We start from the raw sequence: 56,945 nt of genomic DNA, 5'->3' as shown, positions 1-56,945 counted from the left end.
ATGCCTTGTTCGATCTATATGCATCGCGGTCTTTGTGTTTGGTGTGCGCGCCTGCTGGGTTTGGCAAAAGTTCAGCGGTGTCGATGTGGGCGGAGCAACAATCTCGCTCACTGGCATGGCTGTCTCTCGATGTATCAGAGCGAGAAGCGTCGTCTTTGCTTCGGTATATGATTGGCAGTTTGCAGACACAATCACGAGAACTAGGAGCAGAAGCGCTTGCTATTCTCGACGGTCTTAGAGGAGCGATTGTCGACGATGTGGCAATCAGCTTGGCGAACGAATTGGCTTATTTATCGACGCCATTAACGCTCGTATTAGACGATTACCATTTGGCAGAAAGTGAAGAAAATAATCGTCTTCTAAATCTGATCGTCGAAAGTGCGTACCCCAATTTTCAGTTAACCCTCATTACAAGAGAAGAGCCAAATCTGCCTTTGTCGAAATGGCGATTACGCGGTGTGTTAGGTGAAATTCGAACGCAAGATCTGCGCTTTAATCAGAACGAAATTATTGCGTTCATGGAAGAGCGTCAAAGCGATCCTCTCCCCGAGTATCTGGCTGAAAAGATCGAATTGGTCACAGAAGGTTGGGTTGCAGGCCTTCAGCTTAGCAGTTTGAGCGGGTTCGATTATGCAACATTACCGTCTTCAAAGACGGCCTTGCATATGTTTGATGAAACCCATCGTTTTGTGGTTGATTATCTTGCTGACGAGGTGCTCGCTAATCTGAGTGAACGTACACGACGTTTCCTATTTAGCACGGCCTTTTTAGAACGCTTTAATGCGTCGCTTAGTTATGCGGTGACTGGCATCGATGCTTCGGAACAAATTTTACAAGAACTTGAGCAAAGCAATCTTTTTACCATGGCTTTGGATAATAAGCGTGAGTGGTATCGATATCATCATTTGTTTGCTCAAGCGTTAATGGCATTGTCGCCGCTTACCTCTCTGGACTCAGCCCATTTACATCGCAAGGCAGCGCATTGGTATCTAACGCACGATCTCTTGATCGAAGCGATTGAAGAAGCGTTTAAATCTCAGGACATAGCGTTTACCGCCAACCTGATCGCTCGTCATTGGGGTGTGTTGCGTAATCATACGCCAGAGTCTGTATTCTCGGTTTGGATGAAGCGACTGCCTGAACAAGCAATAATAGAACGCCCGTATTTGTGCGCGCACTACGCTCTGATTTTATTGTGTAGCCATGTCGAACAGTCCGCTTATTGGCTGCAAAAAGCGCAGCATGATCCAAATCCTGAGACGCGCGCGACAACCCGAGGATTGATCTCGATATGCGCGTCTTATCATGCGGCCACGCAAGGCGATGTGAACGTAAGTGTCGCCAAAGCGGAAGAGGCGATGGCGTATTTACCGATGGAAGAAACCATGTGGCATGGCGCCGCTGTTGCCTTAGTCGGAATTTCCTATTTTCAGCAAGGGCTCTTGACGAAAGCAATTGAAATGACTCGGCAATCTTTAAGCCGCATTGCCATGGCTGACGACCTGAGCGCCACGCTTTCTGTCTATTTTCTTCAGTCGAACTTTCTAAGTGCCAATGGGCAGTTGCGGCAAGCCGAAAAGGACTGTTGTTATGCTTTGTCCCTTATTGAACATGTGGCTTTTGCGCCTCAAGGCGCGGCTGACTGCCAAATCACACTTGCTGATTTATATTACGAGCGGAATCAGCTCAATAAGGCGCAACAAGCCTTGGATCAAGCGTTAGAGCTTGGGCCGCAAGCGGGGTTGGAGGAAGCGCGCTTTAGGGCTTCTCTTTTGTTGGCGCGTATTTGCTTTGCGAAGAACGATCTTTCCCAAGGGCAGATGTATTTAGACGAGGCTCAGTCATTAGTCAGACCGATGCCAACGCCCAGTTTAGTCAGTATCCATGACGTACGCTGGCATAAGCTGATTAAGCAACAGAAATACGATCAGTGCTTGGTCGATCTTGAAGAGCAGCAGCCTTGGTTTCATATGGACATTAACCTTGAGAACCGTACACGGCTGCAATTTCAGTTAAGAATTCGATTGCTCAAAAACGATGTGGATTTAGGCTTGCTTGATCAAGTCATACAAGCTCATCAAAAGTATTGTGCTGCTAGTCAGTTTGTTACTGATCAGATTGTGGGTGCGTTGTTGAGTGTGAGCTTATTGATTAAACAGATGAATGTCGCGCAGGCAATCAATCAATTGGAGAGTCTTGTCAATGAAGCCCTGCGACAGCAAGTCGTGCGATTGCTGATGGACGACAGCTTGATGCTGATTGTAGAGCCTTTTTTACAGTCGTGTAATCAGAAAGAGTACAAAGCAAGAGCCAAGACGCTGCTCGCGACGTTTACTGATATAAAACGAGGTGCATTGCCTGTTAAGCAAGGTAGAGAGGCAGAGCGTGAAACACCGCGATTGCCTGATTGTACTCGCCTGTTAGAACCGCTTAGTGAACGAGAGCAAGAAGTGTTGCAATGGCTGAATACGGAGCTGAGTGGCCCTCAAATAGCGGCTAAGTTATATGTCTCGCTTAATACGCTTCGAACACATACGAAGAATATATACATGAAATTGAATGTGAATAGCCGTCGTTCGGCCGTTGTGAAAGCAAATGAGCTTGGCTTGTTTTAATGCAGACTGGCTTTCATATATAGAGTCGCTTTAATACAGATCTACTTACTAAATCACATCATGTGGTGATGCCTCTCACCCTCATCCCTTTTTAAAATTTCCCCATTAATCGTTATTGAACTTGGGGAACAGAATGAAAGCAGCCGTTTTAAAACAGTATGGTGGACCAGAAAACATCGTAATCGAAGAGGTCGTCGTCGACGACTTACAGCCCACTCAAGTATGCGTGCAGGTGCAGTGTTCAACCATTGCATCAGGAGATCGACGTATTCGTTCGTTGGATGTGCCCTTTGGTTATCGGTTTCTCGTTCGGGCTATGTTTGGCCTGATCAAACCCAGGAAAGGGGTATTAGGTACGGAGCTCAGCGGTAAAGTCATTGCCAAAGGGGACGACGTCCACTGCTTTAATATTGGGGATAAAGTGATCGTCAATACAGGCGTTGCGCTTGGGGCGCACGCCCAGTTTGTAACAGTGGATAAATCTGCCCTGATCGTTCATCAACCTGACGTATTATCCGATGAAAAAGCCGCCGCGCTGTGCTTCGGCGGAATCACCGCGTTGGATTACCTGGAGCGAAGAGCCTGCCTTCAGCCCAATGAATCCTTGTTGGTGATTGGCGGCAACGGCGTAGTCGGATCTGCGGCGATTCAAATAGCGCGTGTTCTGGGGGCTCGTGTCGTCACGTCTGTCAGACGGCCTGAGCAGTTTGCTCGCGACCTTAAACGGCTAGGTGCTGACGAAGTCTTGTTGTCTTCTACTGCATTGCAGCGCCAGTATGATGTGATTTTAGATTGTACAGGAGCGTATCGAACGCGAGAGCTGACACGTTGCTTAAAACCGAATGGTCGTTTGGCCTTGATCGTATCGAATAACCTTTTTGCTGGATTGTGTTTACCCCTTATTCCGCTTGGTCAAGGCAAGCGCATCATAACGGGTGTTGCCTCTGAACGTGTTGACTATATGGAGCGTTTGGTTGGTCTAGCGCTACAGGGACGTTTTTCTCCGGCGATTTCGGCCACCTTTCCCTTTGAACATATTTCTGGCGCGCACGTGTTTGCCGATAAAGGAGGCGAGCTAGGCAGTGTGGTTGTGTCTATGTCGGTGCCGTCAATACGTGAAAATCAGAGAGAGATATTGAGGGGTTCAAAATGATGCTATCTGAACAACAACGAAAACAATATGCGCATGGGATCGGTGCATTGTATGTCGTATTGTTGGTGTGCGGCTCGTTCAGTTTGATGTATGTTCCTAGCACGTTGTTTGATCCGACGAGCGCGGCTCAAACTATCCAAAATATTCAGTCCGATCAATGGTTGCTACGGATGGGCATTGTCAGTGTTGGTTTCATCTTCATAACAGAGTTGTTTGTGTCTGCGCTCATTTACTTTTTATTTCGTTCGGTGAGTCCGCTGTTGGCGTTGACTGCGGCTTTTGCCCGTTTGGGAAATGCTGTGATGCAAGGCGCTAACTTATTGGCACTTGGGGGAATTTGTATATTAACGAGCGAAAATACGTCGTCTGAGTGGTTTGAAGCTCATCTTCAAGCGGACAATGTGATGTTGTTAATTCAACTGAATCAATTTGGCGAATTGATCTGGGAAATGTTCTTTGCTTGTCACTGTGTGATCGTTGGTGTGCTGATTTATAAATCGGGGTTTATGCCAAAAGTGCTTGGGGCTCTTCTATCTATTGCAGGTATTGGTTATGCGGTTCATGGCTTTGGTACGATGCTGTATCCAGCCTTCGAAGTTCTCTTCGATCAGGCTGCAGTCAGCGCAGCTATTATAGGTGAGCTACCTTTTATGTTTTGGTTGTTATTTAAGGGGGTGCGGCTTAAAGCACCTCTAAACTCTCTCTAACCCCCTCATCTCAAAAAAATCACTCATAATTATGTAAAGAATAAGAATCGGGAAAATAATCAGAACTTTTAAAATCGAGTTTTGTCTGATCACATTATTGTCATTTTTTAACATTCAAAAAAATTGAATGTAAGAGTCAAATCTATCCGATTTTTATTTTTTTTGGATCGATTATAGTAGTCGTTATTGAGAGACAACATACTTCAGACTTAAACAGGAACACGATTATGAACGTATCACTTATTCGCACAGTATTTAACTCTAACGCAGGTATCGCAAGTCTAATTCTTCGCTTGCCAGTGGGTATCATCTTTATGGCTCACGGCGCGCAAAAGCTATTTGGCATGTTTGGTGGTTACGGCCTTGAAGGGACAGGTCAATGGATGGCATCCATTGGCATGGAACCAGGTTATCTAATGGCGCTATTAGCTGGTGGAACTGAGTTCTTTGGTGGCTTGGCATTGGTGCTAGGTTTACTGGTTCGTCCGGCGTCACTTGGGTTGGCTTTTACAATGATCATCGCCATTGTGACCGTGCATTTATCTAATGGTTTGTTCATGGCGAACAACGGTTACGAATACGCATTGAGCCTTTTGGCAGTGACAGTGTCTTTGATCTTCAGTGGCGCTGGTTCTTACTCAGTAGACAGGGTGATTGCTGACAAACTGTAAGGTTTACGTTTTACCCTCTTTTCATTTTCCTTTGTGATATATCTTTGCCCGATTAAGTTTGCTTAATCGGGCTTTTTTTTGGGATTTAATTTTGCTTTAAATGCGTGAACAACCATTGCTGAAAAGCGTCAATTCTCGGATCAGTCGTCAGTGAATTAAGACCTAGCATGACGTAGTGATACCCCGTCTCGTTAAGTCCAAACGGCGCAATTAACCGATTTGAGGTGAGATCGTCGGCAATGATTGGCTGAGAGCCAATGGTCATCCCCAAATGACTTTGCGTGGCTTGTAGCGCATAGAAAAAATGGTCGAAGTATTGTGACGCTTGTTTTGGCGAAGCTTGTTTTTTTGACTGTTTTTTGGGCGGTTTCTCGGGCTGTTTTGGCAATTTTTCTGGTGGCTGTTGTTCGGGATGTTGTTCGGTATGTTGTTTGATTTTTTGTACTGGCACAGTCACCGACTTTGTAGCATTGCGCCACTCTTCCCAAGCATTGGGACGTGTTCGGCTACGAAGTAATGTGGCCTTATCAAGGTTACTATCGATACTGCTCCAGTAGAGGGAAGTGCAAACTGGGCCAGACGTTTCTTCGAATAAGTCGGTCACTTGGTAATCGTCGGGAATACCGAAATCATTGCGGCGTATGGCGAGGTCACATCCGCTGGCAATTAAATCGATTGGACCGCCAGCCATTCTCAGCTCTACATTTAATTCAGGGTGCAAGGCGTGGAACTCTCCAAGCCTTGGCATGAGCCAACGCATGGCTAAACTCGGCTCGCAGGAAACCACCAAAAAGGGTGAGTGACTTTGGTGTCGCTGCATGTCTTCTGTCGTTTGATTCAGCTCATCTAAAATGCGCTCGGTGGTTTTAAACAGCCGCTGCCCTTCCGTAGTTAAAAATACCCGACGATTTCGTCTAGTAAAGAGCTTGATTCCTAGGCGTTCTTCGATGAGCAATACGGCACGACTAACCGCGCCATGGGTAACGTGCAATTCTTCCGCTGCTTTTGTAAAGCTCTGATGGCGAGCCGCCGCTTCGAATGCTGGCAGGGCACTTAATGGCGGCAATGAGCGCTTTCTGTGAAAATTACTCACACTATTTCCTATAAAAACTCGATTTTATTCATTAAATAAAGTGTTCATCCTTACATTATTCACAGAATATTGAGGTTTTCTATGTTCAATTTATCTATCGAGTTGTTTTCTGTCGTTGTGATTACGCTTTTAGCGGTGATCAGTCCGGGGCCGGATTTTGTGTTGATAACCAAGCTGGCTATCTCCAACGGAAGGCGGGCAGGAATTATTTGTTCCTTGGGTATCGGCGCGGGGATTTCTGTGCATTTGCTTTACACGCTGGTGGGGGTTGGAATGCTGCTTTCTGAACAAGTGTGGTTGTTAAATACGATGAAAATATTGGGAGCAGGCTACCTGTTATGGCTTGGCGGTAGTGCGTTGTGGCCAGATTTGAGAAAGATAATGAAATGGTGTCGATCGCATTTAGGCGAGCGAAACTCAGACGAACGAAGCTCGATAAACCCCGTCATTTCGAATGCCAGCCAGCCACTTGAACTGAAGACTCAAAAAGGCTTAAAAGCGTCGTTCATGTCGGGATTTATATGCAATGCACTTAATCCGAAGACGATGCTGTTTATTGTTGCTCTTTTTAGTCAAGTGATTAGTCTAGAGACAAGCATTGGCGTGCAACTAGTCTACGGTGTTTATATTGCGATCGCGCACATTATTTGGTTTTCACTCGTGGCGTGTTTGTTCACCACGAGTGCGATCCAGTCTCGAATTCAAAACGCTAAGCGTTGGCTAGAGCGATTGTCAGGCGGCGTTATGTTTTTGTTCGGGGTGAAATTGATGAGTCAGTAAAAACAGTGAGCCGACGAAAAGGCTAATAGACCACGCAGAACGAAAGTAATTTGCGTGGTTCCATTGATCACGAATGTGTTGCCAATCGTCTGGAAGATTTGCCGGGGCCCAAGATTCGGTATAGTAATTCAGCGGTAGGTTGACGTGTTTGGTGAACAGAATAATCCCGAGAACATAGCAAACCCCAAGTACACCCCAAAGAATAGCGGCTTTTTTACTGTTAGAAATAGACAACAAGGCACAGACAAACGGAGCGATACCAGCACCAAAAAAGCAGGTAAAGAAGCCAGCATGTCGAACATTAATGTTAAACAGCGATTGCACGGTCGCATACGTACTGCCATCCACTTGGAGCATGGCATAGTTAACGTTAAACGAATACGTCGCAAAGAAGCCAGCCATTAGCCCGAACAGTAACACGGTAATAATGCCTGACAGTGAACGAACAGTCGGTTTCATGATTAGAGCCTCATCCAACAAAGTGAAGGCATGAGTATTTCTCGTTTTTAGCGGTAGGGCATTATCATATGTTAAGAAAGTGACTTTTTTAGGCGAGAAAGTGACACGGGCGTAATGCCAATATAACTGGCGAGATGATGGGCCGGGACAGCGTTAATTAATGCTGGCTCATCGCGGCAAAGCGCTAAATAGCGTTCGGTTGCGGAGAGTTGCAGCAGTTCTTGCTCGCGCTTTAGTTTGTGAGTCAATAACCGTTCTGCCCAAAGGTGGTTGAAATTAAGCCACTCGGTCGAGTCTTCGAAAGCGCCTTTGAGTGATTGAAACGACCAACGTTGTCCGCTGATGGGCGTGACGGCTTCAATGGCGAACCCTGTTTTTTCTTCCCGTAAGCTCGATGTTACGGGCCAGAAAAAACTGTCTGGCGTGAAGAAGCGTTTATTGTGTTCCTGTCCGTCGCGATCAATGTAGTACATACGAACAATGCCGCTGTCGAGCCAAAACGCGGTTTTCCAAGCATCACTTGGATGATGAATGAGCGCGCCTTTACTTTTATTAAATGGCTCTGCGTATTCTAGCAAGGCGTTGCGTGTCTTTTGTGAAAGCGCGATAAACGCAGACGGGGATGTGGGTCGAATCGTGTTTGTCATCGTGTCTTCTTGCGTCCGCTCAAAGTTAAAGGGATCTTTAGGTTCGAACTGAGTCCTGTAATAGAGATTTTAGTGCATTTAACCCTTCCACGAATCTATTTTCGTCCGCGATTGCCATTAAGGAAAGCCGAACACTTGATTCGCCTTGCGTGTGGCTAAAAAACTGACCGCTGCTGATGATCAAGCCTTTGTCTTTGGCTACAGTCACGAAATCCCTTGCTTGTAAGCCGTCAGGTAGTGTTAGCCAAATATGATAACTGCTCGCTTGTGATGTGAGCGTGAATTCGTTGAGTACATCGGCGGCTATTTTTTGACGGCTCTCGGCGATGCGTTTCTGTAGCGATGCGTATTCAAACGCTTTTTTGGATTGTATCAAGCGGCTTGCAAACTCAAACATTAACGGCGCGGTTAACCAAATACTGGTTCTGATAAAGGACGCTAGGCGCTCGGTTTGAGAGGTTGGTGTTTTAATGTAGCCGCAGCGAATACCAGGGCTGATGGCCTTAGACAAACTGCTGACATAAAAACCTCTATCCTTAGATAGATTACAAATGGGTTCGATTTTTTCGTCGTTCAAAAACGCGTATAGGTCGTCTTCGATCAGCCAAAGTTGTTCTTTATTTATCACCTTCGCTAAGGCTTCTCTACGGGCTTTTGGCATGGTGATAGTGGTTGGGTTTTGGTGCGACGGAATAACAATCACCACCGCGGGAGCCTGTTCTCGACACGCTTTTTTCAATGCTTTAGGGCACATGCCTTTATCGTCCATTTCGACTTCTATAGAGTGCCTGCCTAGTGATTGGATGATGGACAATATGCCCGGATAGGTCAGCGCCTCTACGGCAATGTTGTCCCCCGGTTCTGAGTAGCATTGGATCAGAGTCGATAACGCATGTTGAGCGCCATTAGTGAGTAAGACTTGCTCAGGTTCGTCTATGTCTAAGCCATAGTGACTCATCCATGTTTTGCCCGCGTCTTTGTGAGTACGGTCTCCTGTTTCTTCAATATAACCGAATAAAGCCGGGTCATTGATATTGCTGAAGCAGTCCTTGAGTTCCGTGTTGAGAGAATCAAGGTGTTCACCGAGGCACGGTTGTAATATGGAAAAATTCCATTCATTCTGATCATGTCGTGAGCGGATGACGTGTTTAAGAGAGGCGTCTTTTTTGACGAAACTTCCTCGGCCAACATGCGATTCAATGTGACCTTGTTCAGCCAGAAGTTGATATGCTTTCGCGGCTGTCATCGGTGTGGTGCCGTATTCTTTCGCCAGTGCTCGATGGGTAGGGAGTTTGCTACTTTCTTTGTAGTGTCCTAATTCTATTTGGTTGCGAACTTTACGCGCTAGCGTTCGAAATTTTGCCTCGCTCAATGTATTACACTCATCTTGTTATCGTGGATTGGCATGAGTGTAACGGAAGGCCATCAAAATATCGATTTTGAAATTAACATAGGTCAATTTACTGTTTTGTATTGACATAGGTCAATTTAGGGTTTAATTTATTCAACACGTTCTAACACCACAAAGGAGAAGGTTATGCAAAAACAAAGAGTCGCGTTTATCGGATTAGGTGTAATGGGGTACCCAATGGCCGGACACCTTGCAAAAGCGGGTTACGATGTCACTGTTTATAACCGTACTTCGAGCAAAGCGGAGCAGTGGGCAGTGGATTACGATGGCAAGTTCGGCGTCACTCCGAGCCTCGCTGCAGACGGTGCCGATGTGGTGTTTGTGTGTGTCGGCAACGACAATGATGTTCGCAGCGTGATCTATGGTGATGACGGTGTATTGTCTTCCATGAAAGAAGGCGCTGTGCTCGTAGATCATACAACGACCTCCGCAAATCTTGCTCAAGAACTGTTTGACGCCAGCCAAAAGCAGGGTGTTGGTTTTATTGATGCTCCCGTGTCAGGTGGTCAGGCAGGGGCTGAAAACGGTAAATTGACCGTAATGTGTGGTGGCGAAGCGTCCGTATTTAATTCCGTCAAAGACATCATAGACAGCTACGCACAGCAGGTTCAGCTAATGGGAACAAGCGGCCAAGGGCAGCGAGCGAAGATGGTTAACCAGATCTGTATTGCGGGTATTCTGCAAGGTCTGAGTGAAGCCTTATTGCTAGCTGAAAAGGCCGAATTGGATGTGCCTCAAGTAGTGGAAACACTGCAACATGGTGCCGCAGGGTCTTGGCAGATGGTGAATCGTCTAGAAACCATGGCGCAGGACAAATTTGATTTTGGCTTCGCCATTGACTGGATGCGTAAAGACTTGGGTATTTGCCTTGAAGAAGCTGAGCGTATGAGCATCAATATGCCGATGACCAAAGAAACCGATGAGCGTTACGCTCGCCTTCAAGAACAGGGGCTTGGTCGCATGGACACATCCGTGTTGGTGAAATCTTTCAAATAACCTTTATGATTGTGTTATGGCATTGCTAATAAACTGAATAGCTATGTAGAACAAAAGCAGTGCCATAACGCGGTTGACCCATTTCATAACATTCGGATTCAACGCCGCTTGTTTCAGTTGATTTCCCGCCAGTAAATAACTCGTTGGTGCTCCAAAAGCCAGACAACCCAAAGCCAGCGACATCATGGCGATCATTATTCCTTCGACATGAGCCGCTGGAAACTGAACCGTCGCCACGGGCAGAATCACCACCGGTGCTTTCGGGTTGCTCAACTGCATAAGTAAGCCCGTCGAAAAGCGCATATTGGTCGTGTCCGAGCTAATTGCAACCGATGACTTAAAGCTCGCTTTCATGACCTTGTAACCAAGGTAAGCGATATAAAGCCCCCCTAGTATCGCAATCACACTTTGCACCGACTTAGGGATAATGGTATTCCCCGCGTAGCCTATCCCGATAAACATGATGGCCATCGCACTGCCGACGCCAGCACAGAAACGCAGTGCCCGCCAGCTTTCGCCACGAATACCCGCAAACAATGAGATCATATTAACGGGACCTGGGGTGTACATGATGCCAAAGGCGAATATAAAAATTTCCAGCATAACGATTCCTCTAATGCAGGCAATTACCGTCGTTAATGACGACAGGCAATGGCTACAGATAATGAAAGTATAAAAATGGAGGTTTGATCAAAAACGCGTTACGGCGACAAAATGAGCCGTTGATATTGATAAGGCGTCATCCCAAATACGGGTTTAAAACGTCGATTAAAGTGGCTTAAATCGTTGAACCCAAATGTATTTGCAACGTTTGAAACGGGTATGCCACTTTTGAGCGCTTGTCTGGCACGGTTAATTCGTATGTTTAACCAATACTGATGTGGCGTCATACCAGTATAGTCTTTGAAGCTTCTTAAAAAGTGGAACTTTGACAAACAGGCAACCTGACACAACTCGTCCAGCGCCACCTCTTTGGTGTAGTTATCTTGCAAGTATTCTTTCGCGTTGTTGAGTAGGCGATGCATCCGTGAAGCGGGTTGTAAGACACTTTGTTCTTGCATAGGAACCAACTGCTCCGCCAGTTCGAACAGCCCGGATTCGTACTCGCTGGACGTTGTGCCGTCTGATTCGATTAGCGATGCCAATCGTAGAACCTGATCGCGTAATGTATCCTGTTGACTGACCGTATTCTTGACGCGAAAATGCTCTGGATGTGGCATGCCTAATGCACTCAACGCAGGTGTCAGTTGTTCTGGTTTAACGTACAGCATTTTGTATTCTAAGGCTTTGTCTCCACCTGACTCCCCATCGTGTGCGTCGTCTGGATTCAGAATGATAACACTGCCTGGATGGCTTTTATGGAATTGGCCGACGGCAAAAAAATCTTGTCGCCCTCTGAGTGTGACACCAATCGAAAACTCTTCATGGGCATGTTTGCCATAGGTGAAATCGGTCATAGAAGCGTTGAGCAGGACAATATCGTCTACAGCACTGCTTTTAGCGAACTGAAATCGATTTTGATCACTGCATTGACTCGACATGCGAACCTCTCACTGTTCTTTCTATTGAGTAGGTATCTTACGTCTTAATTATACATGAGAGTGGGACAAAATTGCTTAAGTTAGCGGAGGCTTTTGACGATGGCGAATGGATACATCGGTATTGGTTAAATCGTTTAAATAACGGATTAAGAGCGTCTCACCAGAGACGCTCTTAATGGCTAGACGAACGTCGCGCCGCGCGTGTTAACGTACAGTGAATAAACAGAGTGCGAGCTGGCGATAAAGAGTCGATTGCCTTCTGTTCCGCCAAAGCATAGATTGGCACAGTATTCAGGTATTAAGATATGCCCGATCGCTTTCCCTGATTTATTGAACACCATCACACCGTCCAACTCCTCGGATTTAACTCCCAATGCCCCCGTGCTTCCCCAACCACACCATAAGTTATCGTCTTGATCGCATTTTATGCCGTCAATGCCGCCATGGTTGATGCCTTCGATAAATTTACGACGGCGTCCAAGTCGACCGCTGTCTTTGACATCGTATGCCCAAATAATACGATTGGGTTTCGATAAGCATTCAACGACGTAGAGTACGGATTCATCCGCCGAGAAGCATAGGCCGTTAGGGCCAGCAATGTCTGTAATGACGGCTTCAATCTCTCCAGTAGCAGGGTCCAGACGATACACGCTGTCTGGAAGCTCATTGTCGACAATGTGCCCTTCGTACATGCTGCCGGATTGAAACGGTGGATCAGTGAACCAAATCGTACCGTCACGCTTCACCACCACATCGTTAGGTGAGTTAAAGCGTTTGCCTTTGTAATTATCGGCCAATACGGTAATTTTCCCATTGTGTTCTGTGCGAGTAATGCGTCGGCCTTCCTGTGATGTGGTTGAACCTTCACAAGCAATGAGACGACCTTCTAAATCTCGGCACAAGCCGTTAGAAAAATTTGAATTATGGCGATAGGTACTAAATTGATTCGTGATCTCATCCCAACGCATGATGCGATTATTCGCAATATCGCTGACCAAAAGGTAGCGGCCGTCTCCACTCCATACAGGGCCTTCTGCCCAACGCATACCGGTTGCGAGTCGCTCGACACTGGCGTTGAAAAGGCGATACTTTAAAAAGCTGTCATCGAGTACTTTGACGTTCACATCTGGGTAGCGCAGCGTCAAAGGATCGGCTACAGCGCCACCTGAAAAGCTGGCGCCTACCGCGGCAGCTCCCGTCAGTGCTAATGTGTTTTTAAATAAACGTCTTCTGGATTGTTCCGGTTGATCTGAATGGCCTTTACCGTTTGCTGTATTCATAGCGTGTAATTCCCTTATTTATAGGTAAAGAATGAAAGAGCTTCTTTTTGAGAAAGAGCAAGCCCAGCGAGTTCTTTTGCCGCTTCTTGAGTTTGTCCTACTGCCGAAACGTTTTGATTGACCAAATCCACTGTATTGGTGGTGTTGCGGTTAATATCAGCGGTTACGCTAAATTGTTCATGCGCTGCGGATGCGACCATGGTGTTGATGTCGGTGATGGTGTTAACAAAGGCCACCACTTGGTCAAATGAGCTTTTGACGTTTTCGGAAAGATCAACGGATTGCTTTATTGCGGTAACGTTCTTGATCATATTGTCATTGGCGAGCTTAGCTTGCTCTTGCAGCGTAGAAATAATGGTTTGGATCATCGACGTTGATTCTTGGGTCTTCGCGGCAAGGCTGCGCACCTCATCGGCCACCACGGCAAACCCACGACCTTGCTCTCCTGCACGCGCCGCTTCAATCGCTGCATTCAGGGCCAGCAGGTTCGTTTGCTCAGAAATGGAGCTGATTACATCGGTTACTTCTCCGATGTTCATCGTTTCCGTTCTCAGTTTCTCGATCATGTCGGCGGTGTTCTGTACTTCTTGGCTGATTGAATGAGTCAGTTCTTGAGACTGAACAAGGTCTTTATTGCCTTGCTCGATGCTGTTAATTGCTTGCTTGGCTTGTTCTTCTGCCTGAGTCGCGTTTTGGCTGACTTCTTCCGACGCATTGGAAAGCTCATTTACCGCATTGGCGATCGACTCTACTTCACTCAGTTCATTGTGAGAGTTATCCGCCGTATTTTTCATAACCACGGTTAGCTCTTCTGATGCGGACGAAACACTGTCAGAAATAGAAAGACTATTACGGATGATTTCTGACAATTTGGTGTTCAAAACAAGAATAGATTGATAAATGCCTGTTTCAGAGCCAGATTGCGTCAGAGATTGAGACAAATCGCCGTTTGCTATGTTCGATAATATTTCTGAAATGTGTTTTGGTTCTCCCCCAATCGGCTTGTATATCAGATGGATGAAGCCAAAGTACACAACGCCCAGAGTGATCAGAATCAAAGGGATTACCAAAGTAAATGAGTTGATAAGCATTTCTATACTGGGCTTAAGGACTTCATCATCGGCACTGAATGCGACAACGTTCCAATCCCGATTGGGTAGGTGAGCATGTACAGCGGTCAAATCGACGTCTTCGCCATCAACGTCAATTTGGTAGTGTAATGTCGAGTTACTTGGGCTGAACTCGCGGAACTTGGGCTCTTCTTTGTAGATGTCTTTACCCAGCAGCTCTTGGATTGGTGCTGCCAATATGTAGCCTGCGTCATTAAATACAAAGATTTTATTGGACGGTGTTAACTGATCAATAAAGTCTGTAAATGCGGAGACTTTGAGGGTGATGGCAACCACCGCAACAATTTGGTTTCCATGATAAATGGGAGTGGCAAAAGCGAAGACATCCGCTTGCTCTCCCTCGCCAAAGTAGGCTTCGGTGATGATGTTTTTCTCGTTATTAAAGGCCCGTACATACCATTCTTTTTGCAGATCTTTGGCATTAAAATTCGGAAAGAAGCGACCATTTTCGAAAGAACGCCCATCTTTTAGGGCAACAAAGGCCGCTTGTGCATCAGGAAGAGTGCGTTTTAATTGATCTAAATTTCGTGAAACCTGATCGGGGTCGGCGAACGTATTTTTGTCGTTGAAATCGATAGAAAAGCTATTAAGGGCATTAAAGTAAGTATTAATTTTCTGCTCAAGCAACTCCGCCATAAGAGACGTTTCGACCTGACTTTTTTGCAGAGCATCTTTTTCATTGAACTCACTGAATTCGTCGTAACCATTCCAGGTTAGCACCCCTGATATCACAATAATAAGTAATGAGGTAAAACAAAGGATTTGATATTTTAATGACAGCTTCATTATGTTCCCTTTTAAGATGTCGGATGGCCAACGAGCTGAATTTAGGCAAGCAACTTGGTTCGACTTCCCTAAATGCTCGAACCTAAACTACCTTAGCAAAGATGAATGAAGCTATATGAAAACCGGAGATCCACAATTTATTAGAATATGCACTTAAACAATAGAATTAATATAAAACATTGATGTTTGAGTCTTTATTTCTTCTTATTGTGGTGTTGGTTCGGGTACTTTAATTTAGATAAAACTAAATTAGATCAGTGTGTTTTAATCCGGCTTTGTGCTGTAACCAAGAGTATGTGCCGCTTTTGTTATTGAGTTAAATAAACGGGGAAGTGCGCTCGTATAAGTGCTTTTTATTCTTTAAAACTGAATCTGATTTCATTAAGTAAAGAATTTAGTTTGGAGGGAACTTCTATCTTAAGAGCTTTAGCTCAAAAACGGGTTGTTTTATCCTTATTTTTAGCTAAAACGCAATGTTTTGTGTCAAGAAGGTAAAGTTGGCCTAATTAAAATTGAGCTTTGCTCATAATTAACCTCGCGGCCTTAAATTTCGGGATAATAGTAGAGACGGAAAAAAACATTCAATTTGGATCTGTATGCTGGCTTCGTCTTCTAACGTGTTCTCGCTCCCTTTGGGACATCCCAAGGTCTTTTAGAAAGCGTTCATGCTCATCTGGAAACCGTGCTTCAAATCGGTCATGCCACGCCCACATGTCTGCCTCGCTCAAACCGCTTTCGCGTAGCATTTGACTCCAACTCTCTTTTGTTAGCTTCGCTTGGCTCGTCCACTCCTGTCTTTTGAGCAGCTTAAGCAGTTCCGTTTGTTGAGCTTGTAATGCAAGGATATCCTGATTAATACGCTCTAATTGCTTCTCCAATAATGTTCGATCAGAGTGTGTTTCTCCGTCGAGTATTTGCAGAATGTCTTTCACAGGAACGCCAACCTGACGATATAAGCAAACTTGTGCCAGTCGTTGTTTGTCTTTGTCTGAGTACATTCGATAATTGGCGGAGTTACGCACTGGCGCTTTAATTAAGGTCATTTTTTCATAATAGAGAAGCGTAGACCGAGATAAGCCAAACTCGTCACACAGCGCTTTTATGGAATACATACAGACACCTCTAATGTGTTAAAAATCGAAAGATAAGGTTCAGGGATGATTTGTTTATCAGGCGGTATAAAGCCTAGTCGAGCGTCGTTAGAATACAGTGTCGCTTCATGGTAAAACGACCTTAACAGTATCGGAGCCTCGCTGATCAGATCAGAGTTGATCGCCATAAACTCAGCGAGTGATTGTGTTTTCTGAGCACGCTCCATACGCTGAAAAATGAAATAGCACAGCGCGCAAGTGAGCGTAACATGAAATTTTGATGTGGCTCCTAAACTCTCCGCATAGCCTTTTATTAAGCGTACAACTTCCTGTGTCGCCTTTGCGGAGTTGAATTGCTTATTAAGAATAAACGCCAGCCGTATATGGCCGTTGTGATTAAACTGCGCTGGAGGCAGCGTTTTATTCTCGACGTGTTTAAGAAACTCATGATCTGTCATTGTCTTACCTCGTCATTCGTTGAGATAGGGATGCTAAAGTATAAAGCGGTAGACAGGTCAAAGGTTAAGGATGAAGAAAGTGTATTAAGCCGTATTTCTCGCATTCTTAATAATATAAGTGCCGCTGGCAACAATGACGATCGCCCCGATAAGTGTTGTCGTATCGGGCATTTCTGTCCAAAAGAGCCATCCTAAGAGCGTTGCCCAGAGCAGCCCAGTATAATCAAGCGGCGCAATAACGACCGCAGAGCCCAACCGAAAGGCCTGCGTCATTAACGCCATCCCCGTAATACCAAATGCCGTGATTCCAGCAAACAGCCATAAATCCTCAAGGCGAATAGCCGTCCATACAAAGGGTACGAGCAGACCGCTTAATATCCCGCTTATGCCTGTGAGATACAGCATCTGTGTCCAGACACTCTCGCGAGGGTCTATTTGGCGAGCGCCTAACATCAAGAGTGCGTAGACCACCGCCGTGGCAATCGGCAAGGCTGTCACGGCGTTGAATGCAATCAAGCCGGGACGCACAATGATCAGCATTCCGACAAAGCCCGCTAAAATGGCCAACCATTTCGCGCGGCTGACAGGCTCTTTCAAAAAGACCGATGAAATAATGGCAATAAACAAAGGCGCGACGAAGATCAACGCAGTGGCTTTGGCCAGATCAAGGTACTTAACACTGGTGAAAAACATAATGGTCGCAGCGATCCACAGTAAACTGCGCACAACATGAACGGCGGGTTTATAGGAGCGCAATGCGCTTGTACCGCCAGAATAAAGCGCCAAAAATAACGCAAAAGGGAACGCAAGCACGGTTCTGATAAACAATATTTGAAACGGGGAATAATGCTCCATCAATATTTTGGCAATCGCATCGTTAATACTCAAACAGGCCACGCCCGTACACATCATAAAGATCGCGGTATTGGTATCGCGGTTCAGGTTCGGCATGTTAGGCGCTTCTCAGGTATTAAGGTTTTTAAATGTTTGATTTGTATACAGTGTGCCCTGAATTACCTCGTTCGTCATCCCTTTGACCGTCACAGCAATAAGAACAAAATACACAAACCTGACTGAATGAGATTGAGCGTGACTTAAAAAGAGCCTTGTGCGGGAAAAGGTGCAACTTGTGGTCAACTCCCGTGATGATACTGTTCGGATGATTAACGGTGTAATACTATGATCGAAACCCAAACGCCCCCAAATCGCACCGTATATGAATTGAAGAGAGCACTGGAACATGTCTGATTACGATAAACTTACTGCCCATTACCAAACGATTAACCGCTTCGCCCATGCTCAGTCCATGCTTGGCTGGGATGCCGCCGCCAATATGCCTTCTGGTGGCAACGATGCCCGTGGCGATGCCATGGCGGAATTGTCGGTTCATATTCATCGCCTTTCGACCCAACCGCAACTGGCAGACTGGTTCTCAGGGGTAGAGCAAGCAGCGTTAACGACTGAGCAAAAAGCCAGCCTACGTGAAATGAAACGCAGTTGGCAGCACGCAACGCTCGTACCTGAAGACCTAGTGCAAGCGCAATCCGTAGCCGGTTCTAAATGTGAACACGCGTGGCGAACACAGCGTCAGGAAAACGACTGGGTCGGGTTCGAGAAAAACTGGAAAGAAGTTGTCACGTTATCGCGTGAAGAAGCCAAAATCCGCAGCGAAGCGCTTGGTTTAACCCCGTATGACGCAATGCTCGATAAGTTTGAACCCGGAACCAGCTCTGAATCACTGAATACTTTATTCTCAGACGTGAAAACATGGTTGCCAGAGCTCATCGAAAAAGCACTCGACAAACAGAAGTCTTCAAACATCATCATGCCATCCGGCACTTACCCTGCTGAGACTCAAAAAGCGTTAGGGCTAGAAGTCATGAAGCTACTGAAGTTCGATTTCGATCACGGGCGATTGGATCAAAGTGTTCACCCGTTTTGTGGTGGCGTGCCAACAGACGTGCGGATCACCACACGTTATGACGAGCAAGATTTCGTGCAAGCGTTAATGGGCATCGTTCATGAAACAGGCCACGCTCGTTACGAACAAGGCCTGCCAAAAGCTTACGCAGGTTTACCCGTTGGCGAAGCGCGCTCCATGGGGATTCATGAATCCCAATCGCTATTCTTTGAAATGCAAGTTGGTCGCAGCAAACCGTTTGTTTCCCACTTGTCGCGCTTATCTAAAGATGCCTTTAACGCACATCAAGACCCTGTATTCGCCGAAGAAAACCTGTCTCAACTTTATACGCGAGTTGAAAAAGGTTTCATTCGAGTAGACGCCGACGAACTGACTTACCCAGCCCACGTCATACTTCGCTATGAAATTGAACGCGATCTGATTAACGGCGTAATCGAACACACCGACGTGCCTGAACTGTGGGATGAGAAAATGAAAGCCGCATTGGGCATCTCAACCAAAGGCAACTACAAAAACGGCTGCATGCAAGACATCCACTGGACTGATGGTGCGTTTGGCTACTTCCCAAGCTACACCTTAGGTGCCATGTATGCAGCCCAATACAAAGCTAAAATGACACAAACCGTCGACATAGACGCAGCAATCCAAAGCGGCGACCTAAGCCCCATCTTCCAATGGCTCAGCGACAATATTTGGTCACAAGCATCACTCCACACCACGGATGAACTCGTCACGCGAGCAACCGGAGAGGTGCTGAATGCAGCGCATTTTAGAAAGCATTTGGAACAGCGCTATTTGTAATAGAGCGCCTTCCAAATCAGCATCAACGCTAAGATACGGCTTAAATACTAAGAGATATTAAATTAGTTAACTCATTGCTTTAAATGCAAAAATATCGCGTTCCTTTCCCTTGCCCTTTGTCATTCAAGGGGGAGGGATGGGGTCTCTCAACAATAAGTGACACACACATCGAAGTTGCTCACAGCGTGAGCGAATAAAAAAACAGGGTATATAACCCGTTTATTTTTGCCCTATCTCAAAAATGGCACACTATTTCTGAGGTGAATGACATTCACCTTCTCGCGTTGTCTTTTGCGCTTTCAGAAAGTGTATTAGTATCAAGTGTACAGTGAATGGATGGCCGAAATAGTGTGCCATACCGAGAAATACATAGACGCATGCCCGTCGACATGGCACGGTTTTTCTGAAAGGCTAAAACTCTATTTAGATCAGAGTGTTAGATGTTGGATAAAAATCATACCTGTGCGGTTGAGCATGCCTATTAATAAAATGTTAGGCAACCAATAGGAAGAGGGTATGACTGATAATAGTGAAATAAAAGGACTAGGTGGCTGGCTGATCTTGGTAGGGTTTGGAGTTCTAATAAGCCCTATCAGATTGCTTGTTACGCTTATCCCAACTTACAAGCCAATCTTTGAAGATGGAGCTTGGGAAGCTTTAACTACAGTAGGATCTGAAGTTTATACTCCATATTTCGGTTCTTTATTAGTAGGTGAAATCGCATTTAATACTATTATGGTTGTCGCTTCCATTTATCTAATCTATCTGTTCTTTTCAAAGCATTATCTCTTTCCCAAATTATATATAGGCATTATAGCGGCATCCCTAATATTTATCCCTCTGGACGCTTGGATTGTAACTAAAGTGTTTCCTGGCGAGCCAATGTTCGATCCAGAAACAACAAAAGAATTTATGAGATCATTCATGATCGGTGTAATTTGGGTTCCTTATATGCTCGTTTCGAAAAGAGTCCATGCGACATTCGTAGAAGGTGTGCCTAACAAGCAAATGCAGCCGACCGCTGAAAGCGTCGGCTGATTTGGGCGTTAGCTGCCAGGACAAAGTAATGCACAACATCCTGTACATGTATTTAGTTTTAAACTAAACTTGTTCCATATACTGTACAAGTGAGGTGCAAAATGAGAATAGTCTCTTTTACCGAAGCCCGAAATGGCCTAAAAGCCGTTTTGGACAATGTAATTAACGATGCGGATACTACTGTAATCACTCGTCGTGACTCTGAAGATGCTGTTGTAATGTCATTGGATTACTACAACAGCCTTATGGAAACTGTTCATTTACTTCGTTCTCCAGCTAACGCTGAACACTTAAATCGTTCAATTGCACAGTTTAAAGCGGGTAAAACGACCCAGCGAGAGCTTATTGATGAGTGACAGGTTATTATCATGGACTGATGAAGCTTGGAATGGTTACGTCTATTGGCAGACTCAAGACAAGAAAACATTGAAACGAATCAATAAGCTAATTGCCGATGTTAAGCGCTCTCCATTTGTTGGGATTGGAAAACCAGAGTCCCTTAAAGAAAACCTTTCAGGCTTCTGGTCTCGCAGAATAGATGATACCAATCGTTTGGTATATGCCGTGGATGATATAGCAATTACGGTTATCTCGTGTCGGTATCATTACTAGCGAGTGGCAGCTAACTAGCTCCTTCAAACAAAGCCACCTACTTTTTCGTCTGAAATGCCTAATGCTATTCTGAGTAATGTGTGTCCGGTCTAATGCGCGGATCACTTGAAACGCACGACATTTGTCGAAATGGCACAGCTCCCCGGACACTTGGGCGCCACTCTAGCGGTTAAGGTAAGAAGCAACGATTATGAATTGATCGTTTCCAGCTTTTGGAAAGACTTTGAATCCGCCGGGCATTTTGAAAAAGGCGATTTTGATGATGCTGTTGTAAGACCGAGCACACAAAAACTGTTGAAGTCTTTCGATTTAAAAGTGGAGTATTTTGAAACCGTTGTTGCTACAGGTATTCTCGAATAAATACATAATTTCTATGCTACACAAATAGTCTATACAGGCCACTCATAAGGATCGAAAGGAATAATGAATAGCCCTTTACCTTCAAATCTGGAATTAGAAGCTGTACGTCTAAAATTTGAAAAAATCATACATGCTGAACCAGGAGGGGAGCTTGTACCATATTTCCATTTTAGGATTATTATAAAAAATGGAACGGACGTTGGGCACATAAATTTTAAAGTCGGCAACACTCGACATATTATAATGTGTGTTGGACATATTGGATTTGAAATTGAAGAAAAATATAGAGGTAACGCGTACGCATATTACGCATGCAAAGCGTTAAAACCTCTTATTTTACAGCATTTCAAAAAAATAATATTGACTTCAGATCCAGAGAATCGACCATCGTTAAAAACAATAGAAAAGCTCGGTGCTAGATATTTGGAAGAAATTGAAGTTCCTCCAGATGATCCATCGTATAAAAGTGGATCATTGAGAAAAAAACGTTTTGAATGGGTTCTATAACACAATTTAACCCTGACATTTTTTGTTAATACGAGATCTATACAACCCCCCAAATACATATAGGGCCACCCATAACTTTATTGACGCAAAATCGATAACTCGTTAGCCTCAAATAACAAACTCAAGGATGAGGGGATTCGTTATGCCGAGACCAAGAAGCCAACAAGTCAGCTTGTCTGATGCTCATGATTTAGCGCGTAAACCTTGGTAGTAAAGCGACGCCATTTCAATCAGACGGCTGTAGGTCCGGCGAAATTCAAACAATAAAGAACCATTCAAATATAAAGAATCAAGGGGGACATCGGCATTGAGAAAAAGCATCGCCTGATGGTCATAACATTCATCGACCAAGCTGATAAAGCGCCGAACCGCATCATCATTAATACCCAGCGCCACTTCTCGATCGCCTGTTTGACCAGATCCTATCGCGCCATCTTCGGTACCACGCGCTTTAATATGCTCAAACGGTTCACTACTGAGCTCAGGAATGCCAGAGACCAATATACAAGAATACCTTGCCGCTAACGCCATATAATCCATAGAAGACCTAGGGCCATCACACAAATCATAAAAATCAAACCAGACAACATTGTCTGATTCTTTGACTATTCTAATTGGCCGACCACATACCTGTAGTACTTCTTGTTGAATCGTGCCTTGAGCCATTTGATCAAAAACAGCCTCTAGCTTCTGCTCTTCTTGGACAAAATACATCGGGGCGGCTTGCGTATGGCGCAAACGATGATCTTTACCTCCCGCCAGATTGATACTCACAACATTCGCTTGCAACAAGGCAATAGGGGCCGCAAATCGTTGCTTTTGTAACTGGTTTTGGAATAAATTTTCAACGGCTATATTTGATGTCGCGACCAATACAACCCTTTCTTCAAACAAGGCTTCAATCAAACCACCCAATAGCATGGCATCGCCTATGTCAGAAACAAAAAATTCGTCAAAACATAAGACCTGACATTCTGAAGCCAATCTTTTTGCGATGCCTTTCAACGGATTCTTTTGACCAAAAGCAAGATTTAGCTCTTTATGCAGCCGCGCCATAAAATGATGAAAATGCAACCTAAGGCCAACGCCCTCAGGCAAACATTCATAGAATAAATCCATTAAAAACGTTTTACCGCGCCCCACATCGCCCCACATATAAACGCCTTTATACGGACTTTTTTCTGTCTGTGTAGAGGTCATTTTTATACTCTGATTTTTTGATGGGGAAGCCTTAGAAACCAAGAATTGATGGACTCTATCTAATTCCACCAAAGCAGTCTGCTGGTGCTCGTCAGAGACAATATTATGCTGATTAATACGAAGAAGATAAGCTTGTGACGGTGATAACATGCAGAAGGGCGTCTCTATCGATAAAAGAAAAATTGTCCCTCTTTATCCCTATATTCACAAGAGCGGCACTTGTTTATTTTCTGACAGATGCCTTTCTATAAGATTGTGAAATTTCCTCGTTCCGTACTTTCTATACCGACCGCTTTCTATACAGGCCAATTATAACTTTTAGGCTATAAAATGGATGCCCTGAATTATTCATTGCACAAATCTCGCGAACATTGTTACCCTTTACCGAGTCAGTATGTAGCAAATATGGATATTAAAAACATGAACTTAGGACAAGTACGAAATAAGCTGATGGCACACGGATTTAAAGCCTCTATTGATAAGCGCGGGGATCGACTACAGGTCGGAACTTGGAAGTCTTTATATCGCTTCACTGTGCGTTATCATGAATTATCTAACACCTTTAAATTGGAAAGCAGTAAAGTATTCGGCCCCTTGAATATTGTGTTTGGTTTGTTCGGGGTTTGGCAGTTGATTAGTGTCTTTTTCAATGCGGAGGGCGGTGAGGCAATCTCACTGTTCTCACTGTTGCTCGCACCTCTTATCTTCTTCTCTTTGTTAATAGAGGTTCTGCGGTTCCTTTTCCAGCCTTCAGCTGAAAGAACTGCGCTAAATATTATTAATACCTACTCAGGTGAAGAGTGAGTTCTTTCCTTATTCAATCACGGTAAAGTCTGCTTTTTTGTACTGCGGCATGGTCATTCCAACATTGGCGTTGATGTAGGTGGGGTCGGCGACGGTATACCTTCTTCCTTTGTAGTTAACGCTGTCACCTCGAACCTCGTGTGACAAAGACACCGCGGTAGCAACGTGATTAGAGTATTTCAGTCCAACTACATCTAGCCCCAGTAGGCTTTTTACTAATGTTTGAAATAGGATGCTGCGGTCTTCGCAATCGCTGTATGGGAAGTGAACCGTTTCGTCGGGAAACATGACTTTTTCATAGGCGAATTGGTCACCGTCTGTTTTGTATTTGAAAGCCGTTTGAGTAAAGCGCAATAAAAAGTTCACGGCTTCCAGTTCGGTCATTCCGTTTATATGAACTGAGAGGTCTTTCAGAAGAGAGTTGTTTATTTGCCTTGAGTTGGTGGCATCAAAGTAGATGCGATAGTCGGATTGAGGCAGGGTGTTATAAAAGGAAACCAGGGTGTCTGAGTACGTTGCGTTGACGGTGTAGGAACGGTTCTCAAAATCAAAGGTTAAGGCTTTGTGCTGAATGTCGTTGTCGATTCTAAGTGGCGTTTTGATTGCAAAAGAGAGCTTTTGCCTTGCATCTGGATAGTGGCCTTTGTATGTATGCAGGCGCTTGATTGGGCGGCTTTCTTTGGATAATGCTCTGTTTGTTAATGCTTTGTTTTCCAATACACTGTTTGGCAATAAATAGTATCGCGCATTGTCGATGTTAAAAAACGGCACGCTGTAGAGGCTGTGTTGCATCGCGGAAAGGAGGTAAACATCGCGTTTGTCGTAACCTACTTTGAGATCGTAGCCCATTTTAACCATCATAAACCAAGTGAATAAGTTCGCTTTGTTCTGATTTTTATAGAGCGTTTGCCCTGCTTGTTGAATAAACAGGTATTTTGCCCAGTCGTTTAGCGCTAGCGCTTTGATGTAATCTTGCATTTGAGATTCCAATGTTTGGTATTTGGATTCACTCAGTTGCTTCCATACGCTTCCGATGCTTTCGTTGTTGGTGCTTCTAAAACGGAATAACAGGCTTCGATCGTAATTTAGCGTGATGCTTTCACCAAAGAAATGAAACTGAATCTTCTTTTTGCGCTCCTCTATTTTAGGCATCACTTTGGTGGGGGGAGTGGCGGTTTGTATTGGTTTCGCTTTTATCTCTACTTTTGGGGAATGTTTAAGTTCGTCGTTATTGAGCGGCTCTTGCTTTTTCGCAATTGGGTACGTTGACGGTTTGGGTGTTGTATAAGGTGCTGAGGTTTTTATGGCATTAAACTCTTGCCATGATTGCTGTAGTAAACTGGCAAACTCATTATCTACCGACTTTTTAAAGGCATCAAAGTCATCGTCTACGGATTGCTTAAAACGGTCGAAGTCTTCTAGCATGTCGTCTTCAAAATGCTCGAACTTCGAGCTCTTTTTACTGTTCTTAAATTCGGATTCCAGTTCTGCAAAGGGATCTGAGGCTGCGAGAGCCGGTTGAGCTAAGATCAGTATAGCGAGAAGAAGGTTTTTCATGTCATCCCTTAAGCGACAGGCGAAGAATGTCTATGTTGCTTTGAAAGGCTCTAATGTACAAGTTTCTTTATAGTTGAAAGTCGCCGCTGCGCCACCGTGATCAGGTGAACGGTTCTGGGGGGATTCAATTCGCCAATCATCTGAGAACTGGGTAAAAAGACAAAGATAGACGAGCAATCACGCTTCAAGAAAAGGGTGAGATCGAGGGGGCTAAGAGGTGCATTACAGTTATGTGCCATATTTTGTACATGTATTTATTCAGGGGGGAACTTGTTCAAAATAATGTACAAGTGAGGCGCGATATGAAAATTGTTTCTTTTACCGAAGCGAGAAATGGCCTTAAAGCCGTTTTGGACGGCGTTGTGAATGACGCCGATACAACGGTTATTACTCGTCGGGATTCTGAAGATGCTGTTGTCATGTCACTGGATTACTACAACAGCCTTATGGAAATGTACACTTACTTCGTTCACCTGCGACTACTAGTTACTCGCAGTCTTATTAAAGTGTTCTCGGGATAGTAATATGTCGTTTTGGGCACTTCCTGAGATGCCAGCTCATTCTTTATGTGGGGATACATCTATATGTGCAATAAAGGCTTTCGCCAAAGGTGGGGGCTTGCTCCGTCGGGCTTTAGTTTCCTAACGATACAGAGGAGCGTTTATGACATATGAGTTTAAGAAATCACTGATCATCGGCAGCGTTATGGGATTGATTTTTTGGCTTATTAGTTATTTTGAATATTTTAGTATCTTAATATCCTTAGCCATGTGCGTCTTATTTGGCCCTTTAACGGTATGGCAAATTAGGAAGAAACCAAATAGTTATGCGTTGGTCATTAGCTTAACCTCTGGCGTTTTCTTGATTTTTTCCTATGGTTTTAAAATTGGCGCTATTTATACGCTAGGTGTCCTGTCGGTGTATGGCATCATGTCGGTGCAGTTTTCAATAGCGCTTGAAAACTCCTATGACAACATTAGGTTCATTGCTAGTAAATTCAAAAAGCGTAAATGAACAAATGTTACAAAAAAGCGTTTCCCTTATAAAAGTTCGATATGAAGACCGCTTTTATTTGTTCTTATTCGAAAGTCACCCATAAAAACGTGGGCTGTACTCACTAGATTCGCTTTTTATAGAGTTGTGATGAGGAAGGATATAACGATATGAAACGTGAAGAAATACTGCTTGTTTATGACCGTGAATGTCCCGCTTGTCATGCGTACTGTCAGGTGGTCAATATTCGCGACAGTGTGGGAGATTTACGCATCGTAGATGCAAGGGAAGACAGCTTTGTTATGGAAGAGATTACCTCTCAAGGTCTCGACATCGATCAAGGAATGGTGCTCAAAATGGGCGGACAACTCTATTATGGCGCGGATGCCATTCATGCTCTGGCGCTGATTGGCAGCCGATCAGGCTTATTCAATCGAATGAACTATTGGATGTTCAAATCGAAAACCGCAGCATCCATTCTCTATCCCATGCTGAGGTTTTGTCGAAGTATTTTGTTAAAACTACTTGGCAAAACAAAAATCAATAATCTCAACATCGAAGGCAATGATAAATTCTAACGGCCTCAACCTAATGAACCTTATTGCCTCTTCAGTTATGCCAAGATCAAGAGTCCAACAGGTTGGTTTACCTAATTCTTTTAATATTTCTGATTACCTGAACTAAATAGGTAAGTTGTGACCGTCATGATTATTGTGCTGGCTGTTTGTGTAGCACAATAATCAATCAAAAACTGACCAGAGAACAGCCCGCGACTTACTGTAAATTAGCAACGTTAGACCTAAATTCAGGGATGTCTAACGCCTGACATTCAACTGGTGGGTTTGATTGTTGAGCCTGAAACTAATATGTTGGATAGTGAGCTTATTCAATTAAATGGAATCGATGTAATGCAAGCTGTGATTTTTGATATGGATGGCACTCTTATTGACTCAGAACCAATGTGGAAAGAGGCTGAGAAAGAAATATTCTCTTCTCTTGGCGTTAACGTAAGTGAGGCGCTATCTGCTAAAACCGCGTCCATGACGACGCGAGAGGTCACTGAGTTTTGGTATAGTCACTTTCCTTGGTTAGGCAAAAATATAGAGCAAGTTGAAAATGAAGTTGTTGAGCGCGTCGCGGCTCTGATTTCAGAAAACGGTGGACCTATGGAAGGCGTCGAATATATTTTAAATTTCTTCCAGAAGAAAGAAATGAAAATAGGGTTATCAACTAATGCTCCTTCTAGGTTAATCCCTGTCGTTCTGAACAAGCTTGGCATTTCACACTACTTTCACAGTACCTCTTCTTCTGAGCACGAAACTCAAGGAAAGCCTGATCCAGCAGTCTATTTGACCACCGCTAAAAAGTTGGGGGTTGAGCCTTCAAAGTGTATTGCATTCGAAGACTCCCTATCAGGAATTATTGCTGCTAGTAAGGCAAATATTAAAACAGTTGCCGTTCCGCCTCGTACTGAGTTTACAGATAAAAAATATGACATGTCCCACGTAAAACTTAGTCGGTTATCGGATTTCACCGATAGTCATCTTGAAGCAATAGCATGTAGTAACTAGCAGCATATAGCGCCATGGCGTTAAACTTTATGTCTAGTTAGGCCATTTTAAATAGGAGTTATTATGGAAAATGTAAGTATCCCGTTTCAGACAATAGACTGGAAAGGTGTTCCTCGAACTGAGCACAAGGGCGAAACTGGGATGTCCTATTGGCAAACAATTGAGTTTGAAGGTTTGAGAGTTCGGCTTGTTGAGTATTCCAAACATTATAAAGCGGACCACTGGTGCGAAAAAGGCCACATTGTCTATTGCTTGGAAGGTGAAGTGGTAAACGAGCTAAAGGATGGTACCAAATCCATATTAGAGCCCGGCATGTCATACATAGTGTCGGACGATCTTAGTGCTCATCGCTCGATTACGGCTGAGAAGGGCGTTAAGTTGCTCATCATTGACGGAGTGTTTTTACAGTCCAATGCCAAACAAGTGGCTTAAATCGGGAACATAGCAGCAGGTTGTCGTGTCGTACATGTAAAACCGCTATTTTAGTGGCTAGGAGTTAACTTTGTTTAAGCTTTATTATTATCCAAATAATGCGAGTCTAGCGCCTCACTTTTTGCTTCATCATGTAAAAGCAGATTATGAATTGTTGTTAGTTGATAAAACGTCAAATGCTCAGAAGTCAGCGGATTATCTTAAACTCAACCCAGCAGGCCGAATTCCGACCTTGGTTGTCGATGAGCAGCCTATTTTCGAAAGTCCGGCTATTTGCATGCATATATGCGAATTGCACCCTGAATCAAAGTTAATGCCGCCCATCGGTCACTCTCAACGCCCGTTATTTTATCAATGGCTGGCGTTTCTGAATAATACGCTTCAAGCCGAATTAATGGTTCGCTATTACCCTCATCGCTATACCAATGATGAAGCGACGATTCCAAACGTCGTCGCCGCACAAGACGATAGAATTGCGGATGCACTTTCTATTATCAATGATCAGCTTGAGCACAATGAGTACTTACTTGGTGACAAGCTGACAGCCTGCGATTACTTTTTGTTTATGCTGTCCGAGTGGTCTTTGCTAATCGAAAAGTCCCCTCTGACTTTTGAGTACTTGGCAGCGTATTTGAAACGACTTTGTTCAAACCCGACCATTAAAGCCGTTTGCGATATGGAAGAAATTGACCTCACGCCCTTTCAGACTGGCGATTGACGTGGATAGCAAACAATATTCTGGAAGGTTACCGTTTCAGTGACCGCTTCATATCGATGCAACTGGTCTGCATAAAAGCGAACCTTATCGTTAGGTTTCAGATGATGCCAATCATTGTCGAAATAGACTTTAAGCTCACCATTCAAAACGATGACATGCTCGATGACACCAATGCTATGGGGAGGCGAAACCTGCTGGTGATGGTTTGTTAAGGTCACTTCAAACACTTCTATTCCTGAGTCGCTACTATAGGGAAAGACCGCCTTAACCTTTACTCTTGAGTCATCTGGGAAAGACGGTTCACTTGATTGAAGAGTCAAATCATGTGAAAAGAATGAAGAGAACGACGTGTTAAGGCCGCTAGCAATCTTCCATAGAGTAGAGATAGTCGGGCTGGACTCTTCTCGTTCTATCTGACCTAGCATGGCTTTTGAAACCCCTGTTAACTTGGAAGCGGCATCTAGGCTTAGACCTTGTTTTTTCCTTTCTGACTTTAAATGGTGCGCGATCGCGGACTTGAAATGAGAACTTGTCATAACCTCTCTCTTGTTGTGCGTTATAACGCACTGTGCTATTTTTAATTCATACGTTATAGCGCACGATACTATCACAACTCACTATTTTGTGTTGCATGGCGATCCATGTTTTAGGTGATTTGTTATTCGTTAAATTAGGAGTCAAGTGATGACTGAGAAACTGTTTTGGACAAGCCCTTATCAAACAGAGCTTACGAGTCAGGTCAGTTGGATTGTTGGTAACGACGTTGAATTACACCAAACCATTTTCTATGCCGAATCGGGAGGTCAAGAAAGTGACAAAGGTACGATCAATGGTATTCCCGTTGTGCTTGCGACCAAGCATGGTAAGCGGATTATTTACACATTGGAGCGGCAGCCTGACTTTAAGGTAGGTGATACTGTGGTGACCCAAATTGATTGGCAGCGTCGATATGCCTTGATGAAACTGCATTTTGCTGCCGAAGTTGTATTAGAGACCTTCTATCAGCATTTTACTGGGATGATTAAGGTTGGTGCACACATTTCTCAAGACAAGAGCCGGATCGACTTTGAATGGCCTGAGAGTATCGCTCCAATCTTGAAGGAAATTGAAATAGAGGCACAGGCTTTACTCGACTCTGACTTGATAATTGCCAGTGACTTTGCGGATGAAGCCAATGAGAAAAGGTATTGGCGAGTAGATGGCTTTGCGCAAGTTGCTTGTGGTGGAACGCATCTCAAGCGAACATCAGAGGTGGGGTGTTTACAGTTAAAGCGTAAAAACATAGGGAAAGGCAAAGAGCGAGTTGAGATAAGGTTACGTGCGTGAATTAGTTGGCTATAAGGCTTGTCGATTAGATCTCAGGCGTCGTCATCTGTTTATGTGTACGGAGATAAATTATGAAACCATCAGCGGTCCTTATTCACGTTCCAGATGTCGTTAAAGGACTTGAATGGTATAAGTGCGCCTTTCCTGACGCTGTTCCCATCTATCATTCAGATTTCGATGTTGCGGTACTTGATCTCAGTGGTTTTTCCTTAGAAATTGTTCAGGCAGACGAAAAGGTCGGTGCTGGTAAAAATGGCACAGTTATCTATTGGTTGGTTGATAACTTGTCGGCCTCTTTAGAGCACTTTGAACAGCTCGGAGCGCACCTCTACCGTGGCCCAATAGCAATTGAAAATGGGCTTTCAATGTGCCAAGTGGAAGATCCCTTTGGAAACTTGATTGGCCTGAGAGGGAAACTACATAGCAAGCGTTTCTAGAATTCTAGCCGTTTGGCATTTTCTGGAAGACCCGCTAACATGCGTTAGTCATTTAATAACGGTTATATGTTTAAGGAGCGTTCTGTGAAAATCTATGGGGACATTCAATCAGGTAATTGCTACAAGGTAAAACTGCTTACTTCACTTCTAGATATTGAACACGAGTGGATCGAAGTGGATATATTGGCCAAAGAAACTCATTCAGCGTCATTTTTGAAAATGAATCCAAATGGCAAGATACCGCTCCTTGAATTAGATGATGGTACTTTTATTTCAGAGTCCAACGCGATTCTGAATTACCTCGCTTATGACTCAAACTTAGCTGGTGTTTGCCGTTTCAGCAAAGCCAAAGTATTGCAGTGGCAATTTTTTGAGCAATACAGTCACGAACCGTTTATTGCCGTGGCTCGTTTTATTGCCAAGTACCTTGGGTTACCAGAAGATCGTAAGCCTGAGTATGAAGCTAAGCAAGCGGGTGGACATAAAGCATTGAAGGTGATGGAAGAGCAATTACAATCAACGCTTTATCTTGTGGGGAATGACATCACCATTGCCGATATATCTTTGTATGGTTATACGCATGTCGCCCATGAAGGCGGTTTTGATTTGTCTGAGTACCCAGCTATTCAGAAATGGATAGACCGTATTCAATCTCATCCTAACTATATAAGTATGGAGTAGCTGGCTATAAGCAGTCACTCCAATGGGGGCAATAAAGCAACCACTTGTGTGGAGTATTCCACTAATCAAACCATAAGGAAGTAAAATGAAAGTTAAAACTAAATTAATGAGCTTGGTTTGTTTTTCTTTGCTAAGTAGTGCAACTGCTTATGCGAGTGAACGAAGCGTTGAGTTTTCGATTCCTGGAAATCAGTATTGTGATGCAAATCATGTATCGGAAGTTTCATTTTCAATATCTAACTTAAGTGATATAAATACAACCATTAGATTGGATTTATATAAAGTTGATGGCGCTGAGTTGCAAAGTAGTGGAACAGCCAATAATGGCATGACGTCTGATTTAATGCTTGGACAAGACTACGTATTAGCAGGCAGAGAAACTGCTACATTTCATGCGCCATTTGGTAAAGGAAACCTTGCCTGCTCAGATAGGGTTTATTATGGAAAAATTTCAATATCTGATTTGAACGGTAGGGTTATTGCGTCAGGATTCATCTCTGGTAGAAATAAAGAGCTATTTAGAAGTGGTGTACCAATCCTAATAAATAATGGCATAGCATTTTAACTGGCTAACAATATACTAGGATATAGCGTTAATGGCTGAAATAAAGTCGTTAGCGCTTTCTACAGACCCCCTCATCACTGATACCAAATAGAGCTCTTTATCTTAGAACTAAGTTAGAGGCTCTCGTCGCGGTATTCTTGAGATACTTCCCTTCATATTGACTTCTTAAAAATATATGACGCTGTGCTATTACCCCGCATGTTAGGACTCGGATTGTAGTGTCTATTTATGTGTACGGCTTATTAAAGGCTTTGAGGAAATGCGTTTGCCAATCACTTCCAATAAGGGAGAAAATACAGAGATAGGCTGGCAATGAAGCCTAAAGGAGAGTGCTATGGACCAGTTATAGACTTTCGGTGACTCGACAACACTCCGCATAATAATAGGGATGTCTAAATCATGAAAAATCACATTCTTTATACCCTTAATCCTTCAGATGTACTCAGGAGTTGGACATGAGTAACTTCCTAGAAAGCTTATTCGATTTCGTCGTCGAAGTGCTGAAATTTATTCTCATCGTTGTTTTATTAAACAATATTGCCTATTACTTGGGGAAAGGAACCTTGAAGCTGCTCTCCGGTGGCTCTTATCCTCCAGCTGAAAGAACGCCAATGTCAACTAACATAACCATGTATGTCGGTTCGCTTGTTACCGTAGCCGCGTTCATTTGTATCATTTTGGTCGCAGATAAAATTCGATACGGTATATAATGACGCCGCGTAATTGGAAGTGAACTCGATGGGGAGCCATTATGTGTTTTAAGTGCAGGGATCGTATCTAAATGAATAGTCTATTGAACGCTCTTATTGCCTTTTGTGTTCTCTTTGGGGGAGTAGGCAGTTGTACAGATAAGCTTTCTAAGTAAGGCTCTGAATTTGCTACTGTAACCTCATGATCATTACAAAACTAAGGTAACTCCCTTCGGCTCACCGCGAATATAGGCGTTTTTTTTTGCACTAAGTTTTATGGATTCCAACATACATCGAAATATGCTGATAAAATAGCCGATTAATCGTCAATCACCATTCAAAGCTGGTACCTTGTGAAAACACCGAAACGTCTACAACCCCTCATCGAAGACGGTTTAATCGATGAGGTGATCAGTCGCCTAATGAGCGGCAAAGAAGCCGATATATTTGTTGTCCGTTGTGGTGACAAGAATCGATGCGCTAAAGTCTATAAAGACGCCGTTAAGCGTAGCTTTAAAAAGGCCGCGCAATACCAAGAAGGACGTAAAGTCCGCAGTGGTCGTCAAGCGCGTGCCATGCAAAAACGTTCAAACTATGGTCGTCAACAACAGGAAGAAATTTGGCAAAACGCCGAAGTCGATGCGTTGTCCCGTTTAGCTCGTGCTCAAGTGCGTGTTCCGGAAACGTTTGGTTGCATTGATGGTGTACTGTTAATGGAGTTAGTCGCGGACGAAGCGGGCGATGTTGCACCACGACTTGGCGATGTGACCATGTCGGAAGAGCAAGCGATTGAAGATCATACACTCATGATGCATTACATTAAGCTCATGCTTTGCGAGGGCATTGTTCACGGTGATTTGTCTGAATTTAACGTACTCGTTGATGACTACGGCCCCGTGATTATTGATTTGCCGCAAGCGGTTAATGCATCTGCGAATAACAGTGCGCAAGAAATGTTCGCGCGCGATGTAAACAATATGCGTCGTTATTATGGCGAGTTTGCCCCCGCCTTGTTACGGACTCAGTACGCCAAAGAAATGTGGGCCTTGTATGAAGAGGGCAACTTAACGCCTAATTCAACGCTCAGCGGTGAGTTTGTCGATGACAGTGGCAGCGCTGATGTTGATGTTGTTTTAGAAGAAATCAACGCCGTGTTGAAAGAGGAACTGGAACGCAAAGAGCGTCTACGCGAATCAGAAGACGACTGACTCGTTCAGACCTTTCCTAGACAAAGCAGCGATTAACAAAAACACCCGAAACAGTCGTTTTACTGACTTTTTCGGGTGTTTTTGTTTAAGCCTAAAGACAATATCCCCCATCGATTTGAATAATCGCATTGCGCATGGCGATTGATGCGTCCGACAGTAAAAAAGAAATCGCACCGGCGTGATCCGGTGGGTTAAGTGCTCTGCCAAGAGGCATGCTTTTCAGGCTTTCAAATAGAGCGTCTGTGTCTTTAGAGGTCATACCAGCTTTGTCTTGAATTGGGGTGGCAGTGACGCCGGGACGAATCGTATTGATACGAATACCTTTAGAGGCCAGTTCTATGTTGGCGACGCGAACGAACGCCTCACCCGCAGCTTTGCTTGCTGCATACGTCGCACAGGCTTCAAATCCTTTATCCACAACGATGCTGGAGACAAATACTACACTGCTTGGGTTCGACAAGAGTGGCAGCAGTGTTTTTAGAGTAAACAAAGGGCCTTTTGTGTTGATGGACATGGTTTGATCGTAAGCCTCTTCAGACGTTTGTTCTAGAGACTCAGGAATAAAAATACCCGCATTGAGCACCAATCCGGTGAGTGAGATGCTTTCATTGTTTAACTGTTCGGCTAAGCGATAAATGGAAGGTAAGTTCGCACTGTCCGCTACAATGCCTCGACAACCCAGTGTTTGAGCTGCCTGATGAACTCGTTGCTCATTCTGTCCGGTAATAATGACCTGCTTGCCTTCTTGAATCAGTTGTTTTGCTGTTTCAAAGCCGATGCCAGAGGTTCCGCCAGTAATTAAAGTGTAGGTGTTTTTCATAGTTTGTTCCGCCTATAGTCTTAAGCCACCAATGGTGTACCCGCCGTCGATAATAATTTCCTGTCCTGTTACAAAGGCTGAATCCTCGCTAAGTAACCATGCGACGGTTCCTGTTACATCTTCTGGAGTGCCATTCCGTTTTAGCGCTGTATGTTCGGCGAGTGTGTTTTCAAGTTCTGGGGAGAGCACATCATCTGCCATTGGTGTCAGAATGATGCCAGGACTGATCGCATTAACCCGAATTGCGTTGGCACCTTGTTCTACGGCAAGGGTTTTCATCATGGCTAACAGCGCACTTTTTGTACTAGCATATGCGCCAGCGCCCGGCATTACCGCACTCGCTGTCCAAGAAGAATTGATGACAATTGAGCCAGATTCGAGAAGCGGTAGGCAGGATTTAATAGTGAGAAAGGTGCCCAAAAGGTTGATTGAAATAAGTTGCGCAAACTGTTCTAAATGGGTGTCTGACAGCGACTGAAATTCTCCAAGTACTCCTGCATTGGCGAATACGCCATCGAGATGGCCCATTCGATTCTTGATCTGTTCAGCGCAGTGAGTCAAAGCTTTGTATTGCGATATGTCGCAAGACAAAGCGACGGCATTTCCGCCTAATGCTTCGATCTCTGTCACTAATTGTTGCAATGGTTCTTCTCTTCTTCCTACAAGGGCGAGTTGAGCTCCTTCTAACGCCAAGCGCAAGGCAGTGGCTCTCCCCATGCCTGTTCCTGCACCGGTTATTAAAATATTTTTATTTAAAAAGCGTGGTTCATTCATAATATTCTCCGAACATGAGTGTGTTACGAAGATCATATTTGAAACCAATTAACTTATAATTAGCGTTATAATTTATAGATTATAAAGAAGAGGTTTAATATGGATTTGTTTCAATCAATGAAGGCGTTTGTTACGACGGTTCACTCAGGGTCGATGAGCGCGGCGGCTGAGCAACTCAATATTACTTCTGCGATGGTGGGGCAGCATATTGCGTCGTTGGAGTCTCGCTTAGGCACGCGTCTTTTGAATCGCACAACACGACGCCAAAATCTAACAGATTTTGGTGAAAGCTATCTTGAGCAATGTTTGGATATTCTTGAGCGAGTCGCGGTTGCGGAAATGGAAGCAGAAGCGCAATCCAGCGAGGCCAGAGGAACGCTTCGAATTACCGCGCCAGTTACGTTTGGCTCTTCGGTATTGATGCCTGTTTTGGTTCGCTATCGCAGGTTGTCACCGAGGGTTAAAGTCGACGTTGTCTTAACCGACCAGAATCTTGATCTTATCGAAGAAAGGGTGGATCTTGCTTTTAGAATCGGAGAGGTGCCAGACAGTCGACTCATTCAGCGTAAATTAATGCCTTATAAAATGGTGCTTTGTGCTTCACCGGATTATTTGCGTAATCAAGGTGTACCGGAACAGCCGGAAGATTTAGCTCATCATGAATTGGTGCGTTTTGCGGTGTCGTCTGGTGCACCACTCAAGCTGTTTAAAAATGATGAAATGCGGGAAGTGTCTCCTAGTTGCATGGTGACGATGAACAGTGGGCAGGCTCTTGTCAATGCCGCACTCAGAGGGTTGGGGATTATTGTTCAGCCAGAAGTCCTAGTTAAGGATCATATTGCCGACGGAACCCTTCGCCCAATACTGCCAGACTGGCAGTTTCGAGAGCGTCCTGTTTCATTGCTGTATTATCGAGATCAAAAAATGACACCAAGAGTGCGTAGCTTTATAGAGTGTGTCATGAGTGATTTTCAGGCGCCTTAGTAAAACCTAAATTCAGATAATTAGAGAAGAGTGTCATGATTTCATCATGCACAGGCTAGCAAAGCTGAATTGCTGCTCTTTATAGTGTAAATTATAACCAGTTTAAACAAAGAGGGGCGATGTTATGGTATCGATAGAGTTTTTGATTACATCATTAATCGTTGTGCTAATTCCGGGAACGGGAGTAGTTTACACGATTTCTGTCGGTATTTTTCGAGGCTTTCGCACAGCGGTCGCGGCATCGTTAGGTTGCACCTTAGGAATCGTGCCTTCACTGGTGGCCAGCGTGGTGGGATTGTCTCTAATTCTACATACCAGTGCAGTGGTGTTTCAGTGCATCAAGTTTGCTGGTGTCGCGTATCTTTTGTATTTGGCGTGGATGACTTGGAAAGACACGGGGGGCATGGTGCTTCAGGACAATTCTTCGCAAACGGGGCTGATTAACGTTGCTTTGAAGGGCTTTTTAATTAACATTCTTAATCCGAAATTGACGATTTTCTTTATGGCATTTTTGCCGCAATTTGTCCCTTCCAGTACTGAAAATGGCATGTTATCCATGGGGCTGTTGGGCGGTATTTTTATGGTCATGACTTTCTTGGTTTTTGTGGGTTATGGTGCACTAGCAAATCTGATGAGAAAGTATGTCATCGGTTCAGAAGTCGTGGCTAAGTATATGCAACGCACATTTGCAGCAAGCTTTGCATTGTTGGGGTTGAAGCTTGCCACAACGGATGAAGGTTGAACCTGACACTGCTTATCACTCTACATTAACTGAAAAGGGCACAGGTCTGCTCGACCTATGCCCTTAATTTGTACTAGAACCCGATTTAGAGATTAACCGGCTGCCATCATCGCGCGAACACGAGCCACAGGTCTTTCATCGATCACGATATGGATTATTGCCGTTAAGAATGCAATGCCTGCTGCCATCCACCAAACGATGTTGTAAGAACCCGTTGCATCGTAAAGATAACCGCCTAACCAAACACCACAGAAGGAGCCAAGTTGATGGCTCAAAAAGACAATACCGTACAGCGTACCCATGTACTTAAGGCCAAACATTTGCGCGACTAAACCAGAGGTCGGTGGCACTGTTGCTAACCACAATAGCCCCGTTACAATCGAGAAAACATAAACGTTCATAGCCGTCATAGGTAACAACATGAACGCAGCAATAGAAATAGCTCGTAAAGCATAAATATAGGTCAGCAACATTTTCTTAGAATATTTGCCTGACCACGAGCCAGATAACAAACAACCAAAAATATTAAATAAGCCGATTAATGCTAAGCTTGCAACGGCAATGCTTTCGTCAAAACCTTGGTCAGTCAAAAAAGCGGGCATATGGACTGTGATAAAAGCCAGCTGGAAACCACAGACAAAAAAGCCGATCACTAACCACCAATAATGTGAATGTTTGCTGGCCTCTTTGAGCGCTTCTGATAACGTTTGGGTATCTTGAGTATTCGTACTTTGCTCTGAGTTTGTTACACCTTTGAACGACAAGGCCAAGAGCGTCATGAGAAGTGCTGAGCCAGCCAGTAATATCAGTGCAGTATGCCAACCGTAAGCTTCAATAAACCCTTGTGCCACAGGAATGACCAACAACTGTCCTGCTGAGCCCGCCGCGCTGCCTAATCCTAAAGCAAACGCTCGTTTTTCAGGACGAACCATACGCGCCATTGCAGGTAAAACAACACCAAACCCCGTTGCGGCTATGCCCATGCCCATTAAGAGTCCAGCGCCTAAGTTTAACCCTAAAATCCCATCTGCATTGGCGGTAACAAACAGACCCAAAGCATAGATAAGAGCACCAATAACGACGGCTTTTGCTGTGCCATATTTGTCTGCAAATGCCCCTGCGATGGGTTGGAATAATCCCCAACAAAGGTTTTGTAAGGCAAGAGAGAACGCAAATACTTCTCGACCATAGTGAAATTCATTGGAAATCGGGGCCATAAAAAAGCCCATAGAGGAGCGTAAACCAAAGTTAAGCGCTAATAGTACGCAAGTAAACGCAATGGCAAAGCTGACGAGTTTTACTGGGGTAGACATAACTAATCCTAAGTTTTGGAAGATACAAACAAGTTCACTGATTTAACCTACGTCCTTTTGAGCTTTCTGAGACGCTCAGAAAGCGTATTTGCACTGTCCTTTTTGATCTAATACAGACTATTGATCTACGCGAACAATAGTCTGGTGTTGGCTTCTAGCATGTTACGTGTTGTCGCTCTGCATTTTTGCACGAGGTTGCTGTGCCAAAAAGTCGTTATTTAGACCGTGCGTACTGCCTTGTACATGCCTAGATTTGAATCTGGCAAGGTGTCATTTTTTCAGTGGCCACCATACCGCGATAATGGATACTTTTTTTGCCTAATAACGACATTTTTAGCCGTCATAGGACCGATTAGGGTACTTTAATTCTTACAGGATCGGGCAGTACTCTTACAATTTGTGCTCTGGCCTTATGCCAGAACCCGGATAATACCAGCAATGATAAGCCAAGTGTCACACCAACGGTTGCAAGACTGTCTTCTAACATGCCGTAGGTGTTCATAAAGTCAACGAGCGCATACAAAACATACGCTAAGGCTGACACCATAAATGCACGGCGATCGATAATTAGAGAGATAACAGTAAGCACCAGATACAAAGCAATGATGGCAAGTAATTGCGTGCCACCTGGATTATTGGCTGTTAGGTTGGCAAAGACCGAATGAACGATCAGCGGTGCTGCGCTTAGGTGTAGCCAGAATGCGATGTCGGATTGTTTTTTAACGCGTTTTCTGTCCTGAGCGTCCCACCAAATTGCAAAGGCAAATAAGAGTGCTCCGGAAATAAACGCGAGTTCGTCAATGTATTGAATGTTTTGTAGAGTTGGGAAAACGGACAATGCCAGCGAAACAAAGAACACAAGCGTTGCGATAGCGCCTGCCGCAATGGTGATAGGTACAGCGAAACGACGCCAGTGTAGATAGGCTGCGGCGACGGTTACGATAGCCGAAATGATTAAACTGTTTTCTTCGGCGGCAATAATAGACATAAAGAAAATAGAACAAGCGCTGAAAATTCCGCCAGTGAAACTCAGTAGCAAGACAATCGCAGGCAGTGCCATTTTGCGTTTTAATACGAAAAACTCTGCCAACCCCCACGACGCGACAGCGGCCAAGAGCGGACCTACTGCATCATGGAAAGAGTCGCCTAACCAGACGAGAGAGAACAAAAATAAACCAATCGCAATGACGACGAAGATATCGTTGAAGCTTGTGATCAATCGAACATTTTCTTCGTCCGCAGACGTTGTATGTCGTAGGGACTGCATATAATCACGAAAGCTCGCAACGTCCTCCGATTGAAAAATGCCTCGAGCGGTGGCGTTGTCTAGATCTTCATCCGTGTACATGTTTGTGGTGCCTTTATGATGAGTGTTTACTTTTAAAGCGTGTAAGGCGTACCATGACGGATAACGCATCGCGTTTCAAGGTGCCACATTCTTTCCTTAGACTCTTTCCTTAGAAACAAAGAGATTCGAAGCACTGTTATGACTCCAACAACTCAACCACTATTTTGGCGAGATACCGCGCTTCCGTTTGTAGAACTTCGACACATTATCGATGGGCACAAGGTTCGCTATGTCCCTCATTCACATGAGCAATGGTCGATTGGCGCGATCTTAGGCGGTGAGAGCGCGTACCTCTGCGCCGATCGTATATACGATGTCGCAGCGGGAGATTTGGTTATCATGAACCCGCAGTTGGTGCATGCCTGTAACCCCAAAGTCGGATCACCTTGGTCTTACTATATGCTGCATGTCGATTGTGACTGGTTAGCAAAGCTTCTCCATCGAAACGGCGTGAGATCAACGCCTTCATGGGAACCAAGTCAAACGGACTGGCTGACGTCGCCTGATTTGTTTGAGCGCTATAAGGCAATGGCGGAGATTTTATTCTCTGAGTACGGAGCACAGAGCGATAAAACAGCGGCACTGGAATCTTTCTTATGCCACTTGTTTGAATCGATCGACAAAGCCGCTGCTCAAGAATCAAAGCTTCCAGTGACGCCAAACAAGCTAGCACGAGTCGCGAATTATTTGTTGGAACATTGCCATTTAGAGACGCCTATCGAGGACATTGCAGACCAGTTTGGTTACAGCGCCAGCTATTTGACGCGTCAATTTAAGCAATATTATAAGATGACACCTCACGCATACCGATTAAATCGTCGCATCCAGCTTGGTCAGCTAGCACTAAAAAACGGCGTGCCTATTGCGGAGGTTGCTAACGCATTTGGGTTTAGTGATCAGGCGCACTTTCAACGTGTCTTTAAAGAGCGAGTGGCCGCAACACCGAATCAATATCGCTCTATACATCGTTAAGAGTATTCGTCGCGGCGCTACGTGACATTGATTAAGATCGTCAAACAGCTTAATGCCAGCCCAATCGCAAGGGTTTTGTTTAATCGTCGAACTCTTATTGGCGTGCTCAACCAATTGCCTAATACCGCGCCTGCCATTACCCAAGCACTGAGCGACAACCAACAAATGGGCAGGTAGACCACGATAAACATCAACAGCAATGCGTGATCTTCTCCGTTTGACCCAGTTGCATAGGTTGCGATTCCAGAAAGCGACGCGAGCCATGCCTTTGGGTTAACCCATTGCATTATTGCTCCTGTCCAAAAGGTGGGTGCATTATAGGTGTGTTTATCTGCTATTTCGCCGTTGTCTTTGAAAAGCTGATAGCTTAGATATAAAAGAAACAAAATCCCCGCCCCTTGAAGCGTTGGAATAAACCAAGGTAACGCGGTAATGAGATGATGCAGACCCAAGCCAATCAACCCAAATAAGGCAATAAAGCCAAGTGTCGCCCCAGTCACGAACGTCAAACCAGCGGGCACACCAAAACGCGCCGTACTACTAATACACACCAAATTCACCGGCCCCGGTGACAGCGATGATGCCAACGCAAACATACTCATAGGGATTAGAATCGAGGCACTCATAAACACTCCTTTTTATAATCAATCACGAACAAAAGGAGTGTTGCAGGTCAGTGCAATAGGGTATTGAAGAATACTGACCAACTAAAAGAACGAGGGTTATTTTGACTCAGTTAGATGAGATCTGTTTTAGAATCAGTTATTAGATAATTGAGAGGAGCGATTGAGATTGGCAAGCTCGCCCTCATTAGGCCAAACAATCGATTGAGCGTTAATCAACTGATAGAAGCTCATCACCTTTGGTGGGTGGTTCTGCAAAAACCGTCTTAACAATGTGAGCGTTTTCTCTCCCTTAATAGAAGTGGGAATAATCGCATGCAGTGGGTGCGCGCCGGAGTCACTTTGAATGTAGAAAGCGGTATTCGGCGAAGCCAGCGCTTTGCTAATCAAAGCCTGAAAGAGTTCACTGGGCACTAAAGGGGTATCACACGGGGAAATGAGCAGATGCGAGTACTGAGCATCGGTGTTTTCTAACCTGTGTTCTTTTATAGGTTCCTGCATGCGCTCTAGGCCGGCAAGAATACCTGATAGAGGGCCTTTATCCTGAAACTCGGGGATGTCCTGAACAATGTCTATTTCGCCTGATGTGAGTGCAATGTAGTCGTCAATTTGGCGATTAGCACTGAGCAGTAGCGGCGAGCATAAAGGTGCTAATACCGCGTGAGCATAGCCAACCATCGGCTTGCCTTGAAAGTCGACGAGCCCTTTCTCAACTCCGCCCATACGGCTGCCTTGGCCGCCAGACAGGATCAATCCTGCAACGCTAATTGAAGACGTGTTGTTTATATGACTTGTATCTACGCGACTTGTGTCCGTTTGAAGCATTGTTTGTCTCTTTGTTGCCACAGGACTTCCGCTTTTTTCAAAGCCTGCTCTCTATTGAAATCTGGAAAGAGCATCATGACAACGACCGTGAGGGTTTGCAATACGGCTTGTTGACCGAAAGCGTCTTCGCTTGATCCTGACCAATGTTCAAGTAATCGAATAGGATCTAAATTGTCTTTTTGGCGAACGTGTTGCTGTTCGGCTTTGTTCCATGTTTGCCAATCAGGAACTTGGTTAGTATTGCCTTTTAGAAAACCCACAGTGACATCACGTTCAGGATTCACTTCTGCTTCACCATTGCCGCCTCGAAACACCGCGACCGACGGGTCTTTTAAAATCTCTGCCGCGTCTAAATGAAGTTCATCATACCCTTTGTGAAACACGCCATGAACACTGTGTTTTGCATTGAATGGATTCATCATCCGAACCACTGTGTTGACGGGAGAACGCAGCCCCAGAGTCAGTTTTAAATCCATAAGTTCGGCTAAATTCGTTGAAATGGCGTTTAAAGGAACGTAAGTGAAGTTACCCTGCTCAAGGTTTTTCTCTGCTTCTTGAATTGTATCGGCAGAGCTTAAACCCAACCACTGGATCGTCTCTTGCACATAGATACGGTTCTCTTCATCAAATGAGTGACCGTGCATTGCAACTTTATAGCCGGCTTGTGCAAGGGTTAAAGCAGACAGCAAAAACCAAGGTAATTCATTACGTTTTCCTGCGTAGGCTGGCCAGTCGATATCGACTTGAGATGCGTTTGTGCGGTTTTGCGCTAAAAACTCTCGAACCGCACGAGTGAATCCTACGGTTTCTGCCACCGTTTCTTCTCGAATGCGAATAAGCATCCAAAAGGCTCCAATTTGTTCAGGCAGTGCTTGATTGTTCAGAATCATTTGCATAGCAAGTTGCGCTTCTTCTGACGTCAAGCTTCTGGTGCCTTTTTTGCCACGCCCAAGGATTTTAATAAAGTGTTTAAAATCGTCGATCATGAGGCTAACTCCTCACTGTCTAAGGTCGTTGATGTCGTGCTGGTGGACTCTATGAGTGCTTTTAGCTCAGGGATGCAGGAGCCGCAGTTTGTGCCGCATTTTAGGGAATCACCTAGTGCCTCGGCCGAACGACAACCTTTGTGGATGCTGGCTTCTATTTGTTTGCTTCCGACTTGGAAGCAGGAACATATAATGTCACCTTTGTCTTCGACATCGGCCGGTAAGCCTGCGAGCAGCGCGATTCGTTCCGATGTGTTGAGCGGGTCTTCTCGCTCAAACAGGCTGGTCAACCAGCGGCTGTCTGGCAAATTGGGAAGCGGTGAAAAATAGAATGCGGCGACAAGGCGAGACTCACTTCCTGCTTTTGTGATGAAAGCAAAGCGATGTTCGTTTGTAATCGGGTTCGTATAGGTCAGGCATTCAATGTCGCCTGAACTCGCGCTCTGTTCCGACTTATTATATACCGCTTTGTGTACGAGAGATGAGAGATCCAAAGGCAATTTAATCGCGACTTCGTAGCGTTTCCCTTTGGGAATGGTAACGTCGCTCCAGTAATCAAACGCCGACAGTTCAAGTGGGTTCAAAGCGAGTGCATAACCATAATACGTGCATTCTACAGGCTCTAAATTAACGCAAGCATGTTTGGATTCTGGTTGTCCTGAAAGAGGGTCAAATACTTGAGGAACCAAACTGGAAATGACGTTTGCACTGTTGTATTGGTTCGTCCAGTGAATCGGAACAAAGACGTTTCCTGATTTTTGTTTTTCATTGATTTTAGCGCGCATCAATACCTCGCCAACACGCGAGCTTAATTTCACCAGTGTTTTGTCTTTTACGGCCAAACGTTCTGCGTCACTGGGTGACATTTCCACGTAAGGTTGCTCACTGTGGTTGAGCAGAATAGAGGCTTTACCTGTACGCGTCATGGTATGCCATTGATCGCGCAGGCGTCCTGTATTGAGAACAAGAGGCCATTGTTCGCTTGGACGTTCAACAGGCGCTTTAGGCGTAATGGGAATAAAGCGAGCTTTTCGGTCGGGAGTGAAAAACAAACCGTCTTCAAACATTCGCTTTGTGCCTTGTGGCTGGCTAGGCGTAACTGGCCACTGTATGGGCGAAAGTGCATCGTATTCAGGCTTGCTGAGCGTACTTAACCCACCAATATCAAAGTCTCGTAACGTTGAGCCTGCGTTTTCAAAGGCGGAAAGCGCAGCGTGTTCGATGAAAATTTCGTTAGGGCTAGCGTAGTTAAACGCCTTCATAAAGCCCATACGTTTTGCGACTTCGCACATTGCCCACCAGTCGTGTTTCGCTTCTCCAGGAGCAGGCAGTAAACCTCGTTGACGAGATATGCGTCGTTCCGAGTTGGTGACTGTTCCGTCTTTTTCGCTCCACGTGGTTGCGGGCAGCAATACGTCTGCCATCGCGGCTGTGTCGGTGTTCATTTGGCAATCACTGACAATCACCAACTCGCATTTTTCTAATGCTCTGCGGACTTGGTTGGTGTCTGGTAAACTGACCATCGGGTTCGTCGACATAATCCAGACCACTTTTACCTTGCCTTCTTCGATGGCTTGAAACATATCGACGGCTTTTAGGCCGTTCTGCGTTGCCATTTTGGGCGCGTGCCAAAACTGTTGGACTAAATCTATGGCGCCGGGTGTGGTAAAGTCCATATGTGCCGCTAATTGGTTTGCGAGTCCGCCGACTTCTCGGCCACCCATCGCGTTAGGTTGACCAGTAATTGAAAACGGTCCCATGCCTTCGCGGCCAATACGACCGGTTGCAAGATGGCAATTAATAATGGCATTGGCTTTGTCTACACCGCTGGAAGATTGGTTAACACCTTGAGAATAAAAAGAAACCGAGCGTTCTGTTTGGCACCACCATTTGACTAACTGGCTTAGCTCGTTGACTGAGATGCCCGCTTCTTGCGCGGTGTTTTCGATGCTTGGTGAGGATGCGCGAGCCGCTTGAACAGTGTCTTTGAAGCCGTTGGTGTGATCATTGATAAATTGATAATCCAGTTTACCTCGGCGTTCCGATTCAACCAGCAGAGTGTTAAATATAAGCGCGTCACTGCCGGGCGTTATAGCAAGGTGAAGATCTGCAATATCGCACGTAGCCGTTTCTCTTGGGTCTATTACGACGACTTTCATTTCAGGACGTTTTTGTTTTGCGGCGGATATACGTTGAAACAAAACGGGATGCGTCCAAGCCGCATTGGAACCAATCATAATCAGAAGATCACACTGCTCTAAATCTTCGTAACAACAGGGAACCGTGTCTGTGCCGAAAGCACGCTTGTAGCCGACCACGGCTGACGCCATGCAGAGTCGAGAATTGGTATCGACGTTCGCTGTGCCAATAAACCCTTTGGCGAGCTTATTGGCCACATAATAATCTTCGGTAAGAATTTGGCCCGAGAGGTAGAAAGCAAAAGCGTCGGGCCCGTACTCCTCAACGACTTGCTTTATTTTTGTGCTGATTGTGTCTAGAGCAGTATCCCAAGATGCTTGTTTACCCTTTACAACGGGGTGCAACAAACGTCCATCGAGCCCAAGCGTATCGATTAAGTTACTGCCTTTAACACACAGGCGACCAAAATTAGCAGGATGATGGGCATCACCGCATACTTTATTTTTATTGTTCTCAAGCGGTCTGATATCTTCTTTCCACTCATTGACTGGAAAATCGACACCACAGCCAACCCCGCAATACGGGCAGGTTGTTTTACCTATCACCTGCACTTGTCTACCTCTCGTCCAAAAAAAAGGCCCAGTTTCCCTTAGAGAAACCGCGAAAAACGCACCTTCTCTAAGGGAAACTGGGCCACATTGCCTGACTGATCGTACCCACCACCGAGTACGACAAGCTAATCGTCGTGCTTACTAGAAGCATTTTATATAAAGCAAACTATGAGCCAACTAATAAAATTTTATATAAATCAAAATACTAGCGTATCTAGGCATCGACTATCGATCCAACCTGAAAATAATTTGCTCTGAGTTGGTGCAAAGTGCAGGGTAATAGGGCATGCTTTATTTACTATCGGTATGTAATAGCATATCAAATTGAGACCTTTGCACGACGACTGCGCTCTCCAATACAGTGTTATAAACAGACTCAAAATGCTCATTTATAACGCATAAACTCCGCTTTTCGTCTATTTTTGCTTCGTCTTGGCTTTGCTCGTGACTTCGTGCAAAGGTCTCAAATTACGTCAAAAAAGGATTGCTGATGAAACTTTATTTAAATGAAACGTCTCCCTTCTCACGCGTTGTGACAGCTGTAGCTTTGATGTCGGAAAAGGCTTCTGTTGAGCTTGTTTGGGTGGATCCATGGTCGTCGCCAGATGCATTAAAACAGGTGAATCCTTTTTGTATCATCCCCGCATTGGAACTCGACGAAACCGTTTTGACGGACAGCATGGTCATTTGTCAGTATCTACTCGCAACCTATCGTAACGTCTTCCTCGCACCAATGGACCTTACCAACAAACAAGAAATGGCACTGCTTGGTTCAGCCAAAACTCTAATGGACGTGGCGTTTAAAACGGTGGCATTGAAGCGCTTTACCGAGGGCAAGAACGAACTGACTATGCGTGGTATCGAGGGGCTAAATGAAGCGCTTTTAAGGTCGAAAACAGACATTCGAAATAATCCCGCGTACAAAGAGAAAACACTGGCGACGTTATACTTTCATATTGCCCTAGCGTATATACAACTTCGCCATGAGGCGCTGTTTGAACAACATGCAGCAGGAGAGATTGAAGCTTTTCTTGAAAAATCACCGTTCAGCGACGTATTGGAAACAATTAGCCTTGAGACATTGGCCGAAAAACCGAGCTTTGAGGGTCTTAGAAATAGTATTTAAAGAGAGATAGATAAGGTGTACAGCGCCATTCGCCAATACACCTTATCTATTTGAGCGCTTTGGTTTTAGTTCACCGCTACAAATACGTCGCCGTTTTCAATCTTGGTTTGCCAAGTGGGTAAAATGCAATTTTCATCTTCTAGGCAATGACCGTTTTCAAGGTTGAAATGCTGTTTGTATAACGGGCTCGCGATCACGGGTTGTCCGTTTAAATCGCCTACAATCCCTCTCGAAAGTACATTGGCTTTGCCAAAAGGATCCCAATTAGACAGAGCAAAGATTTTGATGTGTTCTGCTTCATCAATGCGAAACAACGCAATTTGTTGTCCGTTTACAAGCGCAGCAGTTCCGATTTCGTTTTCTAGTTCGTCTTGATGACAAATGTATTTCCAGTTCATTTTTGTACCTCTTAACGGCTACCTTTTCCCTCTCCCTTAGTAAGGGGAGGGTGTACAAGGGGGTGACGTTCTAAACCGCTTTGGCGATTAATTCGTATTTCTCGGACTCGGTCGCAGGGCGAATTTGACCTCGTTCTTCAACAAAGACGACGTTGTTGTCTTCCTCGTCGGCGTTCACAAACTGACGGAATTTTTTCAACGCTTTTTCGTCTTTTAATGTGGTCGTCCATTCGCATTGGAACGTATCGACAATGTGTTGCATTTGCGCTTCGAGTTCCGCACCAAGGTCAAGAGAGTCTTCAATGATCACGTCTTTGAGGTAATCTAACCCACCTTCTAGGTTGTCCATCCAGGTTGCGGTTCGTTGCAGGCGATCCGCTGTTTTGACGTAAAGCATTAGAACTCGGTCTATGTATCGAATCAGCTCTTCGTCGGTGAGGTCGGTTGCAAACAAGTCTGCATGGCGTGGTTTCATACCGCCGTTACCACACACATAAAGATTCCAGCCGTTTTCGGTGGCGATCACACCAATGTCTTTACTTTGAGCTTCGGCACACTCTCGTGTACAGCCAGATACCGCAAATTTAATTTTATGAGGACCACGCAGTCCTTTGTAGCGGTTCTCTATATAGATGGCCATGCCGACAGAATCGTTTACGCCATAACGACACCAAGTGCTACCCACACAAGATTTAACGGTTCGAACGGATTTACCGTAGGCTTGACCAGTTTCGAACCCAGCATCAACTAGTTCTGACCAGATTTTAGGCAGTTGCGGTAAGGTTGCACCAAACAGGTCAATTCGCTGACCGCCTGTGATCTTAGTGTAGAGGTTATAGCGTTTGGCGACGTCGCCGATGGCGATTAAGCCGTCGGGTGTGATTTCTCCGCCGGGAATACGTGGCACGACCGAGTAGGTGCCGTCTTTTTGCATGTTTGCTAGATAACGGTCGTTAGTGTCTTGTAAGGCGACGTGCTCTTTTCCTAAAACGTAATCGTTCCATACACTGGCTAAAATCGAGCCGACCGCTGGTTTACAGATATCGCAGCCTTTTCCTTTGCCGTGCTTATCTAACAGTTCAGCGAAGGTTTTAATGCCTTCGACCTTAATTAGGTTGAACAAATCTTGACGGGTGTAGGCAAAGTGCTCGCAGATATCCGTGCTGACTTCAATGCCAAGGGCGAGCAATTCGTTATCGACCACTTTTTTCAGTAACGCGGCACAACCGCCACACCCAGTTGCTGCTTTGGTGATGCCTTTTACATCGGCAACGCCGGTTGCTCCGCCTGCGACAGCGGCATTGATGTCGGCTTTTGTGACATTGTGACAACTGCAGATTGATGCCGTATCAGGCAGTGCGTCAACGCCCAGTGCGGCTGGTGCGCCATCTGATGCCGGCAGAATGAGCCCTTGAGGTTCTTTCGGAAGATCGATGCCGTTTAGGTAATATTGCAGTAAAGTATCGTAGTAACTGTTGTCGCCGACTAATACTGCGCCTAATAGTTTTGATCCGTCCTCTGATACAACTATTTTACGGTAGGCGTTGCTTATTTCATCTTGATAGACAAAAGATTTAGCGCCTTGTGTTGCTTGGTGAGCATCGCCAATCGAACCGACATCACAGCCGAGTAGCTTGAGTTTGGTGCTCATGTCAGCGCCTTCAAAGGCTAGGCTGTTATTCCCTATTACATGATCAGCGGCCACTTTAGCCATGGTGTAACCCGGCGCGACTAAACCAAAGATCTTGCCATTCCAAAGGGCACATTCACCAATGGCGTAAATGTTATCGACAGACGTTTGGCAAACATTGTTGATTTCGATGCCGCCACGTTCACCCAAAGTAAGCCCGGATGTGCGTGCTAATTCGTCTTGAGGTCGAATACCCGCAGAGAAAAGAATGAGATCGGTCTCTAAGTGGCTGCCATCGGCGAAGTTCATGCGGTGGAATGCGGCTTCGCCGTCTACGATTTCGTTTGTTGCCGTTGCGGTATACACGTCAACGCCAATGCCTTCGATCATGTCTTTAAGCATTGCGCCGCCAGTCTCATCAAGCTGAACGGGCATAAGACGTGGTGCGAATTCGACCACTTGAGTTTCTAAACCGAGGTTTTTGAGTGCATTAGCGGCTTCAAGGCCAAGTAAACCGCCTCCTACGACCGTTCCTGTTTTGCAGTCTTTTGCGCATTCACGCATAGCGTCTAGATCATCAAAGGTACGATAAACAAAGGTATTATCTCGTTTGTGTCCCGGAATCGGTGGCACAAATGGGTACGAGCCTGTTGCTAAAATCAGTTTGTCGTAATCCACTTGAGTGCAGTCGTCTAAGCGTATGCTGTTGGCTGGTGCATCGATCGCAACGACTTTCGTATCCGCGTGGAAATCGATGTTATTGTCTTTGTAAAATTCGCTGGTGGTCAGTGACAGGTCTTCTGCGTTTTTGCCGGTAAAATACTCGCTTAGGTGTACACGATCGTATGCGATGTATTTTTCTTCGCCGAACACCTGAACATCAAATGTTTGATTGGCACCAGATTGAATGAGTTGTTCGATAAAGTGATGGCCGACCATCCCATTACCGACAACGACGATTCGTGGTTTGTTTTGATTCGTTGTCATAGAAGCCCTCGTATCTCAGCTTGCTTTATGTCGTTTTTCTAAGAGCTCTTTCTCGTGCTCTATCGGAGTGCAATAGGCTTCTCCGAATATAAGACGATCTAGTAAAGCGCTGACATTGGTTTGATTCTGTATAAGCTGGAAGTACCAGCCACCGTCGGCGACGTTGCCAAAAAGAATTGCGCCGACGAGTTTGTCGTCGTTGACCACGAGTCGGCGGTAATGATGCTGCGATGCATCTACAAATGTGATGGAGTTGCTATCGGTGAAAGAACTTAAATCACCGACGGAAAACAGGTTGATTCCAGACACTTTAAGCTTGACCGGAATCGGGTTGATGCGAAACTTTGGTGTTTCATTGTGTGCCAAAGCGTACTGACTTGATACGATTAACTGTTCGCAAAGCACGTCAATTTGATCCCATATCGGGGCGACCACCCCAAAAGTCGTGTTGGCGAACTCCGAGCATTCGCCAATGGCGTAGACACCTTCGACGGATGTCTGAAGACGCTCATTGACCTGAATGGCGCGATTAACGATAAGCCCTGACGATTTAGCCAACTGCGTTTCTGGCGTGATGCCTGCGGCCATGACAACGCATTGCGTCTCTAGTGTGCTTTTATCGTCAAGCACAACGCTGTGTACTAGGTTTTGTTCACTCTTTATTAGCTTGGTCGGGTTAACGCCAAGACGAAATGCAATGCCCATACTCTCCAGTTTATTTTGTAAAAGCGATGCCGCTTTCTGGTCGAGTTGGCGATTTAATATGTGCCCTGAACGATGCACAACCGTCGCTGTATGGCCTCGTTTTGTCAAACCAACGGCGGCCTCTAAACCGAGTAAACCGGCACCGATGACCGTTACCTTGCTTCGTTCTGGTAATGCTGCCATTGCGTCGACATCTTGCCAGTCTCGAAAGCCGATGACATTGAGGGCGTCGTTACCCTGAATATCTAACGTTCTTGAGCGAGAACCGGTAGCGAATACGACTTTATCGAAATTAAGGGATGTGCCTGAACGCAACACAACCTGCTTATGATCATAGGAAACACGGATCGCAGGATCGTCACAAATAAATTGAACACCTTGCTCTGAAAGCTCATCTACATTGATGAGGTTCATATCCTGTTCTTTAATTTCCCCCGCAAGAAGGGAAGACAGCATAATTCGGTTGTAACCAATGCGAGCTTCTTCACCAATCACCGTAATCCTGTATTGATCTGGGGCTTTGGTTAACAGTTCGCTAGCAAGCTTACTGCCCGCCATTCCGCCGCCGATGATGATTAGGTGTTGTTTTGTCATAATTGAATTCTTAACGAATGACTCGTTTAAGCCTGCTTTGCATTCGGTTCGTTGTTCTTGGTGCCGCTTTTTGCGTTGGTTCTGTGTTTATCCAGCGTTTCTACTTTTTTTTGCTTCTCATAAAGGAACGTCAGCACTTGCGCTCGGTAATCGACGTATTTAGGGTCGTTTGCCAGTGCTAAGCGGTCTCGAGGACGTTCAAGGTCTACGTGGAGAATTTCACCTACTGTGGCTGCGGGACCGTTGGTCATCATGACAATACGGTCAGAAAGAAGTACCGCTTCATCCACGTCATGGGTAATCATAATGACGGTATTGTTCAGGTCGGTTTGGATCTCCATTAGGGAATCCTGAAGGTGCGCACGAGTCAGTGCGTCCAGTGCGCCGAAGGGTTCGTCCATCAGTAGAACGCTGGGTTCCATTGCCAACGCACGAGCGATACCGACACGTTGTTTCATACCACCGGAAATTTCGTCAGGACGTTTGTCGATCGCGTGAGTCATGTGTACTAACTCAAGGTTGTGACAGATCCAGTCGTGCATTTCTTGTTTGCTTTTCTTACCTTTAAAAACCTGCTTTACCGCAAGCTCGACGTTTTGATAGGCCGTTAACCAAGGTAAAAGAGAGTGGTTTTGAAAGACGACGGCGCGTTCTGGCCCCGGCCCTTTTACTTCTTTGCCGCCTAACATGATGCCGCCTTCGGTGGCATCGTAAAGGCCTGCGACAATATTAAGGACGGTCGACTTACCACAGCCGGAGTGACCGATAAGAGAAACAAATTCGCCTTGTTGTATTTTTAGATCCACTCTATCCAAGGCTTTAAAAGGGCCTTTTGGTGTCGGGAATTCAATGGATACTTGGCTGATATCTAAATAGTTATGCATATTCTTTACCTTCGCGTAATTCGCTCGTGAATGTGTTTTTAATCGTTATCTCAAAATCTGAGATTTATCCCAAGACACCATTTTTTGGATGCTCAACATGGTTCGGTCTAATAGGAAGCCGATTAAACCAATCACGATAACGGACGCCATAATTCGGCCAAGCGAGTTTGAGCTGCCATTTTGGAACTCATCCCACACGAACTTACCAAGACCTGGGTTTTGTGCGAGCATCTCGGCGGCGATCAGCACCATCCAAGCAATACCCAAAGACAGGCGTAAACCGGTAAACATCATAGGGATAGAAGAAGGAATAACGATTTTAATAACATGAGTGAACCAACCAAGGCGCAATACCTTAGAGACGTTTAATAAATCTTTTTCAATAGCAGCAACACCGACCGCAGTGTTGATTAATGTTGGCCATAGGCAACAAAGTGTCACAGTGAACATGGAGGTTAGGAACGACTTTGAAAACATGGGATCTTTTGATACATACGCCGCACTGACAACCATAGTCACGAGAGGCAACCATGCTAGCGGTGAGACGGGTTTGAATATTTGAATTAATGGATTAAATGCACTGTAGACGGAACTGCTTAGCCCAATAATGATCCCGCCGGGTATGGCGATTAAACTGGCAAGCACAAAGCCTGCAACAACGGTATAGAGGCTTGTTCCAATTTGATCAAAAAAGGTAGGTTTGCCTGTATACGGGCGGACTTTTATTTTGGCATCAGGGTTTTTTGCGAGTTTTTTTGCATTTCGCTTTTCCTGACGCTCATAGAAAGCAACTTCCTTTTGGCGTTCACGCTGGTGATCCGCAATTAAGTTCTGAAATTGCTCATAGACAGCAACAGGCCCTGGGAATGTACCAAGGGAAGTATGGACGCGACTTGCGCCAACATTCCAAATCACCAAAAAGACCAAAATACCCAGTATGGGTAACAGCAGGTTCTTAATGGAAAAGCCTTGATACCAATCCTGAATAGATTTTAGTTTTATGTTTGGTGTCATCATGTTTGTCTTTCTCAATACGTTGTTCTTAGGTTAAAAAGGCACGTCCTTGTGCCGTTGGGAGCTAGGTAGTCTTTAAATTTCTATACTTCGTCGTCGCCTTTTAGACCGATTTCAAAGCTCTCAAGGTATTTATTTGGGTAACGTCCATCGTATGTAACGTTGTCAATAAATTCGCTTTGAGGTGGTTTGAAGCCTGTTTCAGTTTCGAAATTAGGGAACTCGCTTGCTTCCATTAATCCTTCTTCGATCAGCTCTTTTGCGGCGGTTGCATAAATGTCAGGACGGTAAACTTTTTTCGCAGTGTCCATGAACCAAGAATCCGGTTTGTTATCCGCAATTTGTCCCCAACGACGCATTTGAGTCAGGTACCAAATCGCATCACTGTAGTAGGGGTACGTTGCGTTGTAGCGGAAAAATACGTTGAAATCAGGCACTTCGCGTTTATCGCCTTTCTCGTATTCGAACGTTCCCGTCATACTGTTGGCGATAACGTCATAGTCTGCGCCGACGTATTCACTGCGAGATAAAATTTCAACCGCTTCTGGGCGGTTTGCGTTGTTGTTTTCGTCCAACCATTTTGCCGCACGAATCATGGCCTTAACGACGCGTAGGTGCGTGTTTGGATATTCGTCTGCCCATTCATTGCTTACACCAAATACTTTTTCTGGGTTGTCTTTCCAGATTTCATAATCGGTAATGACAGGTACGCCGATGCCTTTAAAGACGGCTTGTTGGTTCCACGGCTCGCCCACGCAATAACCGTAGATAGTACCTGCTTCCATGGTCGCCGGCATTTGAGGAGGAGGCGTAACGGACAACAGTGCGTCAGCACCGATTTGACCGCTGATGTCTCCTTTTTTCGGAGCATAGTAACCCGGGTGAATACCACCCGCTGCTAACCAGTAGCGTAGCTCGTAGTTGTGCGTTGAAACTGGGAATACCATGCCCATATTGAAGGGTTTCCCTTCATCTTTGAAACTTTCCACAACCGGTTTTAACGCCGATGCGCTAATCGGGTGAACGGGTTTTCCATCAGCATCTTTAGGGATGTTTGGTTTCATTTGAGCCCAAATATCATTGGAAACCGTGATGCCGTTACCATTTAGGTCCATACTGAACGCAGTGATGATATGCGCCTGAGTACCGAAGCCAATTGTCGCACCAAGTGGCTGACCTGCTAGCATGTGCGCGCCATCCAGTTGCCCATCAATTACGCGGTCAAGCAGCACTTTCCAGTTTGCTTGTGCTTCTAAGGTGACATAGAGGCCTTCGTCTTCGAAGTATCCGTTTTCGTAGGCAATCGCAAGAGGTGCCATATCCGTCAGTTTAATAAAGCCGAATTTTAAGTCTTCTTTCTCTGGCTCACCAATTTCAGCTTGAGCTTGCATGGAGGCGACTAGTGCGCCAACAGCTGCAACTTTCGTCGCGAACTTAATTGCGCTTGCAGCATGAGTTTTGAGAAAACCTTGAGATTGTTCGTAGTGACCAAACGTCTTTTTCATGTTTGTACTCCAATTGGATAGACCCAGAAACGAAAAAAGACGCCAGACTCATCCTTCTATCATTAGATAGCGGGTGTGCCTGGCGCCTTTGCCATACCTGAACCGTTGTCGGTTCTTAATTTTTATATCGCGTTAGCGAACAGTGCTAAAGCGAAGTGTTCATTTTGTGATATTACTGGTTATGTTTAATACAAGGCATGAGTCGTGCCAGTTTTTTTAACTGTCTGAATTATAAGTGGTTATTTTATTTTGGAGTATTTTGGTTGTGTTTTAAGTGTCGATTTATAGATAGAGTGTACGTTTCTTTTATTGTGCGGTGCACTGATATTGTTCTTTGATGTCTTGTGGTGCACCGAAATGTGCATGGCGTTATGCACAATAGAGAACGAGGTGACGTAACTGGCTAGCTGTCTGATTCCCGACCTGATTGAATGTACTGGCAGATAGCGTCAAATTGTTCGTGACTACACTGACAATCGATCACTAAATGCGTACGAGCGAGTGTACTGTTGTTGTTTACCCAGTGTGTCTTATCCGCATTGATATACCAAAGTTCGCCTGTGTTCATAGGGACTTTCTCGTCGGCCACATAAAACTCAACGTTGTGATCACTTATAATGGGGACATGCAGCCGAGCTTCGCCATACTCCAGTCCAAGGCCATTGTCGGAGTGAGGTAAAATATTTGCTCCAGCATGTAGGCGCATAAAGCGAACCGATTTAATTAAGATGCCCTCTAGCTTTTCGAGATCGTCGACGAGTGCTTGAATACACCCAAATTCGCTTATGATTGGCAGATTCACCCAGTGATCGTCTTTGTTGTGATGGGAGAAGTTTTGCATGATAGGGTGGGCATGTTGATGCTCAGAAAGACAGCGCAAAGCAATAACGTCCCAGACTCCTTGATACGCCTTTTGGTTCACATGTTGGCTCCACAATGTGTCGTCTTCTATCACCGAGAGTGACGTTCGGATGTCTTCTATATGTTGGTGTGAAAACACCTTACCAATGAACTCCGAATGTCGCGCTAATGTGTCCATTTATCAATCCTTATTTTGTACTTCTATAGTAGATCTTTGCGCGACGACTGGGCTTCGTTCGCGACTTTGTGTAGAGATCTCATAGTAGGCGGCAAATATAAAATTGCAATGGCAAGTTAACATCTAAGCACGAAGAGTATGGAGAACACGGAGAGTATGGTGAAAGTTGTCGTGCCCGTCAGGTTGGTAGGCGATGAGGCGACGGACACGACAAAACGGATGCGTTTAGAGTCTTAAAAGACGGTAAACGCTTATAGGTTGGCAAACAGTCTGAACTTCACCGTGTTGGCGTCATTCATACTGGCGTCGTCGGACGAGAAGACGTCTTTGGTATAGGCATCTTGATCACGTAGGGCAAATTGGGCGTCGATGGAAAACTTGCCGAAGTTGTAACCTACCCCAATAGGCAGTTGAAGCCCTGTTGCAACGTATTGGTTTCCGCTGCTCGTGGACTCCCATGTTTCGCTAAAAAGGCCAACGCCTGTGTAGGCATAAAAACCTTCATCGACAAGAGACGTGCTGATCAAAGCATTTAGCTCAAGTCCTGACACATCAAAGACCGAGCGACCCGACTCGGACCCCTTGGTGTAGTCTCCTGCGCCTGGATAATAATAGTTTGACTCCAATGCGACGTTTTCTTGTGGGATGAGTCGCGCTGAAAATACTGGTGAGTCAAAGGAGACGTCAT

The 56,945-nt window shown here is 45.0% G+C and carries 58 protein-coding genes and 1 pseudogene (2 of these 59 only partly in view); 29 read left to right on the top strand and 30 right to left on the bottom strand.

Features of this window, described 5'->3' with window-relative positions; translation table 11 throughout:
- From MARME_RS19655 to MARME_RS19640, 4 genes are all read left to right on the top strand, one after another.
- Positions 1-2,615 carry the 3' portion of a LuxR C-terminal-related transcriptional regulator gene (locus MARME_RS19655; protein WP_013663022.1) on the top strand. Its footprint begins 70 nt before the window's first position, so only the last 2,615 of its 2,685 coding nucleotides appear in the window; the start codon falls outside the window, past its left edge; it ends in the stop codon at positions 2,613-2,615.
- A gap of 133 nt (positions 2,616-2,748) precedes the next feature.
- Positions 2,749-3,768, top strand: coding sequence for a quinone oxidoreductase family protein (locus MARME_RS19650; RefSeq protein WP_013663021.1), 1,020 nt, complete (start codon positions 2,749-2,751; stop codon positions 3,766-3,768).
- Entirely contained in the window at positions 3,765-4,475 is a 711-nt protein-coding gene (locus MARME_RS19645; protein WP_013663020.1) for a DUF4386 domain-containing protein, read from the top strand. The genes MARME_RS19650 and MARME_RS19645 overlap by 4 nt, the downstream gene beginning before the upstream one ends.
- 227 nt (positions 4,476-4,702) lie before the next feature.
- Positions 4,703-5,146 carry a DoxX family protein gene (locus tag MARME_RS19640; protein ID WP_013663019.1) on the top strand — a complete coding sequence of 148 codons (444 nt, stop codon included), beginning with the start codon at positions 4,703-4,705 and terminating at the stop codon, positions 5,144-5,146.
- 85 nt (positions 5,147-5,231) lie between these two features.
- Here the strand turns inward: MARME_RS19640 and MARME_RS19635 are convergent, their stop codons facing one another.
- Entirely contained in the window at positions 5,232-6,239 is a 1,008-nt protein-coding gene (locus MARME_RS19635; protein ID WP_013663018.1) for a LysR family transcriptional regulator, read from the bottom strand.
- A gap of 81 nt (positions 6,240-6,320) precedes the next feature.
- On the opposite strand from MARME_RS19635, the gene MARME_RS19630 reads away from it, so the two are divergent.
- On the top strand, positions 6,321-7,019 hold the full coding sequence (locus MARME_RS19630) for a LysE family translocator (RefSeq protein ID WP_013663017.1): 699 nt from the start codon (positions 6,321-6,323) through the stop codon (positions 7,017-7,019).
- Here MARME_RS19630 and MARME_RS19625 read toward each other — a convergent pair.
- The 3 genes from MARME_RS19625 to MARME_RS19615 all read right to left on the bottom strand — a co-directional run bounded on the left by MARME_RS19625 (position 6,972) and on the right by MARME_RS19615 (position 9,497).
- Positions 6,972-7,478 (bottom strand): DUF1772 domain-containing protein, encoded by a 507-nt coding sequence (locus tag MARME_RS19625; RefSeq protein WP_013663016.1) that lies wholly within the window; start codon positions 7,476-7,478, stop codon positions 6,972-6,974. The genes MARME_RS19630 and MARME_RS19625 overlap by 48 nt on opposite strands.
- A gap of 71 nt (positions 7,479-7,549) precedes the next feature.
- Positions 7,550-8,125 carry a Crp/Fnr family transcriptional regulator gene (locus tag MARME_RS19620; RefSeq protein WP_013663015.1) on the bottom strand — a complete coding sequence of 192 codons (576 nt, stop codon included), beginning with the start codon at positions 8,123-8,125 and terminating at the stop codon, positions 7,550-7,552.
- 37 nt (positions 8,126-8,162) lie between these two features.
- Positions 8,163-9,497, bottom strand: coding sequence for an aminotransferase-like domain-containing protein (locus MARME_RS19615; protein ID WP_013663014.1), 1,335 nt, complete (start codon positions 9,495-9,497; stop codon positions 8,163-8,165).
- 126 nt (positions 9,498-9,623) lie between these two features.
- On the opposite strand from MARME_RS19615, the gene MARME_RS19610 reads away from it, so the two are divergent.
- Complete coding sequence (locus MARME_RS19610) at positions 9,624-10,532, top strand: NAD(P)-dependent oxidoreductase (RefSeq protein ID WP_223295063.1); 909 nt, start codon at positions 9,624-9,626, stop codon at positions 10,530-10,532.
- A gap of 3 nt (positions 10,533-10,535) precedes the next feature.
- On the opposite strand, the gene MARME_RS19605 is transcribed toward MARME_RS19610, so the two are convergent.
- The 7 genes from MARME_RS19605 to MARME_RS19575 all read right to left on the bottom strand — a co-directional run bounded on the left by MARME_RS19605 (position 10,536) and on the right by MARME_RS19575 (position 17,769).
- Positions 10,536-11,135, bottom strand: coding sequence for a LysE family translocator (locus MARME_RS19605; RefSeq protein ID WP_013663012.1), 600 nt, complete (start codon positions 11,133-11,135; stop codon positions 10,536-10,538).
- A 98-nt stretch (positions 11,136-11,233) separates the two neighbouring features.
- A complete protein-coding gene (locus MARME_RS19600; protein WP_013663011.1) occupies positions 11,234-12,073 on the bottom strand; it encodes an AraC family transcriptional regulator in 840 nt (279 codons plus the stop codon).
- Between the two features lie 179 nt (positions 12,074-12,252).
- Positions 12,253-13,353: an SMP-30/gluconolactonase/LRE family protein gene (locus MARME_RS19595; protein WP_013663010.1), complete on the bottom strand. Its 1,101-nt coding sequence runs from the start codon at positions 13,351-13,353 to the stop codon at positions 12,253-12,255.
- 14 nt (positions 13,354-13,367) lie between these two features.
- The gene (locus MARME_RS19590) at positions 13,368-15,269 is read right to left on the bottom strand and encodes a methyl-accepting chemotaxis protein (protein ID WP_013663009.1); all 1,902 of its coding nucleotides are present in this window, start codon (positions 15,267-15,269) and stop codon (positions 13,368-13,370) included.
- A 581-nt stretch (positions 15,270-15,850) separates the two neighbouring features.
- Positions 15,851-16,381, bottom strand: a complete 531-nt coding sequence (locus MARME_RS19585; protein ID WP_013663008.1) for a MerR family transcriptional regulator — start codon at positions 16,379-16,381, stop codon at positions 15,851-15,853.
- Positions 16,369-16,818, bottom strand: coding sequence for a hypothetical protein (locus MARME_RS21675; protein WP_013663007.1), 450 nt, complete (start codon positions 16,816-16,818; stop codon positions 16,369-16,371). Before MARME_RS21675 ends, MARME_RS19585 begins: the two co-directional genes overlap by 13 nt.
- A gap of 84 nt (positions 16,819-16,902) precedes the next feature.
- Positions 16,903-17,769, bottom strand: coding sequence for a DMT family transporter (locus MARME_RS19575; protein ID WP_013663006.1), 867 nt, complete (start codon positions 17,767-17,769; stop codon positions 16,903-16,905).
- A gap of 289 nt (positions 17,770-18,058) precedes the next feature.
- On the opposite strand from MARME_RS19575, the gene MARME_RS19570 reads away from it, so the two are divergent.
- The 6 genes from MARME_RS19570 (at position 18,059) to MARME_RS19545 (ending at position 22,057) form a co-directional block, all read left to right on the top strand.
- Positions 18,059-19,540 carry a carboxypeptidase M32 gene (locus tag MARME_RS19570; RefSeq protein ID WP_013663005.1) on the top strand — a complete coding sequence of 494 codons (1,482 nt, stop codon included), beginning with the start codon at positions 18,059-18,061 and terminating at the stop codon, positions 19,538-19,540.
- Positions 19,541-20,056: 516 nt separating this feature from the next.
- Positions 20,057-20,578, top strand: coding sequence for a DUF2569 domain-containing protein (locus MARME_RS19565; protein WP_013663004.1), 522 nt, complete (start codon positions 20,057-20,059; stop codon positions 20,576-20,578).
- 101 nt (positions 20,579-20,679) lie between these two features.
- On the top strand, positions 20,680-20,934 hold the full coding sequence (locus MARME_RS19560) for a type II toxin-antitoxin system Phd/YefM family antitoxin (RefSeq protein ID WP_013663003.1): 255 nt from the start codon (positions 20,680-20,682) through the stop codon (positions 20,932-20,934).
- The gene (locus MARME_RS19555; protein WP_013663002.1) at positions 20,927-21,190 is read left to right on the top strand and encodes a Txe/YoeB family addiction module toxin; all 264 of its coding nucleotides are present in this window, start codon (positions 20,927-20,929) and stop codon (positions 21,188-21,190) included. The genes MARME_RS19560 and MARME_RS19555 overlap by 8 nt, the downstream gene beginning before the upstream one ends.
- A 105-nt stretch (positions 21,191-21,295) precedes the next feature.
- Entirely contained in the window at positions 21,296-21,550 is a 255-nt protein-coding gene (locus MARME_RS19550) for a hypothetical protein (RefSeq protein ID WP_223294992.1), read from the top strand.
- A gap of 63 nt (positions 21,551-21,613) precedes the next feature.
- Positions 21,614-22,057: a GNAT family N-acetyltransferase gene (locus tag MARME_RS19545; protein WP_013663000.1), complete on the top strand. Its 444-nt coding sequence runs from the start codon at positions 21,614-21,616 to the stop codon at positions 22,055-22,057.
- 183 nt (positions 22,058-22,240) lie between these two features.
- Here the strand turns inward: MARME_RS19545 and zapE are convergent, their stop codons facing one another.
- Complete coding sequence (zapE, locus tag MARME_RS19540; RefSeq protein WP_013662999.1) at positions 22,241-23,407, bottom strand: cell division protein ZapE; 1,167 nt, start codon at positions 23,405-23,407, stop codon at positions 22,241-22,243.
- A 180-nt stretch (positions 23,408-23,587) separates the two neighbouring features.
- Here zapE and MARME_RS19535 point away from each other — a divergent pair, with 180 nt between their 5' ends.
- Positions 23,588-24,061 (top strand): hypothetical protein, encoded by a 474-nt coding sequence (locus MARME_RS19535; RefSeq protein WP_013662998.1) that lies wholly within the window; start codon positions 23,588-23,590, stop codon positions 24,059-24,061.
- 9 nt (positions 24,062-24,070) lie between these two features.
- Here the strand turns inward: MARME_RS19535 and MARME_RS21670 are convergent, their stop codons facing one another.
- Complete coding sequence (locus tag MARME_RS21670) at positions 24,071-25,618, bottom strand: hypothetical protein (RefSeq protein ID WP_013662997.1); 1,548 nt, start codon at positions 25,616-25,618, stop codon at positions 24,071-24,073.
- Positions 25,619-25,920: 302 nt separating this feature from the next.
- Here MARME_RS21670 and MARME_RS19525 point away from each other — a divergent pair.
- The 6 genes and pseudogenes from MARME_RS19525 to MARME_RS19500 all read left to right on the top strand — a co-directional run.
- A pseudogene (locus MARME_RS19525) lies at positions 25,921-26,108 on the top strand (type II toxin-antitoxin system Phd/YefM family antitoxin); the annotation flags it as partial.
- Positions 26,109-26,281: 173 nt separating this feature from the next.
- The gene (locus MARME_RS19520; RefSeq protein WP_013662995.1) at positions 26,282-26,632 is read left to right on the top strand and encodes a hypothetical protein; all 351 of its coding nucleotides are present in this window, start codon (positions 26,282-26,284) and stop codon (positions 26,630-26,632) included.
- A gap of 149 nt (positions 26,633-26,781) precedes the next feature.
- On the top strand, positions 26,782-27,189 hold the full coding sequence (locus MARME_RS19515; protein WP_013662994.1) for a DCC1-like thiol-disulfide oxidoreductase family protein: 408 nt from the start codon (positions 26,782-26,784) through the stop codon (positions 27,187-27,189).
- 288 nt (positions 27,190-27,477) lie between these two features.
- Positions 27,478-28,182, top strand: a complete 705-nt coding sequence (hxpB, locus tag MARME_RS19510) for a hexitol phosphatase HxpB (protein ID WP_013662993.1) — start codon at positions 27,478-27,480, stop codon at positions 28,180-28,182.
- A 63-nt stretch (positions 28,183-28,245) separates the two neighbouring features.
- Complete coding sequence (locus MARME_RS19505) at positions 28,246-28,614, top strand: DHCW motif cupin fold protein (protein WP_013662992.1); 369 nt, start codon at positions 28,246-28,248, stop codon at positions 28,612-28,614.
- 70 nt (positions 28,615-28,684) lie between these two features.
- Positions 28,685-29,332, top strand: coding sequence for a glutathione S-transferase family protein (locus MARME_RS19500; protein ID WP_013662991.1), 648 nt, complete (start codon positions 28,685-28,687; stop codon positions 29,330-29,332).
- On the opposite strand, the gene MARME_RS19495 is transcribed toward MARME_RS19500, so the two are convergent.
- Positions 29,317-29,868, bottom strand: a complete 552-nt coding sequence (locus MARME_RS19495; protein WP_013662990.1) for a helix-turn-helix domain-containing protein — start codon at positions 29,866-29,868, stop codon at positions 29,317-29,319. The two genes, MARME_RS19500 and MARME_RS19495, sit on opposite strands and share 16 nt — an antisense overlap.
- A 148-nt stretch (positions 29,869-30,016) precedes the next feature.
- On the opposite strand from MARME_RS19495, the gene MARME_RS19490 reads away from it, so the two are divergent.
- The 6 genes from MARME_RS19490 to MARME_RS19465 all read left to right on the top strand — a co-directional run bounded on the left by MARME_RS19490 (position 30,017) and on the right by MARME_RS19465 (position 34,238).
- The gene (locus tag MARME_RS19490; protein WP_013662989.1) at positions 30,017-30,658 is read left to right on the top strand and encodes an alanine--tRNA ligase-related protein; all 642 of its coding nucleotides are present in this window, start codon (positions 30,017-30,019) and stop codon (positions 30,656-30,658) included.
- A 71-nt stretch (positions 30,659-30,729) separates the two neighbouring features.
- Positions 30,730-31,095 carry a VOC family protein gene (locus tag MARME_RS19485; protein WP_013662988.1) on the top strand — a complete coding sequence of 122 codons (366 nt, stop codon included), beginning with the start codon at positions 30,730-30,732 and terminating at the stop codon, positions 31,093-31,095.
- Between the two features lie 84 nt (positions 31,096-31,179).
- A complete protein-coding gene (locus tag MARME_RS19480; protein ID WP_013662987.1) occupies positions 31,180-31,776 on the top strand; it encodes a glutathione S-transferase family protein in 597 nt (198 codons plus the stop codon).
- An 85-nt stretch (positions 31,777-31,861) separates the two neighbouring features.
- Positions 31,862-32,341, top strand: a complete 480-nt coding sequence (locus MARME_RS19475; RefSeq protein WP_013662986.1) for a hypothetical protein — start codon at positions 31,862-31,864, stop codon at positions 32,339-32,341.
- Between the two features lie 455 nt (positions 32,342-32,796).
- Positions 32,797-33,051, top strand: coding sequence for a hypothetical protein (locus tag MARME_RS19470; protein WP_013662985.1), 255 nt, complete (start codon positions 32,797-32,799; stop codon positions 33,049-33,051).
- 332 nt (positions 33,052-33,383) lie between these two features.
- The gene (locus MARME_RS19465; RefSeq protein WP_013662984.1) at positions 33,384-34,238 is read left to right on the top strand and encodes a PA4780 family RIO1-like protein kinase; all 855 of its coding nucleotides are present in this window, start codon (positions 33,384-33,386) and stop codon (positions 34,236-34,238) included.
- Positions 34,239-34,329: 91 nt separating this feature from the next.
- Here MARME_RS19465 and MARME_RS19460 read toward each other — a convergent pair whose 3' ends face one another.
- On the bottom strand, positions 34,330-35,058 hold the full coding sequence (locus MARME_RS19460; protein ID WP_013662983.1) for an SDR family oxidoreductase: 729 nt from the start codon (positions 35,056-35,058) through the stop codon (positions 34,330-34,332).
- A gap of 12 nt (positions 35,059-35,070) precedes the next feature.
- Complete coding sequence (locus MARME_RS19455; RefSeq protein ID WP_013662982.1) at positions 35,071-35,832, bottom strand: SDR family NAD(P)-dependent oxidoreductase; 762 nt, start codon at positions 35,830-35,832, stop codon at positions 35,071-35,073.
- 99 nt (positions 35,833-35,931) lie between these two features.
- On the opposite strand from MARME_RS19455, the gene MARME_RS19450 reads away from it, so the two are divergent.
- Positions 35,932-36,816, top strand: coding sequence for a LysR family transcriptional regulator (locus MARME_RS19450; RefSeq protein ID WP_013662981.1), 885 nt, complete (start codon positions 35,932-35,934; stop codon positions 36,814-36,816).
- Positions 36,817-36,940: 124 nt separating this feature from the next.
- Complete coding sequence (locus MARME_RS19445) at positions 36,941-37,558, top strand: LysE family translocator (protein WP_013662980.1); 618 nt, start codon at positions 36,941-36,943, stop codon at positions 37,556-37,558.
- Positions 37,559-37,650: 92 nt separating this feature from the next.
- Here the strand turns inward: MARME_RS19445 and MARME_RS19440 are convergent, their stop codons facing one another.
- Together MARME_RS19440 and MARME_RS19435 are read right to left on the bottom strand one after the other, a co-directional pair.
- Positions 37,651-38,871 (bottom strand): MFS transporter, encoded by a 1,221-nt coding sequence (locus MARME_RS19440; protein ID WP_013662979.1) that lies wholly within the window; start codon positions 38,869-38,871, stop codon positions 37,651-37,653.
- A 352-nt stretch (positions 38,872-39,223) separates the two neighbouring features.
- Complete coding sequence (locus MARME_RS19435) at positions 39,224-40,219, bottom strand: hypothetical protein (protein WP_013662978.1); 996 nt, start codon at positions 40,217-40,219, stop codon at positions 39,224-39,226.
- Between the two features lie 138 nt (positions 40,220-40,357).
- On the opposite strand from MARME_RS19435, the gene MARME_RS19430 reads away from it, so the two are divergent.
- A complete protein-coding gene (locus MARME_RS19430) occupies positions 40,358-41,191 on the top strand; it encodes an AraC family transcriptional regulator (RefSeq protein ID WP_013662977.1) in 834 nt (277 codons plus the stop codon).
- Positions 41,192-41,208: 17 nt separating this feature from the next.
- On the opposite strand, the gene MARME_RS19425 is transcribed toward MARME_RS19430, so the two are convergent.
- The 4 genes from MARME_RS19425 to MARME_RS19410 all read right to left on the bottom strand — a co-directional run bounded on the left by MARME_RS19425 (position 41,209) and on the right by MARME_RS19410 (position 46,375).
- Positions 41,209-41,817 carry a LysE family translocator gene (locus MARME_RS19425; protein ID WP_013662976.1) on the bottom strand — a complete coding sequence of 203 codons (609 nt, stop codon included), beginning with the start codon at positions 41,815-41,817 and terminating at the stop codon, positions 41,209-41,211.
- A 132-nt stretch (positions 41,818-41,949) separates the two neighbouring features.
- Entirely contained in the window at positions 41,950-42,639 is a 690-nt protein-coding gene (gene mobA / locus MARME_RS19420; RefSeq protein WP_013662975.1) for a molybdenum cofactor guanylyltransferase, read from the bottom strand.
- On the bottom strand, positions 42,612-43,625 hold the full coding sequence (locus MARME_RS19415) for a glycosyl transferase family protein (protein ID WP_013662974.1): 1,014 nt from the start codon (positions 43,623-43,625) through the stop codon (positions 42,612-42,614). The genes mobA and MARME_RS19415 overlap by 28 nt, the downstream gene beginning before the upstream one ends.
- A complete protein-coding gene (locus MARME_RS19410) occupies positions 43,622-46,375 on the bottom strand; it encodes a nitrate reductase (protein ID WP_013662973.1) in 2,754 nt (917 codons plus the stop codon). Before MARME_RS19410 ends, MARME_RS19415 begins: the two co-directional genes overlap by 4 nt.
- Before the next feature lie 490 nt (positions 46,376-46,865).
- Here MARME_RS19410 and MARME_RS19405 point away from each other — a divergent pair, with 490 nt between their 5' ends.
- Complete coding sequence (locus MARME_RS19405; RefSeq protein ID WP_013662972.1) at positions 46,866-47,501, top strand: glutathione S-transferase N-terminal domain-containing protein; 636 nt, start codon at positions 46,866-46,868, stop codon at positions 47,499-47,501.
- 65 nt (positions 47,502-47,566) lie between these two features.
- Here MARME_RS19405 and nirD read toward each other — a convergent pair whose 3' ends face one another.
- From nirD to MARME_RS19365, 8 genes are all read right to left on the bottom strand, one after another.
- Positions 47,567-47,899 carry a nitrite reductase small subunit NirD gene (nirD, locus tag MARME_RS19400; protein ID WP_013662971.1) on the bottom strand — a complete coding sequence of 111 codons (333 nt, stop codon included), beginning with the start codon at positions 47,897-47,899 and terminating at the stop codon, positions 47,567-47,569.
- 70 nt (positions 47,900-47,969) lie between these two features.
- Entirely contained in the window at positions 47,970-50,516 is a 2,547-nt protein-coding gene (nirB, locus tag MARME_RS19395; RefSeq protein WP_013662970.1) for a nitrite reductase large subunit NirB, read from the bottom strand.
- 15 nt (positions 50,517-50,531) lie between these two features.
- Complete coding sequence (locus MARME_RS19390) at positions 50,532-51,815, bottom strand: NAD(P)/FAD-dependent oxidoreductase (protein ID WP_013662969.1); 1,284 nt, start codon at positions 51,813-51,815, stop codon at positions 50,532-50,534.
- Positions 51,816-51,841: 26 nt separating this feature from the next.
- Positions 51,842-52,699 (bottom strand): ABC transporter ATP-binding protein, encoded by an 858-nt coding sequence (locus MARME_RS19385; RefSeq protein ID WP_013662968.1) that lies wholly within the window; start codon positions 52,697-52,699, stop codon positions 51,842-51,844.
- Positions 52,700-52,744: 45 nt separating this feature from the next.
- Positions 52,745-53,716, bottom strand: coding sequence for an ABC transporter permease (locus MARME_RS19380; RefSeq protein ID WP_013662967.1), 972 nt, complete (start codon positions 53,714-53,716; stop codon positions 52,745-52,747).
- Between the two features lie 80 nt (positions 53,717-53,796).
- Positions 53,797-55,104 carry a CmpA/NrtA family ABC transporter substrate-binding protein gene (locus MARME_RS19375; RefSeq protein WP_223295061.1) on the bottom strand — a complete coding sequence of 436 codons (1,308 nt, stop codon included), beginning with the start codon at positions 55,102-55,104 and terminating at the stop codon, positions 53,797-53,799.
- A gap of 517 nt (positions 55,105-55,621) precedes the next feature.
- Positions 55,622-56,257: an aspartyl/asparaginyl beta-hydroxylase domain-containing protein gene (locus MARME_RS19370; RefSeq protein ID WP_013662965.1), complete on the bottom strand. Its 636-nt coding sequence runs from the start codon at positions 56,255-56,257 to the stop codon at positions 55,622-55,624.
- A gap of 251 nt (positions 56,258-56,508) precedes the next feature.
- Positions 56,509-56,945, bottom strand: the 3' portion of a protein-coding gene (locus MARME_RS19365; RefSeq protein ID WP_013662964.1) for a hypothetical protein. It continues 187 nt past the right edge of the window; the window shows 437 of its 624 coding nt (coding positions 188-624); the start codon falls outside the window, past its right edge; it ends in the stop codon at positions 56,509-56,511.

The sequence above is a fragment of the Marinomonas mediterranea MMB-1 genome, from assembly GCF_000192865.1.
GTDB classification, from domain to species: Bacteria; Pseudomonadota; Gammaproteobacteria; order Pseudomonadales; family Marinomonadaceae; genus Marinomonas; species Marinomonas mediterranea.
The sequence above is the reverse complement of the archived record's forward strand: the minus strand, read 5'-3'. Positions and strand labels throughout refer to the sequence as shown.

What these genes read in the sequence shown, in the direction of transcription:
- MARME_RS19575 (WP_013663006.1), bottom strand. Translation starts at nt 17,769, where the DNA reads ATGCCGAACCTGAACCGCGATACCAATACCGCGATCTTTATGATGTGT.
- MARME_RS19375 (WP_223295061.1), bottom strand. Translation starts at nt 55,104, where the DNA reads ATGCAAGCTCAAGCTGAAATTGGTGAGCCAGAGAAAGAAGACTTAAAA.
- MARME_RS19515 (WP_013662994.1), top strand. Translation starts at nt 26,782, where the DNA reads ATGAAACGTGAAGAAATACTGCTTGTTTATGACCGTGAATGTCCCGCT.
- MARME_RS19585 (WP_013663008.1), bottom strand. Translation starts at nt 16,381, where the DNA reads ATGTATTCCATAAAAGCGCTGTGTGACGAGTTTGGCTTATCTCGGTCT.
- mobA (WP_013662975.1), bottom strand. Translation starts at nt 42,639, where the DNA reads ATGCTTCAAACGGACACAAGTCGCGTAGATACAAGTCATATAAACAAC.
- MARME_RS21670 (WP_013662997.1), bottom strand. Translation starts at nt 25,618, where the DNA reads ATGAAAAACCTTCTTCTCGCTATACTGATCTTAGCTCAACCGGCTCTC.
- MARME_RS19605 (WP_013663012.1), bottom strand. Translation starts at nt 11,135, where the DNA reads ATGCTGGAAATTTTTATATTCGCCTTTGGCATCATGTACACCCCAGGT.
- MARME_RS19565 (WP_013663004.1), top strand. Translation starts at nt 20,057, where the DNA reads ATGACTGATAATAGTGAAATAAAAGGACTAGGTGGCTGGCTGATCTTG.
- MARME_RS19440 (WP_013662979.1), bottom strand. Translation starts at nt 38,871, where the DNA reads ATGTCTACCCCAGTAAAACTCGTCAGCTTTGCCATTGCGTTTACTTGC.
- MARME_RS19620 (WP_013663015.1), bottom strand. Translation starts at nt 8,125, where the DNA reads ATGACAAACACGATTCGACCCACATCCCCGTCTGCGTTTATCGCGCTT.
- MARME_RS19445 (WP_013662980.1), top strand. Translation starts at nt 36,941, where the DNA reads ATGGTATCGATAGAGTTTTTGATTACATCATTAATCGTTGTGCTAATT.
- MARME_RS19370 (WP_013662965.1), bottom strand. Translation starts at nt 56,257, where the DNA reads ATGGACACATTAGCGCGACATTCGGAGTTCATTGGTAAGGTGTTTTCA.
- MARME_RS19645 (WP_013663020.1), top strand. Translation starts at nt 3,765, where the DNA reads ATGATGCTATCTGAACAACAACGAAAACAATATGCGCATGGGATCGGT.
- MARME_RS19495 (WP_013662990.1), bottom strand. Translation starts at nt 29,868, where the DNA reads ATGACAAGTTCTCATTTCAAGTCCGCGATCGCGCACCATTTAAAGTCA.
- MARME_RS19625 (WP_013663016.1), bottom strand. Translation starts at nt 7,478, where the DNA reads ATGAAACCGACTGTTCGTTCACTGTCAGGCATTATTACCGTGTTACTG.
- MARME_RS19455 (WP_013662982.1), bottom strand. Translation starts at nt 35,832, where the DNA reads ATGAATGAACCACGCTTTTTAAATAAAAATATTTTAATAACCGGTGCA.
- MARME_RS19505 (WP_013662992.1), top strand. Translation starts at nt 28,246, where the DNA reads ATGGAAAATGTAAGTATCCCGTTTCAGACAATAGACTGGAAAGGTGTT.
- MARME_RS19430 (WP_013662977.1), top strand. Translation starts at nt 40,358, where the DNA reads ATGACTCCAACAACTCAACCACTATTTTGGCGAGATACCGCGCTTCCG.
- MARME_RS19630 (WP_013663017.1), top strand. Translation starts at nt 6,321, where the DNA reads ATGTTCAATTTATCTATCGAGTTGTTTTCTGTCGTTGTGATTACGCTT.
- MARME_RS19425 (WP_013662976.1), bottom strand. Translation starts at nt 41,817, where the DNA reads ATGAGTGCCTCGATTCTAATCCCTATGAGTATGTTTGCGTTGGCATCA.
- MARME_RS19435 (WP_013662978.1), bottom strand. Translation starts at nt 40,219, where the DNA reads ATGTACACGGATGAAGATCTAGACAACGCCACCGCTCGAGGCATTTTT.
- MARME_RS19460 (WP_013662983.1), bottom strand. Translation starts at nt 35,058, where the DNA reads ATGAAAAACACCTACACTTTAATTACTGGCGGAACCTCTGGCATCGGC.
- MARME_RS19640 (WP_013663019.1), top strand. Translation starts at nt 4,703, where the DNA reads ATGAACGTATCACTTATTCGCACAGTATTTAACTCTAACGCAGGTATC.
- MARME_RS21675 (WP_013663007.1), bottom strand. Translation starts at nt 16,818, where the DNA reads ATGACAGATCATGAGTTTCTTAAACACGTCGAGAATAAAACGCTGCCT.
- MARME_RS19485 (WP_013662988.1), top strand. Translation starts at nt 30,730, where the DNA reads ATGAAACCATCAGCGGTCCTTATTCACGTTCCAGATGTCGTTAAAGGA.
- MARME_RS19600 (WP_013663011.1), bottom strand. Translation starts at nt 12,073, where the DNA reads ATGTCGAGTCAATGCAGTGATCAAAATCGATTTCAGTTCGCTAAAAGC.
- MARME_RS19595 (WP_013663010.1), bottom strand. Translation starts at nt 13,353, where the DNA reads ATGAATACAGCAAACGGTAAAGGCCATTCAGATCAACCGGAACAATCC.
- MARME_RS19470 (WP_013662985.1), top strand. Translation starts at nt 32,797, where the DNA reads ATGAGTAACTTCCTAGAAAGCTTATTCGATTTCGTCGTCGAAGTGCTG.
- MARME_RS19520 (WP_013662995.1), top strand. Translation starts at nt 26,282, where the DNA reads ATGACATATGAGTTTAAGAAATCACTGATCATCGGCAGCGTTATGGGA.
- zapE (WP_013662999.1), bottom strand. Translation starts at nt 23,407, where the DNA reads ATGTTATCACCGTCACAAGCTTATCTTCTTCGTATTAATCAGCATAAT.
- MARME_RS19390 (WP_013662969.1), bottom strand. Translation starts at nt 51,815, where the DNA reads ATGACAAAACAACACCTAATCATCATCGGCGGCGGAATGGCGGGCAGT.
- MARME_RS19385 (WP_013662968.1), bottom strand. Translation starts at nt 52,699, where the DNA reads ATGCATAACTATTTAGATATCAGCCAAGTATCCATTGAATTCCCGACA.
- nirD (WP_013662971.1), bottom strand. Translation starts at nt 47,899, where the DNA reads ATGAACTGGAAATACATTTGTCATCAAGACGAACTAGAAAACGAAATC.
- MARME_RS19475 (WP_013662986.1), top strand. Translation starts at nt 31,862, where the DNA reads ATGAAAGTTAAAACTAAATTAATGAGCTTGGTTTGTTTTTCTTTGCTA.
- MARME_RS19570 (WP_013663005.1), top strand. Translation starts at nt 18,059, where the DNA reads ATGTCTGATTACGATAAACTTACTGCCCATTACCAAACGATTAACCGC.
- MARME_RS19545 (WP_013663000.1), top strand. Translation starts at nt 21,614, where the DNA reads ATGAATAGCCCTTTACCTTCAAATCTGGAATTAGAAGCTGTACGTCTA.
- MARME_RS19415 (WP_013662974.1), bottom strand. Translation starts at nt 43,625, where the DNA reads ATGATCGACGATTTTAAACACTTTATTAAAATCCTTGGGCGTGGCAAA.
- MARME_RS19650 (WP_013663021.1), top strand. Translation starts at nt 2,749, where the DNA reads ATGAAAGCAGCCGTTTTAAAACAGTATGGTGGACCAGAAAACATCGTA.
- MARME_RS19560 (WP_013663003.1), top strand. Translation starts at nt 20,680, where the DNA reads ATGAGAATAGTCTCTTTTACCGAAGCCCGAAATGGCCTAAAAGCCGTT.
- MARME_RS19405 (WP_013662972.1), top strand. Translation starts at nt 46,866, where the DNA reads ATGAAACTTTATTTAAATGAAACGTCTCCCTTCTCACGCGTTGTGACA.
- MARME_RS19555 (WP_013663002.1), top strand. Translation starts at nt 20,927, where the DNA reads ATGAGTGACAGGTTATTATCATGGACTGATGAAGCTTGGAATGGTTAC.
- MARME_RS19590 (WP_013663009.1), bottom strand. Translation starts at nt 15,269, where the DNA reads ATGAAGCTGTCATTAAAATATCAAATCCTTTGTTTTACCTCATTACTT.
- nirB (WP_013662970.1), bottom strand. Translation starts at nt 50,516, where the DNA reads ATGACAACGAATCAAAACAAACCACGAATCGTCGTTGTCGGTAATGGG.
- MARME_RS19535 (WP_013662998.1), top strand. Translation starts at nt 23,588, where the DNA reads ATGGATGCCCTGAATTATTCATTGCACAAATCTCGCGAACATTGTTAC.
- MARME_RS19380 (WP_013662967.1), bottom strand. Translation starts at nt 53,716, where the DNA reads ATGATGACACCAAACATAAAACTAAAATCTATTCAGGATTGGTATCAA.
- MARME_RS19490 (WP_013662989.1), top strand. Translation starts at nt 30,017, where the DNA reads ATGACTGAGAAACTGTTTTGGACAAGCCCTTATCAAACAGAGCTTACG.
- hxpB (WP_013662993.1), top strand. Translation starts at nt 27,478, where the DNA reads ATGTTGGATAGTGAGCTTATTCAATTAAATGGAATCGATGTAATGCAA.
- MARME_RS19450 (WP_013662981.1), top strand. Translation starts at nt 35,932, where the DNA reads ATGGATTTGTTTCAATCAATGAAGGCGTTTGTTACGACGGTTCACTCA.